Genomic DNA, 57,671 nt, shown 5'->3' with positions numbered 1-57,671 from the left:
CTCCATTAAGCACATATTATATTCGACATCTATTTTAAAAATCCTCTTTTTTTTTCAAGGATTAATTCTCAAATCCCCTACATATTATAACCTAAAATGACAGCCCATGGTTTTGATAAATCATGCCAATCTTTTGTGGGTGCCTAAAAATATAGTAGAATAGAGACGAATCTATGAAACCATTCGAGCTATCACCCGCATTTGTGGGAGTCAACGGTCACATGGGTGCAGGCAAGTCAATAAACCGTTTCTAATGGGGGGAAGAACGCATGAGAGAAGAGGTCATCATTGTGGGAGCAGGCCCCTGCGGTTTGGCTGCTGCCATCGCCTTGCAGGATAAGGGGTTCAAACCGCTTATCATCGAAAAAGGGAATGTGGTGGACGCCATTTATCGTTTTCCGACCCACCAGACCTTTTTTTCCACACCGGAAAAATTAGAGATTGGCGATGTGCCTTTTATTATACATGAAAGAAAACCCAGCCGCAGCCAAGCCTTGGCCTATTACCGGGAAGTGGCCCGTCTCAAACAGCTGCGTATCAACAGCTATGAAAAAGTGGAGCATATCACCCGCCAGACAGATGGGAGCTTCCTGGTCGAAAGCAGACGCAAAAACGGAGAACGCCGAAGCTACTCGGCCCCCTATGTCATTGTGGCCACCGGGTATTATGACCACCCCAACACACTGGATGTCCCCGGAGCTGACTTGGACAAAGTGTTTTATTATTTTAAAGAGGCCCATCCCTTTTATAACCAGGATGTGGTGGTGATCGGCGGCAAAAACAGTGCCGTGGACGCTACCCTGCAGCTGGAGAAAGCAGGCGCCCGGGTCACGGTGTTGTACCGCGGCAAGGAGTTTTCCCAAGACGTCAAACCCTGGGTTCTGCCTGAGTTCCTTTCCCTGATCCGCCACGGCAAAATTACCATGGAATTTGAGGCAGAAGTGAAGGAGATACGCCCTGATGAGGTCGTTTATCAGGTGAAGGGAGAGCAAAAAACAATTAAAAACGACTTTGTTTTCGCCATGATCGGCTACCATCCCGATCACACTTTCTTAACCCGCATCGGTGTCAAGATTGATCAAACAACTGGACGCCCGCAGTATGATGAACAGACAATGGAAACCAATGTGCCCAATCTGTTTGTGGCCGGTGTGATCGCCGCCGGGAACAATGCCAATGAGATTTTTATTGAAAACGGCCGCTTTCACGGCCCCAAAATTGCCGAAACTATTGCCCGCCGCAGCAGGAAAGGAGTCTGAAGTGCCCTTGGCTGCGTGCCGGCGGGCTGACCCGAAGAATGAGCATAAAAAATGAGAATAAAAATAGGAGGGCAAGGGCATATCAGCGTACCTCAATCTGGTAGTCCTGATATGCATCAAGCTCCTCCTCTTCTTTTTGGACATGGACCCGCACAACCCATGTGCCCCGTTCTAACAGAGCCGAACCGATATAGACATGGCTCTCTCTCTCTTCTGCCTTTACACTGGTTAAATAGCCTTGCCTCACCAGTTCATCCCGCCAGGCATCCAGTCCCAGTTCCAAATCAAGGCAAATATAGTCATACAGCTGGCGGACATGACGATCATCTGCTTCATGCCACAAGTCAAAATAGACATCAGCCCCTGTCACCCGCTGGCGGTTTTGCAGCACATAAGCCACCAAGGTGTGCTGCTCTCCCGGCCCGCTCTTTGACCAGGTGAAATGGAACTGCACTTCTCCCTGCACATGGTGGGGAGCCAGCTGTTCAGGAGGTTCCACAGCAGACATGAGTCCTGTCAATATCAACCCCGTGCAGAGCACAGCCGCTTGGATGGCGAACAGACGCCGCAAACCAGTGTAAAACCGTTGCGGCTGGTGAACTGATTGAGCTGAAGGAGCTGCCAGCCAACCCCACCACAGCCAAACCATAAGACCGGCCAACACCAAAAAGAGCAAGAGCTTTAACAGCAGCTTAAACCCAAAGTCTGTGCGCAGCACCTCGTCCCATGCCCCAACAGAAGGAATGCTTAACAGGGCTCCGGAGACCATCATCATAAAAATGATGACCAGACTGAAGTTGAAAAATATGTGTACTTTCTTAAACATAAAGTGATAAGCAGCATTGTTATTCTTCAATGTATAGCTATAGACGACAAAGCCCAGCGCACTTCCCAGCCACAGGATGGGCGCCAGGATGTGAATGAGCTGGGAGACAAACAAGGCTGAATAACCATCCCGGCCGCTAAAAACCACGCTCACCAACACGCCTGACAGACACACGGCCCTGAGCATGCCCACAGGATGACGGGAGAAGGAGAAGAGGAAAACTCCCAGCATGAACAAGGGTTTTAACCAAATGAGCCAGGCCCAGGCCGGAGCCATGCTGAAAGGAGCCAGGAACAGCTCCCGCCACCCGTTTGCACTGCCAGGAGAAATAACCGTGCTGAGCACGACAGTTTGGCCTGCTGCTGCTATGACGAGTAACAAGGTGGACAACCCAAACACTGTTAAGTGTATCAAACGCTGGACCGAAGCGGACCATGTGAAATGGGACCCGCCCGAGCGGAAGAAAAGCTGGGCAAACCACCATCCCCCAGCCAGTCCAAGCCCCAGCAGGTCAACCGTGCGCAGCAAAGGAAACCAAGGATGGGCCCAAACAGCTGGCCACACGCCTTCATCCGCCGGCCAAATAGCGGATACGCTTTCCTCGGCTGCTGTCTGCGTCGCCATCCCTGCTGCCTGTGCGGCCACGGTTAGTATAAGCACCATCAGTGCCAAACCCCAGCTTACTGTTCTCTTGGTCCTCATCATTTTGGCCACGCCCCTGTCCGATCACCGCCACCTTCATTCAGGCAGCCTTACTCGATGATCTCAATTTCATGCCTCACCATGTCGTGGTAACCACGGGCAGTCACATGATACATGACATAATAGGTTCCCGGTTCATCAAAGCTGATCTCCAGCTGATAGAGACCGTCTCCGGCATGTTCTGCTTCAAGCATGTCATGGTCGGTTTCGTAACCGTCCATTGCCGGATGGCCATGTCCGTCGGGAGAGTCTTGCCCGTCTTGATGTTCCTCCTGCTGACTTTGCTGATGGTCTCTATGTTCAGCGTCTCCGTTACTGTGACCCTCCTGGTCACCATGATGTTCACTATCCTCTCTCCAAATTTCAAACAGCACTTCATCGGCATCTTCCACCCCTTCTCCCTCCTGGGTGACCCTAACAAAGAGGGTGAGAGGCTGGCCAGCCGGGTGAGGGGTTTCAGGATCGGTGCCAAACTGGACTTCAATGGGAGCTCCAGGGATATACGGCTCATCCTGGGCACCCTGTTGATCCTGACATCCTGCCAAGATCAACACCACTGACAGTAACAAAAGGACTAAAGACCGTTTATGCATCTCTTTGCCTCCTTTATGACATTGCGCTCATATTCTCCATTTATTTCCTTTCCTTGACTAAAGCTTCAATATCCCGCAGGACACTTTCCTTATCCATCTCATCAGTTGGCGTGGTCATTTTGTGATAAGCTCTGATGCGGTGTTCCGCATCCAGCAAATACATGGTGGTGGCATGCATCGCGGACCCATCTTCCCGCACGGCATAGACATAACGCAACTGGTCAGCAATGGCGGCAATCTCCTCTTCTTCCCCGCGGAGGAAGTGCCATCCCTCCGGATCGGCATTAAAGTACTGGCTGTACTCCTTTAAGGCTTCCAGATCATCCCGGGCAGGATCAAAGGTAATGGCCAAAAGTTCCACTTCTTCACCAAACCAGCCTTTCTGTTTCAATTCATCCTGCAGCAGAGAAAAGTCCCACATGGTCATGGGACAAACTCCATCTGGACAATTAAGCAGAATAAAGGCGATGAGTTTGATTTTGCCGTTATCTGAGTGGTAGGTTTCCCCTGTAGTGCTTTCTAAAGTAAACGGCTCGATGGAATCAAACACATCCAGGGTGTGGGTATTGGCCCGGTTGATATAAATGAGTGTGCAAACAGCGATCAGAGTAACCACGAGGATTGCCAGCAAGAACAGTCCCACTTTTCTACTTTTTAGCATAAGCAGATGGCCTCCTTACATATCCTTACACTACTATCTTAACCCATTATACAGCAGACAGAACGTTCTACACGGGGGGATACCTATGACAGTATTTTGACAAAAATATCACTTCCCTCGGGCTCTGAAAATGGATGTTGTCTCTGTGGGCACAACTGTTATCATTGAATAGCAAAGAGGGGAGCACCAAACGGTCTCCCCTTTCTCAATGCTTGCGTTTAAACCGGATCAGGCGGATCATCAGCGCTCAAGACACCTGCTCAATCCGCACCACGCGGCTGGAGTCAAACTGGGCAGCACGCTGAACCAATGTGAGCAGCTTGGGGGCCACAACAGCCGGATCTTCCCCCACGCCTTGCATCCCCGTTCTCATCACCCCCGGGTCGAAGGCCAGCACTTTAATGTTATGCTTGCTTTCCTCCTCATCCAATGAATAGGTTAACATCTCCACGGCTGCCTTGCTGGCACTGTAGGCGCCAAATCCGGCGGCGCCGGTTTGGGCCAGGCCTGATGTCAAATTAATGATCAGCCCTTTCTTTTGCTTGCGCATCAGAGGCACAACGGCCCTGGACATGAGGAAGGCACTCGTCGCATTATTTTGAAAATGATAAAGCCACGAGTCCAAAGGCAAATCAACAATGTGACAGTATTCAAATACCGCTGCATTATTAATCAAGATGTCTATATGGCCATAATGGTTGAGCACTTGGTCAACAAATGCCGCCACCTGCTCTTCTTGAGAAACATCGGATGTAACAGCCAAAACCTCCCGCTGCGCTTCTTGAAGAGCCTGCCCGACCGCCTTGATACTGGCCTCATCCCGGTCACAGATGGCCACACGGGCCCCTTCAGCAGCAAACAAGAATGCCGTTTCCCGTCCCAGGCCGGATCCAGCACCTGTAATCATGACCACCTGTTGATGAAGACTTCCCATTATTTTAGCCCTCCTTTGCCAAGTTAGATGTGTTTATACTGCGAGCCTCAAGCCCTTGCACCCGGCCGGTTTGACAGATTTGCTCCTCCATCCAGCGGCTGACTAACGGATGGGGAAGGTAGGTTCTCCCGTCATAGACATAATCCAAACCAGCAAGTTGGGCCGGAATATAGGTTTTGGTGTAATACCCTTCACTGATAAACAGGGGGATGACAATCATTCTCTTGCTGGCCTGTGCCAGTTTTTCAGCTTGGGTCCGGATGGTATAGGGGTGGACAGTGGCATACGCGACCTCTTTAAACGGAAAAGCCCCTTGGATGGAACGGGACAGGGAGGCCAATGTACGCTCCCACTCCTCCTGGAAGCCAGGTTTGTCACTGCCATGGGCGACCAAAAGCACCGTCTCTTCAGCCGGAGCAACAGAGAGGGTCCTGATCCGTTCAGTGATGATTTGAACCACAACAGGATGGTCATCCATCGGCGCAACCCAGTTGATTGTGGACCGTCTGGGAACCGGAGCAAGCTCTGTTTCCACGGCAGGCGCTGTTTTCAACCCTAAGGCATACTGAATCTCATCCAGATGGGTGCTGCCTGAACAGACAAACAGGGGCAGTGCCACAATCTCTTGCACCCCTTTCTCCTCCAGCCCTTGTACGCCTCTGGCAATGCTGCGTCCCTCCACCATTTCCAAAAAGCCGACAGTGACAGGGGCGTCAAGGGTCAAAGCTTGCACGGCCCGGTCAATTTCGGCCACCCATCTGTTGTCTTTCGAGCCATGGGCCAGCACCAAAACACCTGTGTCAGACACCTTTCAGCCCTCCTTTTCCCCTGCTGGACAATGCTTCTGTACATATAGTAAGTTCTGCGGTGATGCGAGGCATACACTCTGGCGACTTACACAACGACTGTTTTCAGCGCAGGCAGGCTGCTTCCCCTCTGTTCTGTTCCCTCACCATCTGCCTGCTTGGCTTCAAACCAAGCCAATTTCTCCCTCAACCTGACCACTTCACCGACCACAATAATGGCGGGAGACTTAAACTTGGCCTCTTGCACCTTCTCAACAATATTGTCCAAGGTACCGACCAGCGTCTCCTGTTTAGCCAATGTTCCCCAGCGGACCAAAGCCACTGGGGTGGCGGCTGGGCGGCCGTATTTTAGCAGCTGGTCACGTATATAGGGCAAGTTTCCAACTCCCATATAAATGACCAAAGTTTGTACACTGGTGGCCAGCTGCTCCCAACGAACGGGATCCCCCTGGCCATCCACCCGTTTGTGTCCGGTGACGATAGCCACGCTGGAGCTGAGATCACGGTGAGTGAGGGGAATGCCGGCATAGGCGGGAGCAGCCACCCCGGAGGTGATCCCAGGGACAATCTCAAAGGGAATGCCACGCTCGGCACAATACGCCGCTTCTTCACCCACGCGGCCAAAAATGCTGGGATCCCCGCCTTTTAAACGCACCACTGTTTTTCCTTGCCGGGCATAATAGACCAACACTCTATTAATTTCTTCCTGGGGCAGGGTATGCCGCTCGGGAGATTTTCCGCAAAAAATCAATTCCGTTCCAGGCTGGGCATAGCTTAACAATTCCACATTCACCAGACGGTCGTAAACAATCACATCGGCCGCCTTAAGCAGTTTAGCACCCTTAACCGTAATCAATTCTGGATCTCCCGGTCCTGCGCCTACCAAATACACTTTTCCCGCCGCTTGCATTGTACATTCCTCCTCACCTGGGTGTTTATTGTTAATTGCTACGACTGCCAATTTATTTTTCACTAGTAACAGGCTATACTTGAGCCGCAGTCTGCTGGTCCTGCCAGATTCTCAAACGTTCCGCTCCCCGCTGCTCAGCCAATTGCCTGCGGGCCAGCTCAATACCTTGTTCAATGGAAGGAAGATGGCCAAACAAGTAATAACGCACGCCCGCATTGAATAGGACCTGATCACGGAAATAAGCCAGCTCTTCGCTTTCTTCTCCATGCAAAATACGGCGGATCAGCTCCACTTGCTGATCAAGGTCCAGCTTTTCCTTCTCTTTATCTTTGCGGTGGTGTAAGCCATACCTTTCAGGATCGAGCTCCAGGCGCTCCATACCTTCCTCCCCAACCCTGTACACGAAGCTGGTGCGGTGAACAGGAAGGTCTTCCGAACCTTCCGCCCCTTGCACGATAAAAGCTTGCTTGTAACCCATGGCCCGCAGGACAGCGGCATTGGTTTCCACCACCGTTTTGTGAAAAACACCGACCATCGCAGCCTGGGCCTGGGCTAAGTTCAGCATTTTTTCCACCGTATTGAGCAGCGTGCGCACCCCTATCTCTTCCCTCACCTTTCTCAGGGCCTGAAGAGGCGGGCAGAGGGCCTCCGTCCAAGCAAAACCGATATTGGCCTCCGCCAAGGCGCGGGCCACCTGACTGGCAGGCTGATCCACCCGGATGCCCAGCCGTTCTAAAATCGCCTTGAGCGCTGTCCCCTTTTTGGGAGGCAAAGCATCGCTGCTGTGTAAAAAAACGGGCAGGCCTTGGTCGGCCAAAAGCAGGGCAACAGGGATTGTGGCAGCAAAGGTGTTTCTGCCGTTATAGGGCCCCGCCAAATCGATCAGTTTCTCGCGCAGGGAGGCTGGAAGCGTGATGGCTGCAGCCGCCCGGCGAAAAGCTTGGACAAAAGCCAGCAGCTCTCCAGCCGATTCCCCTTTTAAACGCTCGGCCACAAGAAAAGCAGCAATTTGGGCATCTGTAGCCTGCCCCTCAATGATCGCCTGTGCCGCCTGTAGAGCTTCGTCTGGCGACAAGTCACGGGCTCCTTTTTTGCCGCGGGCCACTTCTTTGATCCACTGCTGCATGATTCCACCCCCACATATGCTCAAGCGGTAACATTTCCGCTGAGCATCGTTCTTTGTTATAAGCGGCCTTTATAGCTGACCGGTCACCACAAATCCGCTGCCACGGCCGATCCTTTTCTTTTCCACAATCGCCATTTCTTCAATCTGCGGAAGCTGCAAACAGTTCTTTTCCACCTCAACTTCGGCAATGGCAAAAGCCTGCTCATGACTCCGGGCAGCCACGACCACTTCAACCGGTTGGCCATTCACTGTCAGTTCCAGGCGATACAAATAGAAGTCTTTGCTCATCTTCAAGCCACTTTCTCCAAAATTTCGTCATAGACTTTCTGCAAGTGATCCAAACCAATGCGCTGCACAAAATCGAAAAACGTCTCATGGGACTCCCGGTGTTCCTTAAAGTACAAAAGCAGCTGTTTTACAACGGGGCCTAAGTCTTCAGCCAACACACGCCCCTTTAACTTTTGGTTAAATTGGGCCTGATCGGCCTCCAAGGTGCCACCAACGTAGATCTCAAAGGCTTCCACCATCCCTTGTTTGGTTTTCATCAATACCCCCTGTAAACCAATGTCCGCAATCTGGCGCTGGCCGCAGGAGTTGGGGCAGCCTGTCATATGCAGGCGGACGGGAACATCCAGCTCCACTTCCCGGTCCAGATACTCGGCGACTTTTCTCATGCGCTCTTTTGTTTCCACAAGGGCCAGATTGCAGTATTCAATTCCTGTGCAGGAGACGGCATAGGCCGTAAATTGCGGCGGGTCAATCGTAATCCGTTTGAATACCGGCTCGCTAAGCAGAGCGTCCACTTGGTCATCAGGAATGTGGGGGATGACAATGTTTTGCGAGTTGCAGGTCCGGATTTCCCCTTGGCCATATGTTTTGGAAATGCGGGCCAGCTCGGACAGCTCATCTGCACTTAAGCGGCCGACCGGCACATTAAAGCCGATGTAATTCAGGCCCTTTTGCTTTTGGGGATGAACCCCGTAGAAGTAACCGGGATTCCACTCCTTCAATTGGGTCGTCCCTTTGGACGGCAGCTCGCCCATCAGTTCCACCAGTTTGTCCTTAAACTTTTCCACACCCCAATCGGCGACCAGGAATTTGAGACGAGCCCTGTGCCGTTTTTGGCGGTAACCGTAATCCCGGTAGATGGTGGTGACGGCAATGGCCGCCTCTTTCACCTGTTCAGGCCGGATAAACACGTCCAGCTCCTGAGCCAGATAAGGTTTAGACGACAGTCCCCCTCCGACCCACAGATGGAAACCGGCAACCTCCTCGCCGTCGATCACCTTTGTGGCCGGTACAAAGGAAACGCAATGAATATGGGCATTGGTCACATTGTGCACATTGGCCGAAATGGACATTTTATACTTGCGGGGCAGATTGGAAAAGTCATAATTGCGCTGGAAAAAGCGATAAACTTCTTGGACAATCTCCCGTGTATCCAGCAGTTCATGGGGATCGATGCCGGCCAGGGGATTGCCCACAATGGTGCGCAAGATATCCCCGCAGGCTCCCACTGATGAAAGACCGACACTTTCCAAACGTTTGAAAATATCAGGGATGTGCTCAATCTCTAGCCAATGGAACTGCACCGCCTGGCGGGTGGTGATGTCCACCAGGTTACGTCCATAATCGCGCCCGATACCAGCCAGCACTTGTGCTTGCTCATAAGTGAGAATGCCCGAGGGAATATTGACCCTCATCATAAAATACCCGTCTTCTTTGGGGCGTTGTAAGTACAGTCCGGCCCACTTGAAGTAATCCCACTGGTCTTTGGGAATGGAGGCAAAGCCTTCCCTGGCATAGCGTTCAATATCATTTAAAATGTCCAGACCGTCTTTTTGCAGTTTCTTTTTCTCCATCTCATTCAGGTTGGGGTCATCTGCCCACAGCTTGGTATACGCCATGATAGATCCTCCTCACCGAGTTAATTTAAGGCTTACCAGGTTATTTGATAAAATGTCAAAATGTCCCAAGTTTAAAAGATAATCTGACAATCATTCAGTTTAAGGGATCATCTGCCGATCTTTGAGATAGCGGATCAATTGTTCCACGGCTTCCTCCACGGAGACCCGGTCAGTCTCAATGATGAGCTCTGGATTTTCGGGTTCCTCATATGGGGCACTGATTCCGGTAAAATGAGGAATCTCTCCTGCCCGGGCCCGCTTGTACAATCCTTTAGGGTCACGCTGTTCACATTCGGACAAGGGGCATTTGACATACACCTCGATAAACTCCCCTTCTTCCACCAGTGCCCGGACCTGCTCCCGGTCAGCCCGGTAAGGGGATATAAAAGCGGTTAGGGTCATGATGCCAGCATCCACAAACAGTTTGGCCACTTCCCCGATACGGCGGATATTTTCCACCCGGTCTTGGGGCGAAAAGCCGAGATCCTTGTTCAGCCCGTGGCGGATATTATCCCCATCCAGGACATAGGTTCTGACTTTCTGTTCATGCAAGGCTCTGGCCAGGGCATTGGCCAACGTGGATTTTCCTGATCCGGACAAGCCGGTAAACCACAGGATACAGCTTTTGTGCCCGTTCAGGGCTTGCCGGTCTTGTTTGCTGACGCTGGCCTTATGCCAAACGATGGTTTTCTGGGACACGTTTTTCACCTCCTTGTTTTCCATCCCGGATCTATAGCGGCACAAACGGCCCTATGTGAGAGACCAGCCACATGTTTAGGAAGAGTAGGTGGGCTGCTTCAGGCCTTGAATCAACACCTCCACCACTTCTTTGCGGCTGAACTCCGGCGGCGGCACCTCTCCCCGGCTCAGCATCTGCCGCACTTTGGTGCCGGAAAGAATCAAGCGGTCTTCTTCACCATGGGGGCAGGTCTTGGTCGACGCCATGCCTCCGCAGCGGTAACAATAGAAACTGTGTTCAAAAAACAAAGGCGTAATCCCCAGTTCAGCGGGCGAAAAATGGTCAAAGATGCGCTGGGCATCATAGGTGCCGTAGTAGTTGCCCACCCCGGCATGATCCCGCCCGACAATAAAGTGCGTGCAACCGTAATTTTTGCGCACCAGGGCGTGGAAAATGGCTTCACGGGGCCCGGCATAGCGCATGGCAGCCGGAAAAACAGCCAAAAAGACCCGCTCCGGTGGATAATAATGTTTAAGAAGCACTTGATAACTTTCCATGCGCACATCGGCCGGAATGTCGTCCGCCTTCGTTTCACCCACCAGGGGATTGAGGAACAACCCGTCCACGATTTCCAGGGCACACTTTTGAATATACTCATGGGCGCGGTGTACCGGGTTGCGGGTTTGAAACCCCACCACTGTTCTCCAGCCCCGTTCTCTAAACTTAGCCCGCGTCTCGCTTGGATCCAGGTAAAACTCGGCAAAACGCTGCTTCGGCAGCCGCTTGACCAGCGTCACCGGCCCGCCCAGATAGACAGAGGGCCGCTCAAACAGCTTTTTCACACCCGGATGGGCTAAATCTGTGGTGCGGTAGACCTGTTGGGCCTCCACTGTTTTATCGGGACGGTACTTTTCCCGCACTTCGATGACGCCATACGCCGTTCCCTCATAGCTCAGTTTGACCATATCCCCTTCCTTAATGGTGCTGGCTGCTTCCTCACTGACCGGAAGGGTAATGGGGATGCTCCATACTTCACCGCTGGCCAGGCGCATATGCTGGACCACTTGCTCATAATCCTCCGCTCCCATAAACCCTTCCAAGGGACTGTAAGCGCCATTGGCAATCAACTCCAAGTCAGACAGCGCGATTTTGTCCACTTCCACCTGTTTGGTGATGGCAGACAGATCAAGATCCGGCTGATAACGGTTAATTAATGTTCCTCCGTGAGGCTGACTGAGACTCAACTTCCTCTCTCCTTTCCTGTTTTGGGTCAAACCGGATTACCCGCGGACAGTTGGCTGTGCTTACGGGCTGTGCAATCCGCATTCGATTTTATTGGCATGGGCCCAGCGGCCTGCTCTGGAATCACCCTCTCCCTTCACAGGCAGGGTGCAAGGTTCACAGCCGATGCTGGGATAATCTTGATCGTGCAGCGGATTATAGGGCAAGTTAAAGCTCCTGATGTACAGCCAAACTTCCTCCCATGTCCAGTGAATCAGCGGACAGACCTTAATAGATTGAAACTTATGATCCAGATTGACAAACTGGACATGGGCCCGGGTCGGCGACTGCTCCCGCCGCAAGCCGGACATCCATGCTGCCGCGCCCGTCAACGCCTTGTGCAAAGGGATGATCTTACGCAGCCGGCAGCATTGGTCAGGATGATGCACCCAGAGTTGATCCCCATACTGTTTGGCTTGCTCCTCCAGGGAAAGATCAGGCTGGATCAGCTCAATACGCAGCTGGGGATAGCGCTGTTTCACCTCTTCAATCAGGTCGTAAGTCTCCTTAAAATGAAGGTGGGTATCCAGGAAAATGACTTTGGCATCCGCCTTCACCTTGCTGATCATATCGATTAACACCATGCCTTCTGCCCCGAAGCTGCAGGCATAGATCAACTCTTTGCCCCATTGGTCGTAAGCCCACTTGATCACTTCCAGGGTATCTTTTTGCTCCAGCTGCCGGTTGATCCCGGCCAGCTCCTCCTCTGTCACGGTGGTATAGGAGAACGAAGCAGCCATGGTTAAACCTCCCCTCCTTGCTCATGGACCGATTTCTTTTCCTGCCGGATGGTTTTTAGCAAACTGAGTGTGCCAAAAGTGCTCACAAACACACTGATGACCACAATAATCACGTATGGATTGGGGTCCAGTATGAGATGAACCAAGGTGTAAGCAACCACCAGGGAGAGAATCGGCGACACCACCCACACCTTGATGATTTGCACAATCACATTTTTCTGCCACAAGCGCAAACCATTCTCTGCGGTACCCACGCCCACAATGGCCGAAGTGGTCGCCTGAGTGAGGGGAACAGGAATACCCAACAGAGAAGCAATGACCACCAATGTGCCGCCTGTCCCTGAGACAATGCTTCCTTGCAGCAAAGAAAGCGAAGTAATCCGTTTGCCGTTGGTCTCCAGCACCCTGCCGCCGAGCAAGACGGCGCCCAGTGCCACAAAGGCACCGCCCAGCCAGATGGCTTCAGTGGTGCCCAAAAGCCCTGCTCCTACCAGAGGGCCGATGGCATTGGCCACATTGTTCATTCCTGCTGAAAAAGCCTCCAGACAGCCGGTCAAAATGAGGAGCACAACCAGCCCTTTCCGCCACTTGCCTCCCTTCTTCAGCTCAGGATACCGCTTTTCAAGCCACAAAACTCCCTTTCCCAACCCATAGGCCACACTGAAGGCTGCCACCGGAATCAAAATCCAAAACGAGACAATGTAGAGCAGATTGGAGACATACAAGGCTTGAAAGGCAATCCCGATGCCAACGATCGATCCCACCGTAACTTCACTGGTAGACAGGGGGATCCCCAGTAAATTGGCGATAAACAGCGTGCTTGTCGCTCCCACCAAAATAATCAGCACAATCGGAACATCGAGGATATCAGTCGGTATAATCCCGCTGCCGATGGTTTTCACCACTTCCCCGCTGCCCAGGACTGCTCCCAAAAACACCGCTAATGCCACAAGCAGCAAAGCCACCAGCTTATTGCGGATGGCTCCGGCACCATAGACCGCACCCATGGTGGCAGCTGCTCCGCTGGCCCCAATGTTCATGGCAAAAAACAAGGCAATGCCAATGGCGAGAAAGGTTAAGAGCATGAATTTCACCTCTACCCTTTTTTCGTTTATCTCCCTTTCGTTAACGCAAGCTCTATTAACATAATTCCTATTAGTCAACTATGAATTATAGAATTTTGTTATTTTAAAATATCATATAGCATCCCCTCACTGTCTGTCAATTCCTAATTTCAAAAATGAAGTCAATAAAAAGTTAGAGCCGCGCTAATCAGGGGCGTCAGCCCAACACACTATCTGATAAATAGGGTATTAACCAAATTCCAATCGTGCTAAATTTTTTTCAAATTTTTCTCTTGCCAAATCATGCTTTTGGTAGTATAGTGTTATATAAATCCTGACAAAAATCGAATATGCCTGAAAGTTCTTTTTCTTATCAAGAGAGGTGGAGGGACTGGCCCTGTGAAGCCTCAGCAACCAGCCAGCACGCGCTGGCCAGGTGCTAATTCCAGCAAGTTGAGTCGGGCAGCCTGCCTGATTCAACTTGGGAGATAAGAAGAAGGACAAAACTGACGGACACCCGTTTAGTCTTGCCTTCTTCTTATCAGAAGAAGGTTTTTTTATTTCATAAAAAGTTGGTAAAGGTGGGGATGGGATAGATGAGCCAATGGAAAATAGAATCTCAACTCGCGCAAATCGGCAACCGCAGTGAGGAAGCCACGGGAACAGTTTCGGCACCTGTCTACTTCTCAACCGCGTACCGCCATGCCGGCATCGGCCAGTCCACCGGCTATGATTACTCCCGCACGGGCAACCCGACCCGGGCCATCCTGGAACAGGCCATTGCCGAACTGGAAGGGGGAGACCGGGGTTTTGCCACCAGTTCAGGCATGGCTGCCATCCAGACCATCTTATCCCTGTTTGAACAAGGGGATGAATTAATTGTTTCCCGCGATTTGTACGGGGGGACTTACCGCCTGTTTGAAGAGGGCTGGAAGCGCTGGGGATTAAACTTTCATTATGTTGACCCGCGATGTATAGAGGAAATCGAACAACGGATCACCCCGCGCACCAAGGCCATTTTTATCGAAACGCCGACCAATCCGCTCATGCAGGAGACAGATATCCGCGCGGTGAGCCAGGTGGCTAAAAAACACGGCCTGTTACTGATTGTGGACAACACGTTTTACACCCCGCTTTTGCAGCAGCCCCTCAAACAGGGGGCTGATATCGTCATCCACAGCGCCACCAAATACCTGGGGGGACACAATGATGTGCTGGCCGGGTTGATCGTGGCCAAGGGGGAAGCACTGTGTGAACGGCTGTTCTATTACCACAATGCGATTGGGGCCACACTCTCCCCCCTGGACTCCTGGTTGTTGATGCGGGGGATGAAAACCTTGGCCTTGCGCATGAAACAGCATGAGGCCAACGCCCGGCAAATTGCCGCCTATTTGGAACAACACGAGTGCGTCACCGATGTGCTCTATCCGGGGCGGGGGGGCATGCTCTCCTTCCGGATCTTACGTGAAGACTGGGTGGATCCCTTCCTCAAACAGCTTAGATTAATTACCTTTGCTGAAAGCCTGGGCGGAGTGGAAAGCTTTATCACCTATCCCGCTACCCAGACTCACGCCGATATACCTGAAGAGGTGCGCACGGCATACGGTGTGTGTAACCGCCTGTTACGTTTCTCCGTCGGCGTGGAACATGCAGACGATTTGATAGCCGACCTGGAGCAAGCCTTTGCCGCTGTCAAGTCCGGGCAGACGGCACATATTAGCTGAGGAGGTTAGCCGAGATGAGGGACGATTTTTGCTTTGAGACCCGCTTGTTGCACAACAAACATAAATGGGAGCCCGAGACCGGGGCCGTCAGCGTACCCATTTATCATGCTTCAACTTATCACCAGCCAGACATAGACCGCTTTGGCCCCTATGATTACAGCCGCTCCGGCAACCCGACCCGCGAAGCGCTGGAAGAGACCATTGCCGAACTGGAAGGGGGCATAAGGGGCTTTGCCTTTGCTTCAGGGATGTCCGCCATCTCCACCGCCTTTCTGCTCCTTTCTAAGGGAGACCATGTGCTCATGTGCGAAGATGTATACGGCGGAACGTACCGCATGGTGACCCAAGTGCTCAGCCGCTTTGGCATTGAATACACCTTTGTGGACATGACTGATTTGGATCAGGTGGCCTCCAACATTAAAAGCAACACTAAAGTGCTGTACGTGGAGACACCATCCAACCCCCTGTTGAAAATTACCAACATTCAGGGTGTTGCCAAACTGGCCAAAGCACACGGCTGCCTCACCTTTGTGGATAACACCCTGATGACCCCGGCCTTGCAACGGCCGCTGGAACTGGGAGCCGATGTGGTCATTCACAGCGCCACCAAATTTATTGCCGGCCACAGTGATGTGGTGGCCGGACTGGTGGTGGTGAAAGACCCTGAACTGGCTGACCAGCTGTCCTTTTTACAAAATGCCTTTGGGGCCGTGCTGGGCGTACAGGATGCCTGGCTGGTGTTAAGGGGCTTAAAAACCTTATCGGTCCGTCTGAAGCAGTCCACAGCTTCCGCTCTGGCCATGGCCAAATACTTGCAAAAGGTCCCCGAGGTGCTGGATGTCTATTATCCCGGACTTCCCCACCATCCCGGCTATGCTGTGCACATGCTGCAGGCTGAAGGAGCCGGAGCCGTGCTTTCCTTCCGCTTAAAGGACGAACAGGCGGTAAAAACCTTTGTCCGGCAGGTGGAGATCCCGGTCTTTGCCGTCAGCCTGGGCGCGGTGGAATCGATCCTGTCCTATCCGGCCAAAATGTCCCATGCCGCCATGCCCAAGGAAGCGCGCGAGCAACGGGGCATTACCGACGGCTTGTTGCGCCTGTCTGTCGGTTTGGAAGATGTGCACGATTTAATGGATGACTTCGAGCGGGCCTTTAAAGCCCTGCGCAAAGAAAGGGGCGTCACCGCCATTGGCACTGCTGGATGATTTGCAAGCGCGCGTGTTGATTGCCGACGGAGCCATGGGCACCTTGCTCTACTCCTACGGTGTCGGCCATTGCTATGAGGAATTGAATATTTCCCAGCCGGATCAGATTCAGGCCATCCATCAGGCTTATCTGGATGCCGGCGCCCAGGTGATTCAAACCAACACCTATGCGGCCAATTATGCGAAGCTGTCCCGTTATGGTCTGGAAGACATGGTCAAAGAGATTAATGTGCACGCCGTCCGGCTGGCCAAAACGGCGGCTGCAGGCCGCGCCTACGTGCTGGGCACCATAGGGGGCATCCGGGGGGCCGGGCGCAAAGCCACTCCATTGGAAGAAATCAAACGCAGTTTCCGGGAGCAGCTTTTTTGGCTGCTGCAGGAAGAGCCAGACGGTTTGATCCTGGAAACCTACTATGATTTGGAAGAGTTAAGCACTGTCATACAGATTGCCAGAAAAGAAACCCCCTTGCCCATCATCGCCCAGGTTTCCCTGCACGAAGCGGGTGTGCTGCAAGGGGGCATCCCCTTGAGTGAAGCCCTCAACCAGCTGGAAGAGCTGGGAGCGGACGTCATCGGGGTCAACTGCCGCCTGGGCCCCCACCATATGTTACGCTCCCTGGAGCAGGTGCCCCTTCCCCGGCGGGCCTATTTATCCGCCTATCCCAATGCCAGTCTGCTCAATTATGTTGACGGCCGCTTGATCTACCAATCAGAGCCGGACTATTTTGCCCAGCAAGCACGGGCCATCGTGGAACAAGGCGTGAGGTTGATCGGCGGCTGCTGCGGCACGACACCAGCGCACATTCAAGCCATGGCCGGAGCGCTGAAGGATATTAAGCCAGTGACTGAAAAGGAGGTTCAACCGCAGCTGGTCCAGATCGAGGAGATCTCACTCCCTCCAGGTTCGCCAGGCCGCAAGGAGCAGCTGCAGGACGTGGTGGCCAAACGCAAATCGGTCATTGTGGAACTGGATCCGCCCAAGCATCTGGATACCGGCCGGTTTATGGAAGGGGCCAGCGCATTAAAACAGGCGGGGATCGATGCGTTAACCATGGCGGATAACTCCCTGGCCACCCCGCGCATCAGCAACATGGCCATGGCCGCTCTCATCCAGCAGCAACTGGGGGTGCGCCCCTTGGTTCACGTCACTTGCCGGGACCGCAACCTGATCGGCTTACAATCCCATTTGCTGGGCCTGTACTGTCTGGGCATCGACCATGTGCTGGCAGTAACCGGTGATCCAACCAAAATAGGCGACTTTCCGGGGGCCACCTCGGTGTACGACCTGTCCTCCATTGAGCTGATCCAGTTGATCAAGCAAATGAACGAGGGGTTGTCCTTTTCCGGCAAACCGCTCAAACGCAAAACCTCATTCTCTGTGGCGGCCGCTTTTAATCCCAACGTCCGGCATCTGGAGCGTGCGGTGGCCCGGCTGGAGAAAAAAATAGAAGCCGGGGCGGATTATTTTATCAGCCAGCCGGTCTATGATCATGGCCACTTGCATGAGATCTATGAAGCGACCAAACATTTGCCTGTGCCCATTTATATTGGGATTATGCCTTTGACCAGCTCACGCAACGCCGAGTTTCTTCACCACGAAGTGCCCGGTATCAAGCTGACCGATGAGATTCGCCAGCGCATGGCTGCGGTGGCCCATGATCCCCGCCTTTCCCAGCAGGAGGGCCTGGCTATCGCCAAAGCTTTAATTGATACGGCCTACAAGCTGTTTAACGGGATATATCTCATCACCCCCTTTATGCGCTATGAGATCTCTGTGGAACTGGTCAATTACATTCATGCCAAACAACAAACCGGAAAGGAAAGGGAGCTCTCTCATGGCAGACACATTGTTTGAACAGCAGTTAAAACAGAAAATCCTGATCATTGACGGGGCCATGGGCACCATGTTGCAGCAGGCCGGTCTTACCGCCGAGGACTTTGGGGGCGAAGAGTTTGAAGGATGCAACGAATATTTAAACTTGACAGCCCCCCATATCGTGGAGCAGATTCACCGCGCTTATCTGGAAGCAGGGGCGGACATTATTGAGACCAACACCTTTGGCGGCACGGCCCTCGTCTTAAATGAATACAACCTGGGTCACCTGGCTTTGGAGATCAACCGCACGGCAGCGGAGATCGCCCGCAAGGTGGCAGACGAGTATTCCACTCCCGGCTGGCCGCGCTTTGTGGCTGGCTCCATGGGCCCGACCACCAAAAGCTTGTCCGTCACCGGCGGCACCACCTTTGAAGAGCTGGTGGCCCATTACAGAGAGCAAGCCACCGGATTGCTGCTGGGCGGTGTGGATCTGCTGCTGTTGGAAACCAGCCAGGATATGCGCAACGTGAAAGCGGGCTACATTGGCATCTGCCAAGCTTTTGAAAAAGCAGGCCGCAAGGTGCCCCTTTTGGTCTCCGGCACCATCGAACCGATGGGCACCACACTGGCCGGCCAAAACATTGAAGCCTTTTACCTGTCCCTGGAGCACATGCAGCCCGCTGCTGTCGGTCTCAACTGTGCCACAGGGCCTGAATTTATGACCGACCACTTGCGCTCTTTATCCCAGCTGGCCACCACCGCTGTGTTCTGCTATCCCAATGCCGGCCTTCCCGACGAAGAAGGAAACTATCATGAGTCGCCGGAATCCTTAGCCCAAAAGCTGGCCGCTTTTGCGGAAAAAGGCTGGCTGAACATGACCGGGGGGTGCTGCGGCACCACGCCGGAGCACATCAAAGCGATCGCCGAGGCTGTTAAACCCTATGCCCCCCGGCAAATCCCGGAGGATCATCCCCATGCGGTTTCAGGCATTGAACCGCTCATCTACGATACGAGCATGCGGCCGCTTTTGGTCGGCGAGCGGACCAACGTGATCGGTTCCCGTAAATTTAAGCGGCTCATTGCCGAAGGAAAATATGAAGAAGCGGCGGAGATTGCCCGGGCCCAGGTCAAGGGCGGCGCCCATGTGATTGACATTTGCCTGGCCGACCCGGACCGGGATGAGCTGGCCGATATGGAACAGTTTCTCAAACACGTGATCAATAAAGTGAAAGTGCCCTTAATGATCGACTCCACCGACGAAAAAGTGATTGAAAAAGCACTCACTTATTGCCAGGGAAAAGCGATCATCAACTCGATCAACCTGGAGGACGGGGAGGAACGGTTTAAAAAGGTGGTGCCCCTGATCAAACGCTTTGGGGCGGCTGTGGTGGTGGGCACCATCGACGAACAGGGCATGGCGGTCAAAGCGGAAGATAAGCTGCGCATTGCCCGGCGCTCCTATGATCTTTTGGTCAACAAATATGGCCTTAACCCTAAAGACATTATTTTTGACCCGCTGGTCTTTCCCGTAGGAACGGGAGACAAACAATATATTGGTTCAGCCAAGGCCACCATTGACGGCTTACGGATGATCAAAGAGGCTTTCCCGGAATGCCCGGCCATTTTGGGGATCAGCAACGTCTCCTTCGGCCTGCCTCCCGTCGGGCGGGAAGTGCTTAACGCCGTTTTCCTGTACCACTGCACCCAGGCAGGGCTGGACTATGCCATTGTGAACACCGAAAAATTAGAGCGTTTCGCCTCCATCCCGGAAGAAGAAGTGAAACTGGCCGAAACCCTCATCTTCGAGATGAGTGATGAAGCTTTGGCCAAATTTACCGCTCACTTCCGGGGCATGAGAGCCAAAGAAAAAAAACAAACATCCCAGATGAGCCTGGAAGAACGGCTGGCCAATTACGTGGTGGAGGGCACCAAAGAGGGGCTGTATGCCGATCTGGATCAGGCCCTGGCCAAATATCCCAATCCGCTGGACATTATTAATGGCCCGCTGATGGAAGGCATGGCCGAAGTGGGCCGCCTGTTCAATGACAATCAGCTCATTGTGGCCGAAGTGCTCCAAAGCGCAGAAGTGATGAAAGCGGCCGTCGCCTATTTGGAACCCCATATGGAAAAAACATCAGACAGCGGCAAAGGCAAGGTGATTTTGGCTACGGTTAAAGGGGATGTCCATGACATTGGCAAAAATCTGGTGGATATTATTTTGAGCAACAACGGTTACAAAGTGATCGACTTAGGGATCAATGTGGCTCCCACCACCTTGATTGAAGTGGTCCGTCAAGAACAACCGGATATTATCGGCTTATCCGGCCTGTTGGTCAAGTCCGCCCAGCAAATGGTGCTTACCGCCCAGGACTTGAAAGCGGCCAACATTGCCGTGCCGATTCTGGTCGGCGGTGCCGCCTTAAGCCGGCAGTTTACCGACCATAAAATCGCGCCTGAATATGAAGGACTGGTCTTGTACGCTAAAGATGCCATGGACGGTTTATCCTTGGCCAACCGCCTGCAAAGTGCAGAGGAACGGGAAAAAATCATCCTTGAAAAACAAGAACAACAAGCCAAACGGGCAGCAAGGCCACCAGCCGCAGCGGGCCCACAAGCCCAAACGGCAACAGCGGTCAAGGTGCGCTCCAATGTGTCCCCCGACGTTCCCGTCTACGTCCCGGCTGACCTGGAGCGCCATGTCCTAAAAGATTATGCTATCGCCCACATTCAACCCTACATTAATATGCAAATGCTCCTGGGCCACCATCTGGGCCTGAAAGGCAAAGTGGCCCGCCTGCTGGAAGAAGGGGATGAGCGGGCCTTGGAGTTAAAAGAGCTGGTTGATTCCTTGCTGGCCGAGGCCAAAGCAAACGGTCTGATCTCTGCCCACGGGGTGTATCAATTTTTCCCGGCCCAAAGCGATGGAGACGATGTGCTCATTTATGATCCCGCTGACCGGCAAACGGTGATCGAGCGGTTTCACTTCCCCCGCCAGACCAAAGCGCCTTACCTGTGTCTGGCCGATTATCTGAGACCAGCGGACAGCGGAGAGATGGATTATGTCGGCTTCTTTGCTGTGACCGCCGGCAAAGGCATCCGTGAGCAGGCCCTTAAGCTGAAGGAGCAGGGGGACTACCTGCGCAGCCACGCCTTGCAGGCCTTGGCGCTGGAACTGGCCGAAGGTTTTGCCGAACGGATTCACCAATTGATGCGGGACAAATGGGGCTTCCCTGATCCTCCAGATTTTACCATGCAGGACCGCTTCGCTGCTAAATACCAGGGACAGCGCTACTCTTTCGGCTACCCGGCCTGTCCCAACCTAGAGGACCAAGCCAAACTGTTCCGCCTGATCCGGCCGGAAGAGATTGGCATCAAGCTTACTGAAGGCTATATGATGGAACCGGAAGCCTCTGTCACGGCCATCGTCTTTGCCCATCCCGAAGCCCGTTACTTTAATGTGTTGTAATCAGCCAAGGAATAGCGGTTAAGCAACAAGTAAGAGAATGGATAAACTAAGAGGATGGATAAACAATAAGCTTAAACAAAGGGGCTGTTCCACGTGCCCATGCACCTGGAACAGCCCCGTCTCTAAAATGTCCTGATTTCAACGACTATGGTCTAATAGCGTTTGAACGGTAACAAATTTATATCCCTTTGCGTGCAATTGATCAATAATTTGAGGTAATACCTCTACTGTACCATCCAATAAGCCAGGTGTGGTCAGCAGGTTATGTTGCAAAATAATGCCGCCTGGAGAAATATCCCTGTGAACGACAGACAAAATCTCTTCAGCTGACATTCCACGCCAATCGAGCGTGTCCACAGACCACATGACCACCCTGAATCCCATATCATGCAGAATCAACCTGTCCGACCTGGTCAAAGCCCCGTAAGGAGGACGGAATAAGTCAGGCTTACGTCCAACTGTTTTTTCCATCACCTGCTGAGTCGCCCTGACTTCTCCAATGACATCAGATGTCATCACACCCCTTAAATCTGGATGCGTCATCGTGTGATTTCCTAAGGCGTGACCTTCATTTACAATGCGCTTCATCACCTCCGGGAAATATTCCACTTGCCGCCCCATGACAAAGAAAGTGGCTGGAACTCCTTTTTCCTTGAGGATATCTAAAATTTGTGGCGTGTAATGGCCATCGGGGCCATCATCGAAGGTGAGGGCAACTAACTTTTCTTTGGTATCGCCGCTGTAAATAAGGGCTGGGGGGCGTGTTGTTCCCGTACGAATATATGTCCGTTTCAATTGAGGATTGTAGGTGACTTCCATTCCTAACTTTTTCACGACATCCAAGAGCGGAACGAATATGCCATCCTTCGTCTCCATTGATGCCGTCGAAAGCGTGTCCCGTTTCCATTTACCCGTTTCAGGGACATAGTCATCCGTATATTTTTTTCCGACAGGCAGAGCAAACAAGGTCTTTCCTGAGCGAAAAACAACCGAACGATACTGGCTGTTCCAATCGACTCTTGTTCCGGTAGCTTTAAGAAACAGGGCAGGCACCATTAAATGTCCGTCTCTCATGATATATTTCGTCTTAATGGGTTGACCATCCACATAAATCGGTGCTTCCGGCAACCTGGATTCCTCTGCCAAAGCAGGCGCTGACAGACTTACCACTAACAGCACTAGTAACAGTAAGACGCTGCTTAATCTCCTCCAATGTTGCACTCTGGAATGTGGTATTAAATATTTGTTTGGCATCACTTTTCTCCTCTTTAAGTGTTTTCGCTCTGTCAGTTTCGTATGCCATCATAACCCGAGATATCTGCAGAGATATTCGCTTGTTTACATTTTTTCCAGGTTCTATCGATCGTTGCAAGGTAATTTCTTACATACGCCTCCATTTCCCCGTACTTACAAAGGGGCTGTTCCGCGTGCCCATGCACCTGGAACGGTCCCTTTTTTCAGCCATCAAATCATGATTTCTCATTTAAAATATATCGTAACCTTCTGGGCGTTAGATCCAGCTTCTTGCTCAATAATTTGCGGTTACCGTTTAACTCTGCGAGTCCCTTTTTAATGATTTGTCTACCCACTTGCACCTCAATTTCCTTCATCTGTTGCATTATATACTCAAAGTTAATTTCTTCAATGGAGCCGACCGAATCAACAATCCGCTTGATAAAAGCCTCTGTTTCCCTGCGGATGAAGTCGTCCGCCTGATTGCCAATAGAACGAGTCGGTGAGGAGTCCAGAATATACCTTGGCAGATGTTCCTCCCGGATCAGCCTGCACTCATGGATGGCGATGATTTGATTTAAAACATTGATCAGCTCCCGGATATTGCCCGGCCAGTGGTAGTTTTGCAGCCTTTCGACGGCTTCGGGGGCGATGTCGTATTCTTCTCCAAACTTTTTCTGCAGGTGATGCCTGGCGATCAAAGGAATGTCTTCCGTCCTTTGCCGCAGGGGTGGCAGCACAAGTTTGACCCCTTCCAAGCGATACAGGAGATCGGCACGGAACCGTTTCTGTTCAATTTCCTGCTTTAAATTCCGGTTAGTGGCTGAAATGATCCGGATATTGGTCCGGTGAATCACCTCACCACCCACCCGCATATATTCCCCTGTTTCCAATACACGCAAAAGTTTCACCTGAATGTCGGCCGAAGCTTCCCCGATTTCATCAAGGAACAGCGTTCCATTGTTCGCCAACTCAAAATAGCCCTTCCTGGTCCGAGCTGCTCCGGTAAAAGCCCCTTTTTCATGCCCAAACAATTCGCTTTCCAGCAAGGCCTGCGGAACCGCACCACAGTTAATGGCCACAAAAGGATGCTGGGCACGCTGGCTTAATTGGTGGATGTAACGGGCCAGCAGTTCCTTGCCTGTTCCCGTCTCACCTTCAATCAGAATATTGATCGCTTTCTTGGCCAGTTTGCCAGCAATGGAAAGCACCTTGGCCATCGCACCGGAAGGAGAGCAAACAATCCCACATTGGTCGGCCGCCAAGGCCAATTCGCTGTCCTGCACGGAGGTTTGCTCCAGAATGGAGTCGATCATCTTTTCCAGATCATCCAGGTCATCGAAAGGTTTCTCCACATAATCCCTGGCCCCTGCCTGAATAGCCTGCACAGCCGACTTAACCGTACTGTATCCGGTCATGATCACAACCTCACAGGATGGACAGCTTTGCTTGATACTCCGCAGCAAGTCCAACCCATTCGCATCCGGAAGTTTCATATCCACAAGGGCGAGATGGATGGGGGTCTTCAGCTCTTGTAACAGCCGCTCAACGTCCCTGCCACTGTTGGCCTCCAAGATATGCACATTTTTCTCTTCTAAAAAATAGCGAAAAAAAGAAGTGACCTCTGTTTCGTCATCAACGACCAAAACCTGCTTTTTACGCATCTTTTCCCTCTCCCTCCTTGGCGGGCAGCAGCAGGGTAAATTTGGCATACTTCCCTTTTTTGCTGTCCACGCGCAATTTTCCCTGATGGGCTTCGGCAATGCCCAGACTGACTGACAAACCTAAACCCGTCCCTTTCTGATGTTCCTTGGTTGTGAAAAAAGGATTAAAGATTTGGGAAAGGTGTTTCTCCTCAATGCCCGTCCCATTGTCCAGCACCGAAACATAGACAAAATCTTTTCCTTCCTCCGTCAACGTGCCCGTCTGGATTACTATTTGCGCATCATCCTGGTCTTGCAGGGCATCCCTCGCGTTTAATAAGAGGTTAATCAGCACCTGTTCAATCTGATAACGGTTGCCGTGAACAAGGGGAAGCGTGTCTGCCAATTTCTGCACCACTCTAATGCCCGACACTTTTAACTGATAACCGATCAAACTGAGCACATCTTCTATCAATGGGTGGAGTGACAAATCTTCAAATTGGAATTCCTCCTGCCGGGAGAAGACCAGCAGGTTCTGAATAATCTTCTTGCTTCTTAAGCCACATTGATAAATATCTTTGAGCATTTTCGCCTGGCGTTCCTCTTTAACTTGCCGCATAAGGAGCTGCACGTTGCCCAGGATAGCTGTGAGCGGACTGTTTAACTCATGGGCGACACCTGCTGCCATCTCCCCGATCGCCGCCAGTTTAGCCGATTGAATCAACTGGGCTTCTATTTTGACCTTTTCACTGACATCTTTAAACAGCAAAATGTTTTCCACCGATACACTGACATGTTCGGCTATATGTCGAAAGAACTGCTCATCATCGGGCCCAAAGGCCTCTTGCTCTTGATGCAAGAGTGTCAGAAAGCCCTGCACTTTTCCAGCCTGAATAGGCAAAAGTACAGTGGTTCCGCAGCACGTATGCTCCTCTGCCAATACCCGGTTGACCGCAGACAGGACATCCTTTTCCGGTTCGTTCAACTTGTAGGTCCGCACCTGTAACGCTTGGGCAGCGGTATCCGTAATATAGCAAGACAAATCCGCCCCTTCCAGCAAACTCAGGGCAAAGTAGTCAAAGGTGATCACTTGGCTTAACCGGGAAGCGATATAGAGACTGATCTCCTCCCAGGACATATGAACGTGAATACGTGTCAGCTGATTGATCACTTTTAGCTGCTTATTCTTGCGCTGCAGTTCGACGACAGCCTTATTGAGCTCGTTGTAATAACTTTTCCTTGATGAACGGATGCCCGTCAACCGGTCGATTAATTCCTGTTTTCCATTCATGGCGTGTCCCTCCTACAGGGCTTGGCGGAAGATTTTTTCTACGTCATCCACGCTCATGTCGCGGGGATTGGTAATCATACAGGCATCTTGCACCGCATTTTGACTCAGCTTTCTGATATGCTCTTCCTTTAATCCTAATTTGGCCAGCGATTCGGGAATATCCAGATCTCTGGCCAGCTCCTTCACTGCCTTGATCGCCCGCTTGGCCGCCTCACATGGACTCAGATCAGCTACACGCTCCCCAAACGCTTCTGCGATATGAGCATATTTTTCTGGTGCCGCAATATAGTTGTATTCCATCACATAGGGAAGCAGAATCGCATTAGCTTCTCCATGCGGCGTATCCAGCAAGCCGCCCAGTTGATGGGACATGGCATGCACCGCACCTAACACCGCGTTGGAAAAGGCAATCCCCGCCTGCAAACTGGCCATGGCCATCGCTTCCTTTGCCTCACGGTTGTGAGAGCTGGCCGTGGACGGCCTTAAATAGGTGGCAACCAGCTGGATGGCATGCAGGGACAACCTTTCGGTCAAGGGGGTGGCTGCTAAAGAAATATAGGATTCAATGGCATGGGTTAACGCGTCCATCCCGGTGTTGGCTGTCAACCGGGCATCTTTAGTCACCAAGGTATCTGGATCAATGATGGCAATATCGGGAATAAGCGATTTGGAGATAATCGTCATCTTCAGACAGCGCTGTGTATCGGTAACAATTGAAAACTGTGAGACCTCGGAGCCTGCTCCTGCGGTCGTCGGCACCATCACCATCGGAGGCAATGGATGGGAAATTTTATCCACTCCCTCATATTGGCGGATATTCCCCGGATTGGTTGCTAACATAGCAATCGCTTTAGCCGCATCAATGGGACTGCCTCCGCCAATGCCAAGCACCGCATTGCATTCACTGTTCACATATTCTTTAACTCCTCTGTCAATCTCATAATCTTTCGGATTGGGCGTCACATCCGTCCACAAATGATATTGCAGATCGCACGCTTCCAAGTACCCTATGACCCGTTCTACCCAACCAGCTTGAACCACACCCGGATCACTGACGACAAATACTTTTTCTGCTCCCAGGCGGCGTAAACTATCTCCAGTTTGATTAATCGAACCTGCACCGAAAATGATTTCCGGTGTCATGAACTTGAACATGCGCACCCTCTCACTCCCCTTCTTAAAAACTATTATACATAAATTCAAATATATCGAAAAAAGGACGAAAATTTGGCCTTTAGCCGAAATTTTGTCCTTTCCTGCCGAAAAAATGTCAACAATCACCTTTTTATAGCCTAAAAAATACGCAATTTACATCCTATTTAAAATTGGCATCTAAATTGCAAAAGATGATAGTGAAAACGATAACCACTGGGGGGATAAAGATGAAAGCAGCCGTTGTGCATCAGTTTCATCAAAAATTAGAAATTAAGGATGTACCAGTTCCTGAAATCGGTTACGGGGAAATTCTGGTCAAAATCAAAGCCTGCGGCGTATGTCATACCGACCTTCACGCTGCTCATGGCGATTGGCCAATCAAGCCCAAACTGCCCTTGATTCCCGGCCATGAAGGTGTGGGTGTTGTTGAAGCCGTGGGAGAAGGGGTCACTTCCATCAAAGCAGGTGACCGTGTTGGCATTCCCTGGCTGTATTCGGCTTGCGGAGAGTGCGATTACTGTTTAACGGGAAGGGAAACCTTGTGCCCCCATCAACTCAACGCCGGTTATTCCGTCGATGGGGGCTACGCAGAGTACTGCAAGGCGCCTGCCGCCTATGTCGCCAAAATTCCAGACGAACTGAGCTTCGAAGAAGCTGCACCGATCTTTTGTGCCGGAGTGACATCCTATAAAGCACTGAAAGTGTCTGAAGCCAAGCCTGGAGATTGGGTGGCCGTCTACGGCATTGGTGGCTTGGGCCACATTGCCCTGCAGTACGCCAAGGCGATGGGATTCAATGTAGTCGCGGTCGATATCCAGGACGAGAAGCTGGAGCTGGCCAAAAAGCTGGGAGCCGATCTGGCCATTAACGGCAAACAGGCTGATCCGGCACAGGAAATCCACAACAAGGTCGGAGGAGTTCAGGCAGCGGTCAGTGTGGCGGTGACCGGAAAAGCCTTTGAACAAGCCTACCGCTCCGTCAAACGGGGTGGCACGCTCGTCGTGGTCGGCCTGCCTAACGCTGAATTGCCCATCCCCATTTTTGATACCGTTTTAAATGGTGTTACCGTCAGAGGATCGATTGTCGGTACCCGTAAAGACTTGAAGGAGGCCCTTGAGTTTGCGGCTCAAGGAAAAGTGAAAGCAATCATCGAAACCCAGCCTTTAGAAAAAATCAATGAAGTGTTTGACCGGATGCAGAATGGTCAAATCAACGGCCGCGTGGTATTAACACTGGATTCCTAGGAACATGGCACAGAAGCCCAACAGGCCGTTCCACGTGCCCATGCACCTGGAACGGCCTCATTTTGTCTTTATTTCCTTAGGCCTTTTCCATCATTTGTTCTAACCATTTTTTCATTAAGGGATAATGACGTCTAATACGAAGATAAATCTCCTGTGCCAACCGGTCATTATAGGTGTGTGAAGTTAAATTACGGTCATCGGCCATCTCTAAAGCTTGAATTGTCTCCGCTTCATCTAATAACCCCACTTCCCGGCATTTGCGAATGACCCCTTTTGGAGAAGCCGCATCTATACCCTCTTTATCCCTCAAAAATTCTTTGGCTGCTTTCCAGACTACTTCAAACGTGTACTCAAAACGTTGGATGGTAGCATCCCGTTCTATGGATGAAGGATTTTGGATCCCAATCACTTCTTCTAATGTCTGTAAAGCTTTAAAAGCTGTATCCAAACGCTGCCTCAAACGCTCCATTTTATCCCTTCTTTCATTACTTTTTCCCTAAATTCAGATTCTGTCTGAGTTAAGTCAACTAAATCTACTGTATAAGGAATACTCGACTCTTCAAAAGCCAGCCTGAGTTGTGCCAAAGTACCCGCTGGCAACGGATCACGATAACTCACTGCAATGTCAATATCTGAACTTGCCCGTTCTTCACCTCTGGCCCAAGAACCAAATAAATAAAGCGAAACATTCAGACCGTTCAAATGCTGCTTGGCTATCAGATAAACTTGCTCAAGAATGTCATCCCTGGAAGCTACATTCCCTCCATTCATTACTCTTTTGCCCTCCCGCTCCAACGTTTTTTATATCTACATCATAGCATATCCGATCATTATAAGGTCATCGTTGGCACAGGCCGAGCCAATTATAATTGCCACAAGGGTTGCATTTCTCCTGCTGATCCGTTATGATATTGATTACACAATTATAATGAAATTCTGATAGTTCAACCTATGGTCTTAAAGATCATTATGGGAACATAAACTGTATTAAAATGGAAAAACTAAATCCAGCTTATGCCTTCGCACATTGATCATCCCGGGCACATATCGTTTACAAAGGAGGTGTAACCCTTGACCTACTCTGACAATGGCTCAGCAAGGAGGATTTCCCTTCCCGAAGGACTTGTAGCGGAAGTTTATCCCTTTTCTGATTACATTTCCTGTATTAATGTCTACAGACAGGGCATCTGTGTCAAGTCGTTTTGCTCTGACCGTTCCTCCATTGAAGAATGGCTGGAAGAACCGGGCATGATCTTTCGATGTTGAAATGACCCCCTCCTCAAAATGTAACCCCCTCTGTCGTCTTCATCACGGCAGAGGGGCATTTTGTGCTTTTAGGAATCTGAATCGGTATTTCTGATGCTTACGATCTGGCCTTCGATTCCTGTGCTCTGGCATCTACCAGCTGCTTTTCTTCCCTGGAGATAGAGCCTTTCTCCACAACGGCAAGCTGGGGTTTAACCCGGATCATCTCCTGAATGGCTTTAGCCCATTCTTCCAGCTGTTGAGGGGACCCATCAGCCCCTGCGGCTAATTCCACTTTGATCGTCAGCTGATCCTGGCCATGCTCATGGGTAATCACCGCCTGATAATACTCTACCGGCAGCTGCTCCACCGCCTCTTTCAACTGATGGGCATAGACAAACATGCCTTTCACCTTGTAACTGTCACCAACCCGGCTCAAAACGCCGGCAATGCTTCTGCCCTCTTCCACCCAGCGCGAGACGTCCCCCGTCCCGAACCGAACCAAGGGATACACATCTGAAGCACGGCTGATGACGAGCTCACCAGCCATGTCTCCTCTAACCTCCTCCCCGCTGTCAGGATCACAGATCTGGGCGTACACATCATCCAAGAGGGTAAAGCCCTCCTCCCCTGGGAGACGGTAAGCCACACACCCCAGATCAGCGGTGCCATAAGCATCAATATATTTAATCCCTCGTTCTTGGAAAAAGCGATCCATCTCTTCTGTCACTTTTTCTGCCGTAAAAATCGCTTTGCTCAAGGCCAGCTCCCGGCCGGGCCAGAGCCCTTTTTCTTCTGCCGCCTTCAACAGGCGCAGCAGAAAGCCGGGGGTGCCAGCGTAGGCCGTCACTTGCAAGTCGCGCATAATCTCCACTTGCAGCGCGGTATTTCCCGTTCCGGCCGGCACCACTTTGGCTCCCACAGCCCGGGCGGCCGAATCAAACATAAAGCCGGCAGGCGAGAGATGGTAGCTGAACGTATTTTGCACAATATCCCCCTCACCTACACCGATCTTTGTGAACAGGGGAGCAAATTGCCAGTAATCTCCGGCCAGCCCCTGCGGATCATAAATTGGCCCGGGGGAGACAAAGATGCGGGCGACGCGCCTCTCTTCAGCCAGCCCGGCAAAAGGAGGCTGTTCTTTTTGCAGGCGGGGCAAATCACTTTTCTTCAGAACGGGCAGGCGTTTGAATGCCTTTTCCGTTTCAATCCCGGCCAAATCAATCCCCTGGCTGCGGTAGTAGTTTTGCCAGCCCTGATGATGTCTGACCTGCCCCAAAATCTCACGCCACATCAGGACAGCCACCAATGGCTTGCGGAACTTCATAGGCATAGTCGATATCATACAGCTTCACTTCTTTGCCATCCAGACCTCCCTGTTCGTTCACATACTCAAAGTAGGCTTTGGCGCCTTGGGCATAAGGTTCACCCACATCGCCTGTGGCCCCTGTAATGTCAAAGATGCCCCCGATGCGCACCACTTCTCCGCTGCCGCCGTCAGAACCACCGCTATCGCTGCCTGTGGTCTCCTGTCCACCGCAGGCTGCCAAGAGCAGCACCGCAGCCAAGACGATCATGCCCAAGGTCATCCACTGCTTAAATTGCTTAAATACCGATCTCTTCATTTTTTTGGTCATACACTTTTCCCCCTTATATATGGTTAAAGTTAAATATGACTACTTAATTGTCAGCATTTAAGCCCATTGGATCTTGACCCGTTCCGGACAAGACCCCCTACTTTCTGGAATAAGAGAAGGGCCACAGCTTAAAGTAATCCTTGATGTTACGCCAAATCTTGTTCAAACCCTCAGGTTCATAGATCAAAAACAGGATAATAATCAGCCCGAAGACCAGCTCGCGGATGCCGGCAAAATGGTCAGCCAGGCCCGGCACCCAAGGGGATATCAAGACAATCCCCTCCCGGAGCACCACCGGCAGCAACGTGATAAACACCGCGCCGAAAATAGATCCGATCAGGACGCAAGACTAAGCGTTCAATTATCAAGCCCAGCACCGCACTAAAGATTAAGGTCAAAATCAAGGCCGGAACCAGGGGAATTTGGTAGGTGGCAATCAAGGTCAGGCTGACATAAGCCCCCACCAGCAAAAACTCCCCTTGGGCAAAATTGATGGCGTCCGACGATTTATAAATCAGCACAAAGCCAAGGGCTACCAGTGCGTAAATGCCGCCCACCACAAAACCGCTGACCAGTATTTGCAGGAAAAAGTCCATCAAGCCACCTCCTCGTCTCTCTGGGTTGTTGCCACAACCGTCAACTGGGTCTGAATCGTTGCCTCTTTGCCATCCCGGTAACGGATGGTGCCCTTGACATCGATCGTCCCTTGGCCGGAATAAAGTCCTTCGATCACATCCGCATACTTCTGCGCCACAAATTGGCGCCTGATCTTGCGGGTCCGGGTCAGTTCCTCATCATCAGCATCCAGCTCCTTATACAAGAGCACAAAGCGTTCCACACGGGCCGTTTCAGGCAAATCCTTGTTAATCCGCTCCACTTCCTTGCGGATTAATTCCAGCACCTCCGGCTTTTGGGACAGGTCGGTGTAGGTGGTGTAGGCGATCTGCTGGTTTTCCGCCCACTGCCCCACATTTTCCATATCAATGTTGAGGATGGCAGCAACAAACGGCCGGCCGGTACCCACCGCCATTGCTTCCTTAATATATGGGCTGAATTTCAGCTTGTTCTCTATAAATTGCGGGCTGTACATGTCGCCGTTATCCAGACGGATCACATCTTTCAGGCGGTCGATGACGATCAAGTGGCCGTCTTCATCCAGCTCTCCCGCATCTCCGGTGTGCAGCCAGCCATCGGTGATGGTTTCCCGGGTCGCCTGTTCGTTTTTGTAGTACCCCTTGAACACACTGGGACTCTTAATTAAAATTTCGCCTTTTTCAGAAATCTTAACCTCTGTGCCAGGAATGGGCACTCCGACAGTTTCATATTTAATATCCCCGTCCTGATGGACAATGGCGATGCCGGCCACCTCTGTCTGGCCGTAGATCTGTTTCAGATTCACGCCAATAGCGTGGAAAAACCGGGTCACATCAGGCCCCAATGCCGCTCCTCCCGTGTAGGCCCTTTGTGACATACTCCCACCACCTACGCTAACGCTTAGAGGTGGGGGCTTCTCGGGTAATCCCATCTCATGATGGGAAGTTGACCGAGCGATCCCCGTGTGCCCCACGGTTCGAGATCCAGTTAGGCAGTCCCTAACTGTTTCAGGCCTTCTTTTTTGATATTGATGGCGGCGCTGGTGTCTCTATCTGCCACAAAACCGCATGCACAACGAAATAGACGTTCGGAAAGCGATAGAGACACCTTCACTCGACCACAACATGAACACGTTTTGGATGAGGGGAACCATTTGTCGATTTTGATCAGCTTCTTTCCCTGTTCTGCTAACTTGTATTGAAGGAAAGTAGTGAACAGGCCCCAGCCGTTGTCGTGGACGCTTTGACCGAAATGGAGGGCTTGAGACATCCCCTTCATGTTGAGGTCTTCAATCACCACGGCATCATACCGGTTGGCCAATTGTCGTGAAGCCTGATGCAGAAAATCCTGACGTTGGTTGGCAATCTTTTCGTGCAATTGGGCTACTTTCCGCCGCTGTTTGTGCCAACGGTTGGAACCTTTCCTGCGGCGTGACAGCACCCGTTGGGCTAGGGCCAGTTTTTCCAAGGCTTGCCGGTAAAATCGAGGATAATTGGCTCTCTTACCCTCGCTATCGACATACAGCATATTCATGGAAAAATCGAGCCCGCAAGCTTCATGTTGCCATTAACCACATTTGTGGTGTACGACTGTTTCGCCTTGCGGCTTTTGAACTTGGGAAATCCCGCTCGGCCAGAGAAGAAGTTGGTGAATGCTTTTTGTAGGTTTAATTGAGCGTTGGCTAAGGCAAGACTATCGACTTCTTTGAGCCATGGAAAATCCCGTTTGTACTTGGCCGGAGTGGGGAACTTGTGCTTTTTCAAGGCTTCTTTGTCGTCCTTGAACGTGTCATAAATGTGTAGACGATCTTCAAGCATTTTGTTGTAGACGAAGCGGACGCAACCGAACGTTTTGGCGAGCAGTTGTTCTTGTTCTTGTGTTGGATACAAACGGAATTTGTAGGCTTTGTTGGGCATATTCACATCACCTGCCCACAATACGAACGTTTGTTTGATTTTATTTTACCACACTCATCATATTGAGGCTACATCAAACCGACATTCATCTCCCACTTTCGCTTCGCTTAGAAGTGGGAGACTTCTGTCGGAGGTAAGTTAAACGCAACAGGCCTAAATGGTCGCGGATGGCGCTGAAAATCAGCCAGTCCCAAAACAGATAGCTCAGTTTCAGGTCCCAACCAATGGGTTTCTTGTTGATCAACGCATCGGCCCGCCTGTAGCCCGTTTTCATGGCCAGCTGATACAATTTCCGTTTCAGCCACCCTGCATCCTGAATCCGCACCTGCACTTTGGACACCATGTCCTCCCAGATGCGCGGCGGGGAAAACATGGTATGGGGGCCGATTTCCCGCAGATTTTCCTGTACGGTATTGGTCTCCTCGGGAAAATTGACGGTAAAACCAATATGCAGTGCTGAGGAAAGACTCATCATCTGCTCCCCGATCCAGGCCAAAGGCAAGAAAGAGAGGAATTCGTCCCCCGGCTCCATGGGGTCCATCTTCATCAAGCTTACACCCATGTTGATCAGATTATGATGGGACAGCATCGCTGCTTTGGGGTGGCCGGTGGTCCCGGAGGTGTAGCAGAAGATGGCAATATCATCGCCTCGGCCTTTCTCCACTTCGGCTTCAAAAACCAGGGCATCCGGCCGCTGCCTGTATTTTTCCCCCAGGTCCTGCACGTCCTTAAAACTGAGTAAGCGCTCATTCTGATACATGCGTAAACCTTTGGGATCGTAATAAATGATATATTCCACCTGAGGGATCTCCTCTTTGGTTTCCAGCAATTTATCCACTTGTTCCTGGTCTTCGGCGATCACAATCTTCACTTCACTGTGATTCAGAAAATAGACCAGCTCCTTGGGCAGCGAATCCTGATAAATCCCGACCGAGATCCCGCCCAAGCTCTGGGCCGCCAAAGCCCCAAACAGCCATTCGGGACGGTTATCCCCAATAATTGCCAGGCGGTCTCCCCGCTGAAACCCCAATTCTAACAAACCGTAAGAGAACGCTTTCACATTGTCGTAATATTCCCTCCAGGTGAACTCCTGCCAAATCCCAAATTCTTTTTCCCTTAGCGCTACGGCCTCACCCATCGTTTCTGCTTTCTGCTTAAGCAGCTTAGGCAAGGTCACTTCTGTCATGCCCTCAAAGCCTCCTTTGTTCATGATCAAGTTCACGACCATGTTTGTGACCATCCATCAGACATGGGTCCTGGTCCCTCATAACAGCCCTAAATGGCTTCCTGGCCAAGGTAGGCTTCAATCACCCGGGGATCATTCTGCACCTCCTCCGGCTTGCCGTAACCGATCCGCTTGCCAAAATCCAGGACGGCAATGCGGTGGGAAAGTTCCATGACCACGCCCATGTCATGCTCAATCAGAACGATGGTGATGCCCCGCTCTTCGTTAATGTCCAAAATGAAGCGGGCCATATCTTCTTTCTCTTCATTGTTCATGCCGGCCATCGGTTCATCCAGAAGCAACAGCTTCGGCTCCGCGGCCAGCGCCCGGCCCAGCTCCACCCGTTTCTGCAAACCGTAAGACAACATGCCCACAGGCTGGTTGCGGATGTGCTCAATTTCCAAAAAGTCTCTTGGTCCGGTTCTTTTGACCACATCGGGCTAACAGGACACGCTTTCCTTCTGCCGGCAGCCGCCCGTTCACTAAAAAGGCCTTGCAAAAGGCGTGAAACTTCTGCAAGGCCTTAATGTTAATGGGCACAGGCGGCTCACCAGGGGCCAAGCCGCACTGTGCAGCTTCACTTCACCACCCTGTTCGCCGCTCAGCTCGCCTGTGTGTAAAATTATTCAACCTTAAATCCTTCTCCCAATACTTCATTGGCGTCAGTGACCACCACAAAGGCAGACGGATCGATGCGCCGCACCAGTTCTTTCAATTTGGTCACTTCCATTTGGTTCACCACACACATCAGCATCTCCCGTGGCCTGTCAGTGTAACCGCCGGTGGCCGTCAAACGGGTCACGCCCCGGTCCAAATCGTGCAAAATCGCGCGGCGCAGTTCCTCCTGCTGGTTGGAGATAATAAAGGCCACTTTGGCATAACCCATGCCCATCTGGACCACATCAATGGTCTTGCTGGTAATGAACAAGGCAATCAGGGCATACAGGGCCAGTTCAATGTTAAACACAACAGCCGATGAAATCACAATCAGGCCATCAATGATCAAAATGCCCAGCCCTAAGCGGAGTCCGGTAAACTTGTGCACAATTTGAGCGGCCAAATCCACCCCTCCGGTGGAGGCCCTGCCTCTGAACACCAGCCCCAGACCGGCGCCCACCCCGACGCCTCCAAATAACGCGGCTAAAAAGGGGTTGTCAGTGACGGGGCTGAGCTGAGAGGTCAAGACAACAGCCAGGGGCAAGCAGACGGTGCCCACTAACGTTTTTAAGCCGAACTGTTTGCCCAGGATGGCCACACCAGCCACAAAGAGGGGGATGTTAATTCCCCACTGGATGTAGCCTGGTTCAATGTCCGTGAGATAACCCAGTATAGTGCTGATCCCAACCACGCCGCCAGAGGCAATCCGGTTGGGATACAAAAACAGATTAAAGGCTAACGCCACCAATGTAGCCCCGGCAAAGAGATACATATAGTCTTTGATGACCAGCAGCCAGTGGGGCAGGGGCTTCTCCCTTTTGCGCCTCGCCAAGAGCTCCACCTCCATTTTGCCGAGAAAAAACCTATTGGTGTGACCCAATAGGTTTCTCCCCGAGAGACCGTTATGGTGCTTGTACTGCCATGCTGCTTTTACTGTGCCTTATCAGAGAGTTTGGATCTGAGGTAAGCATCGATAAACAGATCAATTTCGCCATCCATCACCGCTTGCACATTGCCCGTCTCCACATTGGTGCGATGATCCTTGACCATGCTGTAGGGATGGAAGACATAGGATCGAATCTGGTTGCCCCAGCCGATCTCCTTCTGTTCCCCTTTCAATTCAGCGAGCTTTTTTTGCTGTTCTTCAATGTGTTTTTCGTACAGACGGGCCTTCAAGATTTTCATGGCTTTTTCCCGGTTTTTAATTTGGGAACGTTCCGACTGGCAGGTCACCACGATGCCCGTGGGCAAATGGGTGATGCGCACGGCAGAATCGGTGGTGTTGACGTGCTGTCCTCCTGCCCCGCTGGAGCGGTAGGTATCAATTTTCAAGTCTTCCTGGCGGATCTCGATTTCCACGTTGTCATCCATTTCCGGCATCACATTACAGGACACAAAGGAAGTATGGCGGCGGCCCGAGGCATCAAAGGGACTGATGCGCACCAGCCTGTGGATGCCTTTTTCCGCCTTTAAATAGCCGTAAGCATTATGCCCCTTGATCAGCAGGGTGACACTTTTCACCCCTGCTTCATCCCCGGGCAGATAATCCAGCGTTTCGACCTTAAACCCTTTGGATTCTGCCCAACGGGTGTACATTCTGAGCAACATGGATGCCCAATCCTGGGACTCTGTTCCGCCGGCGCCGGGATGAAGCTCCAGGATGGCGTTGTTTTTATCATAAGGTTCGTTCAGCAAGAGTTCCAATTCAAATTGGCTGGCTTCGTCCTTGAGTTTGCGCACAGCCTGCCCTGCTTCCTGGACGAGGGACTCGTCATCTTCTTCTTCAGCCAACTCCAGCATCACTTCAATCTCCTCAAACTGGCTGTGGAGCTTGTTCATCTGCTCCACTTGCTGTTTAAGGGCGTTGGCTTCGCTGATGATGGCTTGGGCCTTGTTTTGGTCATTCCAGAAATCAGGCGCACTCATCACCTGTTCAAGTTCCTGAATGCGGGCCTCTTTTTTAGGTAAGTCAAAGAGACCCCCTTATGTTACTCAGGCGCTGCGCTAACGCCGTTAATTCTTGCCGCAGTTCATTCACAGACATGACCCATCACTCCTCTGTCAGCATCGGTTTCCCGGTTTCGGCTCCAAGTGTATATTGATGTTTTCCGCACAATCACTATTATAGCCGATCACGAGGTTTGTCCACAACAGCGTTTATATTTTTTGCCGCTGCCGCACGGACACAGTTCATTGCGGCCAATTTTCTTGCCCACGCGGACCGGTTGCGGCTTAGGTTTCTCCCCGCCGGGAGCCTGGGCTGCCGGGCGGGCTCCAGGCTGGACAGGAGTGGGCCGGACCGATTCACCCTGGGCCACAGCCTGACGCTCCACATTGGGCGTGATGTGGGCTTTAAGAATATAGGTGGCCACTTCTTCCTCAATGGCTTCAATCATGTTTTGGAACATTTCAAAGCCTTCCATCTGATAGGCCCTGAGCGGGTCAGTCTGGCCATAGGCGCGCAAATGGATGCCCTGCCGCAGCTGGTCCATGGCATCGATGTGGTCCATCCACTTGGTATCCACTGCCCGCAAGACCACCACTTTTTCAAATTCCCGCATCAGTTCCGGGCCCACTTCCTGCTCCCGCTGGTCATAAATGGCCTTGATCTTGTGCATGAACAGGTCAATGATCTCCTCCCGGGGCTTCATTTTAATCTCACCGACGGTGACGGTGCCCTCATGGAAGAAGGTGGCGTTGGCATAGTCAATAATGGCCTGGTAATCCCAGTCTTCAGGCACTTCGCTGTCCGGGGTGTGCAGGTTGACAATGCGTTCCACCACACTTTTGAGCATGCCTTCCACCACATCGCGCAGGCTGTCCCGTTCCAGCACTTCCCGGCGCTGTTTGTAAATAATTTCCCGCTGCTGGTTAATCACATCATCGTACTGCAGCAGCCACTTGCGGATGTCAAAGTTATGCCCTTCCACCCGCTCCTGGGCTTTTTCAATGGCCCGGGTGATCATCCGGCTCTCAATGGGCTGGTCCTCATCCATGCCGAGGCGCTCCATCATGCCCATGATATTCTCCCCGCCAAAGCGGCGCATCAGCTCGTCCTCCAGCGAGATAAAAAACTGGCTGGAACCGGGATCTCCCTGGCGCCCGGCCCGTCCGCGGAGCTGGTTGTCAATGCGGCGGGACTCATGCCGCTCCGTGCCGATAATATGCAGCCCGCCCAGTTCGGCCACGCCTTCCCCTAACACAATATCAGTTCCCCGTCCGGCCATGTTGGTGGCGATGGTGACCGCGCCCCGCTGGCCGGCTTGGGCAATAATCTCCGCTTCCCGCTCATGGTGTTTGGCATTGAGCACCTGGTGGGGAATGCCTTCTTTTTTGAGCATGGCCGACAGCAGCTCCGATTTTTCAATGGAGACCGTGCCGACCAGGACCGGCTGCCCTTTTTTGTGCCGTTCGACGATCTCTTTGACCACGGCCCGGAACTTGGCCGCTTCCGTTTTATAAACCATGTCGGGCAAGTCTTTACGGATCATGGGTTTGTTGGTGGGAATGACATACACGTCCAGGCCATAGATTTTGCGAAACTCTTCTTCCTCTGTTTTGGCCGTCCCCGTCATGCCGGCCAGTTTTTTATACATGCGGAAGTAGTTCTGGAAGGTGATCGTGGCCAAGGTCATGCTTTCCTGATGGATCTGCAGCCCTTCCTTGGCCTCAATGGCCTGGTGCAGCCCGTCACTGTAGCGGCGGCCGTGCATCAGGCGGCCGGTAAACTCATCGACAATCACCACTTCGCCGTTTTGGACCACATAATCCACATCCCGGCGCATGATCACCCGGGCTTTGAGGGCCTGGGTGATGTGATGGTTAATGAGCACATTGGCATGATCATAGAGGTTGTCAATGCCAAAAAAGCGCTCCGCTTTGGCCACCCCTTCTTCGGTCAGCATCACGTTGCGGGCCTTCTCGTCCACCGTGTAGTCCCTGTCTTTGACCAGGCTGGCCACAAAGCGGTCCGCCGCCTGGTAATACTGGGTGGAACGCTGGGCCTGTCCGGAGATGATCAGCGGGGTGCGGGCCTCGTCAATGAGGATGCTGTCCACCTCGTCCACAATGGCAAAATTGAGGGGCCGCTGCACCATCTGCTCCTTATACAGCACCATGTTGTCCCGCAAGTAGTCAAAACCAAACTCATTGTTGGTGCCATAGGTCACATCAGCGGCATAGGCTTCCTTTTTCTCTTGCTGGGACATCCCGCTGATATTCAGCCCCACCGTAAGCCCTAAAAAGTTATACAGCTTGCCCATCTGCTCACTGTCCCGTTTGGCCAGGTATTCGTTGACGGTGACCAGATGGACCCCCTTGCCGGTCAAAGCATTTAAATAAATGGGGAGGGTTGCCACCAAGGTTTTCCCTTCCCCAGTCTTCATCTCCGCGATTTCCCCTTTATGCAGCACAATGCCGCCCAACAGCTGCACATCAAAATGGCGCATATTGAGCACCCGTTTGGATGCTTCCCGGCAAACGGCATAGGCCTCGGGCAACAGGTCATCCAGCGTTTCACCCCTGGCCAGCCGCTCTTTAAAGTGCTGTGTTTTTTGCTGCAGCTCATTATCAGATAGGCGTTCCATCTCCGGTTCAAGACTGTTAATATGTTCCACAATTTTGTACATTTGTTTTAGCTCTTTTTCGGTGGGATCTCCAAACCACTTCTTCAACCATCCGAGCATCATTGATCGCTCCTTTTCAGCGCCTGTCCCTTGTCCTCAACCATAGTTTTCGCCAGCTCTGTTCTGTAGGTGATCAGGCGAGTGACATCATGCCTATTTTACCAGATGAAAGCGGAGGGACACAAGGAATGTGGGGAAGGGGGCAAAGTAGCATGGAGGGGCAGTTTTTATCGAATTGTGTCAAAATCATTCGAAATATGGCGATAATACTATTGATCAACAGTCTGAAATTATTTATCATTATTATAGTATGACTATGACCATGATTAATGGCCATCATGTCTCACATGTGTACCATCGTATTGAGTTGGTTCTTTTAGTTTGATATTTGTCATTCTATATTTGCACGACAAAAGTTTATTTTTACCAGCCAGGATGATTGTCTGACGAATGATAACAACAAATTTAAATATAAAAACGATAAAGGCAAAACTGTGGAAACACAGTGACGCAAAGCTACAGGGGCTAAGGTCCGCCAGGGCTATGCCAGCCAGCTGCCGTTTATGGGGATCAAAACCACATCCCTCATAGACGGGTGTGGTTTTTTTATATCCTGCAAGCTGAGAGGTAGGTACCTGTATGGCAAAAAAGAGCAATCAGTCTGCTCCAAGTCTCCAACTCGTCAATAAAGAAATGGAAGAGACACTCATTAAATCAGGACAACAGGTCCTAACCGTCTTAGAAAACATCCAAGGCGGGTATATTATCCTTAATCGCCACTGGGAATTTCTCTATCTTAATCCAGCCATAGAACAGCTGTTTAACATTGACCGTTTCAACCTGATTGGCAAAAATTTCTGGGATGCATTTCCTGAACTGAAAGATACCAAGTTTTACCAGGCCTATACCCGCCCAGGGGACAAGCAGGCCAGGCAATTCAGAGAATGGTATGCGCCCCTGAACCGGTGGTTTGAAGTGACCGTTTCCTCTTCCCAAGATATTGTCGCCATCTACTTCAGAGACCTATCGGAACAGCAAGGCACCCAGGTTATGATCCATCATGCTGTTCATGACGGAGCAGGAGACAAACAATACCGGCTTTTTAAGGGAGATATGAATGTTGACCAGTTAAAGCACATTGTGTTGGAACATGACCTGCCTCATGCGCTGGAAAACAATCAGCTCCGTGTTTACTACCAGCCCCAAATCGATAACACAACAGGAACCATTTGCGGGATGGAAGCCCTTATCCGCTGGGAGCATCCCACGCTGGGATTGGTGTCACCCAGTGAATTCTTGCCTGTGGCTGAAGCCAATGGCTTAATCACAGCCATTGGGCAGTGGGTGTTACAGACTGCCTGCCAGCAAGTAAAAACATGGCAGCAGCAGGAGGGGCGCCCAATTCATGTCTCTGTCAATTTTTCAGCCTTACAATTTCAGCAAGATAATCTAGCCGGTATCGTGCAGCAAGTCCTGGACACAACCGGATTGGAACCCGCTAGTCTCAGAGTGGAGATCACCGAATCAGCGATGATGACCAACCTGGAACAAACTGCCGCTACCTTAAAGCAATTAAAATCCCGGGGCATCCAGCTCGCCGTCGACGATTTTGGCATGTATTACTCTTCTTTGCAATATTTAAAGCACTTCCCACTGGACTTGATCAAAATCGACCGCTCTTTTATTATGGATATGCACAACCAACACAAAGATCAGGAAATTGTGAAAACCATTATAGAATTGGGGCACCGGTTGGGCCTGAAAGTGTGTGCTGAAGGCGTGGAATACGAGGAGCAATTCACTTTGCTTAAAGATTTTGGCTGTGATGAGGCACAAGGATTCTTATTCAGCAGACCCATGCCCTCTGAAGAGATAGAGCGGCTGCTGCACACCACACCCCGGATGTAAGGCTAGATCAAGCTGTGTTCACAAGGGCTGAATCAAGCAGTGTTCATGCTTAAGCTGCGTTCAACTCATCTCCCTGTAAAATGAAGGGCTGTCACCAAAGGAATGCTTTGGGGACAGCCCTTTTTTAGGTTTATTTTCGTTTTATTCCGGCTGAATCAGGCCGTAACGGCCATCCTTGCGCTTGTAAACCACGCTCACCTTTTGGGTTTCTGCATCGGAAAAGACAAAGAAATTGTGACCCAACAGATCCATTTGCAACACGGCTTCCTCGGCATCCATCGGCTTTAAGTTAAACCGTTTGGTACGCACGATCTCAATTTTGTCATCTGTTTCTTCTTCATGCGTCTCTTCGGCTTGGCCATTCACCTCTTGGAAAAGCTGCTTCACACTTCCGTCTTGCCGGAATTTGCGGTTGATCTTGGTTTTATATTTACGGATTTGGCGCTCCAGTTTTTCCACAACCAGATCAATTGAGGCATACATGTCCAGGCTCTTTTCCTCGGCACGGAGGAGCAACTTCGGCATGGGGATGGTTACTTCCACGCTGTGTTCATCCCGGGTCACTTTCAAGGTGACATATACATCGGAGGTAATGTCTTCATTAAAGTACCGCTCCAGGCGTCCGACCTTCTTTTCCACATAATCGCGCAAAGCCGGAGTGACCTCAATATTTTCCCCACGAATATTAAATTTCATGGTCTCATCCTCCTCTCACTTTGTGTTATACTTATTCGACATTTTTCCTAAAATTCCTACCTAAACTTAGACTTTTTTCACATTTTTGTCGAAAAAGATAGACATTTTCTTGACAGTGAACCAGTTGGCTAATGTTGTCCCTGTCCACAACATTCCTGTTTATGCACACAATAAAAAACCGGCCGCTTCAGGGCCGGGGTAGCGTCTATTTGGCAAGCCCATCTTCTGCTGCTTGGCTTACTTTTTCATCAGCACCTTCCCCATCGGCCTCAGCCGGTTCAGCTTCTTCCCCATCCTGCTGTTCGAGCTGGGCCACGTGCTGAATCTCCTGCAAAATGCCAGAGGGGTCCAGCTCATTTAACAGCTTAGACATGTTCATCAGAATAATCAGCCGCTCGTCCACTTTGGCAATCCCGAGCACGCTTTCAGAAGCAGCGCCATGCAAGTCCACTTGCTGGACCTGGTCCGGGTCAATGTCCACAACATCCTTGGCTTCATCCACCACCAAACCCATTGAGCGGCCGTCCACATCAATGACAATGATGCGCGCATCGTCTTCGTCCGTGCACTCTGCTTCCAACAGATAGGTGCGTAAATCCGCGATGGGAATCACTTGCTGGCGGATATTCAACACGCCGCGTATATGTTGGGGCACTTTGGGAATTTTGGTTGGTTTTTGCATCCGTTCAATGGAAACCACCTGCCCGATGGGAACGCCATACTCTTCCGTTCCCAGACGGAAAGCGACAATTTTACGGCTCTCAAGCTTAGAATTTGCCATCATGCGGGACTCCTCCACCATACTGTTTTTGCCGGTTCAAACGCAAAACCTCTTTCCAGGTGTCGCGGAACTGGCTGACGTATGTTTCCACCTCATCCAAAATGGCCGCGTCATTGTTGATATTGGCTTCAATCAGGCGGCGGAGTATATAGTCATACATCCGCAGCATATCCTTGGCCACAGCGTAATCCGTGTTCAGGGTGACCATCAGCTCCCGGATGATATCCTGCGCCTTTTGCATATACTTGTTCCGCTCTTGGATGTTATTTTCCTCTATCGCCTGCCGGGCTTGCTTAATAAAATTAAGGCACCCGTTATATAACATGAGCGTTAATTCGCCGGGAGAGGCGGTTTGCACCGCATTGTGCTTGTACGTTTGATAGGGATTGCGGACAGACAATGAGACGCCTCCTTTCAGGACAATCCTTACTTGCGCTTGTCAATATAGGTTCCGTCTGTGTATATGGCCGCATAAGGCTGCTGGTATTTGTGCGCGGCCTGCTTGCCTTGGTTCAGCTTCTGCAGTTGCCGGGCAAAAGCAGTGTACAAGCTGCGCAGCCGTTCGTTCAGTTCCGGTTCCCAATCTTTAAGCCGGGCTAAGAGTTCCTTTTCCTCCCCTGTCCAAGCCAAGCTGCCCTCCTGCTGCAGATGTTGCAGCTTGGCTATTGTGTGGCCCCGTGCCTCAACCGCCGCCTGCAACTGTTCCACGACAGCCGGGTCATTCTTGTTCATATCCTCATGGACACGGGCCAGTTGCTCCCGGATACGGCAGGTTTCAGCATACAGCCGTTGAAGCAGTTCTCTGTGTGTCTCCATGGACAGAGCTCCTTTGACAGCTTAAATCGTTCCTTTAATCAAATATGGAAATGCGCTCCCCGGTTAAAATGAGCTTTTCACGTTGAAGAAGTGTCAGCCTTACATGTTAAAGAAGTGGGTCAGCAGGAACATGGTTTGCTGGTTCATGTCATTAATGGCCTTCTCCATCGCGGTAAACTGGCGCCAGTAACGTTCCTCAATGCGGGCCAAACGGTCTTCCCAACGGGCAATCTGATCATCTATGTCACGCAATTGCCGCCCCAAGACACTTTGATCCCCTGTCGTGATGCCCGGGGAACCGGCCCGGTCACGGAGGCGGCTGATGCTGTCACCCACCACCTGATAGATGCGCCGCCCGATGCCCATTTGATCCCGGTTGCCTTCTTCCGCCGGAGCTTGCGTAAACAAGGCCATGACTTCATCAGGACGCTCAGCAATCGCTTCCCGCAACTTGGCTTCGTTAATGACCAGCCTGCCCCCGTCCCGCCAGTTGCTTGAGGTGGTAATGCCGATTTCCGCCAAGTGGCGCAACTGGCCGGCAGGAATGCCTTCTATCGGGTTGGTCCAAGCCTGGCGCAGGTCAACCAGCACCTGGCGCAGGAGGGGATCATTGCGCAACAGGCCGCTCCGGGCCCGTTCGTCCCAGCGCTTGGCCTCCGTTTCGGACAAGGCTTCCCGCTGCTCGTCGGTCAGCGGAGGATAGTCCCTGTAACGGGGTTCATTCAGTTTTTCATTAATTTTGTCGATCAGTTCATTATACGCTTCGACAAAGGCTTTAATCTGCTCAAAGACCTGATCAGGATTGGATTGGACCGTAACCGTATATTCCCCCGTCTGGTACAAGGTCAGGTTCATCCCCCGCACCGAGATGTTATTGGTAGTATGTTCGATTGTATCAATGCCGTCAAAATCAACGATAGCATTTTGTCCTTGAGCGGTATACGTGCCCTCATACGTGGCAGGATCAGTGCGGCCTAAAATATATTTGTCGATAAACTCGACTGTTTGGCTGGCACCGTCCACTCCATCCCCGATGGTCAGCTGCATATGTTCCCCTGTTTCTCGGGTACTGATAAAAAAGCGGCCCAGGGTGTCATCAAAAGAGGCTTGAAGACCTAAGGAAACCTCCTTGCCATCTTCAGTCACTGAAGCCCGGGACAGTTTGCGGGCCAGTGTGGAAAAGGTATCTTCGGCAGTGATGGTGATCTCGGCTGTCCGTTGGTTCGTTCCATCGTTCACGCTGACCTTGATGGTGAAGCTGCCTTCTGTTGCATCACGTCCCATGGCTGCAAAGATATTGGTTGAGGCTTTGACATCGTTCCCGTCTTTGTCTTTGATCCGTTGCTCGGAACGGATCTCCGCCCCTTTCGCTAACTGGATGACTTCCACGGTATAGGTTCCCGCCTGAGCTGAGGCTGTGGCCGTTGCCTTTAAGCCACTTGCATTAGAGCTCATCGCTTGCAGGGCAATGAATGTGGACTGCAAACGCATATGGGCGTGCGTATCCCGGAAGGTTCTCAAGGCGAGGTTCATCTCCCGGTAGGCATCCCGCTGCCAGCTCAACCATTCCCTCCGCTGGAACAGCTTGTCCATCGGGATCCGTTCAGCCCGCATCAAGTCTTGGACAATCTGGTTAATATCCATACCTGAGGCCAAACCGGCAATGCGCATCTGTGACCCTCCCGTTTGTCGATTGTGTTTTCTTTACCTGCCCTTGAATGGCAGCTGACCGCCTCCAGCCATCAAGTTACACTTTTTCATCGACAATCAGCCCGACAAACTGAAGCATGGAGACGTACATATCAAGAAGTTTCTCAGGGGGAATCTCCCGGATCACTTCCTGGCTCTCCTGATCCACCAGGCGTACAATATAGCGGTCCAGCTCTTCGTAAAGTTCAAAACGCAAAGTTTTATATGCCGGTTTCAAAAATTCATTCAATCCTTTAAGGGTCTTTTCCAAATCTTCTTTGGTCAGTTCCAGCTGGGGTGAACTTAAGCGCTGTTCGGCCGGTTGCTGGGATTGTTCCCGATGCTGGGTGCGAATCTCGCTTTCCCCTTTGCGCTGCAGGTTAACATGCAGTGAAGACGATGTGACCGGTTCGATTCCCATAAAAAAAGCCTCCTTCACCGATAGTTACCTTTACTTTATATATCGGCAGGAGGCAGGCGAGTGTTTAACACGATTTTGAACCGGAGACATTAAGTTACTAATCTTATAAAAAATTAACCCAATATTCGAAATAACTGAACAAGACCTGTTTCATTATCCTTTTGCAAGACTTTAAAATTATTTTTTTCGTAAAAGGATATGAGTTTCTGGCAATCTTCGCATTCAACAAAAACAAATCTTCCCCCAACAAGGTTAAAAGCTTCGATAATAAGACTTATAGCATATCCTAATATTTCATTTCCGGATATTCGATCTTTGTATACGTCATTTTTACCTAACTGTCCAATTAAATACCCTGCAACATTTTCAGTATTTTTAAACAGTCCATCAAGCCTTTTGCGTACACTATTCGATACATTTTCTCCAATATATAAAGGCTTAACAGTTAATGCAAAATATGCGATGATTTCAATTTCATTATTATTCTCTAAAGCATACTTATCCACAAGGAGATACGTTCTGCTTTTTGAAACCTTTTCATATATGACTGCTTTACTTCTTAAAAAATTTTCAACATCATGGTTCCGATTACAGGAAAATTTAGAAAGGTATCTGGTGACCTCTTGTTCACCAGCATATTCAAGAAATTCCCTTAACGAGAGTATTTCTTTTTCAATAGCAAACTACCCCTTTGTAATTCTTTTCTTATATTGATAGGCTGGATTAACTTACCATGCTTTGGAGTCTCTAGTTCGTGTATTAAAATATTTGCAGCTGTATCATCTTTAATTATCATTTTTTTATCAAAAGATACCGTAGCCATATCTATACCCTCCCCCTTCTTATTACACATATGCTATCACTCCTTTATTTGGTGACAGCCATAGCATATGTGTTATCCCTAACAAATATTCTTAAACCAATTATACCCGAAATAAAATCATTTATAAAGTCAAACACAGAGTTAAATCAAAATTGACTTGTGTTGTAATGATCAACACTTTTTAACAGAATGTATCTGTGGAATCCACAATCCGGCCGGACCAGGCGGGAAAAAAGGGCCGAACATGAACGCTGGTCCCATGGGCACAAAAGGGTTACACAAGCCGGACAGCAGCCAAACAGGGAAAAAGGGGGAGTTTACAGGATATGCGCGCTTGGGACAGAATGGGTTGAGTTTTCGGTGACTGGGATACTTGGTTCCAATGGCGGGTGCAAAGTGCCGTTTAGAAGGGCGTTTGGCCGGGGAACGCTTCTTGCCAGGCATCATCGTTTCCTCCCTTGTCAGGGTTATGTGTTTAGTGTATGCACAAGGGAGGGCAGGAGAATGGGTGGATGGGGCTCAGATTTTACCTAGTTCTTCCTTCAACTTGTCAATTAGGCTTACTTCCAGTCTTCTCCCCTTCATACAATTGCAGCTGCTTCTTCTTCAACGAGCGTGAGCTTTAACCCTAAGGCTTCAGCTACTTTCGTCAGTGTATCTACTCGCGGAACCACACCTTGACTTTCCATACGGGAAATTGCGAACTGTTTCAATCCAGCTCTGTCTGCCAGCTCTTTCTGAGGTGACATACTCCCACCACCTACGCTAACGCTTAGAGGTGGGGGCTTCTCGGGTAATTCCTTCTAACGAAGGAAAATTGACCGAGCGATCCCCGTGTGCCCCACGGTTCGAGATCCAGTCAGGCAGTCCCTAACTGTTTCAGACCTTCCTTTTTGATATTGATGGCGGCGTTGATATCTCTGTCTGCCACAAAACCGCATGCACAACGAAATAGACGTTCGGAAAGCGATAGAGACACCTTCACTCGACCACAACATGAACACGTTTTGGATGAGGGGAACCATTTGTCGATTTTGATCAGCTTCTTTCCCTGTTCTGCTAACTTGTATCGAAGAAAAGTAGTGAACAGGCCCCAACCGTTGTCGTGGACGCTTTGACCGAAATGGAGGGCTTGAGCCATCCCTTTCATGTTGAGGTCTTCAATCACCACGGCATCATACCGGTTGGCCAATTGTCGTGAAGCCTGATGCAGAAAATCCTGACGTTGGTTGGCAATCTTTTCGTGCAACTGGGCGACTTTCAGCCGCTGTTTGTGCCAACGCTTGGAACCTTTCCTGCGGCGTGACAGCACCCGTTGGGCTCGGGCCAGTTTTTCCAAGGCTTGCCGATAGAATCGAGGATAATTGGCTCTCTTACCCTCGCTATCGACATACAGCGTATTCATGGAAAAATCGAGCCCAACAACGTTTTCTATTTCTTTTGGCACCGGTTGGTGTTCATAAGAGAAGAAGTTGGTGAATGCTTTTTGCAAGTTTAATTGAGCGTTGGCTAAGGCAAGGCTATCGACTTCTTTAAGCCACGGAAAATCTTTTTTGTACTTGGCCGGAGTGGGAAATTTGTGCTGTTTCAAAGCTTCTTTGTCGTCTTTGAACGTGTCATAGATGTGTTGACGTTCCTCAAGCATTTTGTTGTAGACGAAACGGACACAACCGAACGTTTTGGCGAGCAGTTGTTCCTGTTCTTGTGTTGGATACAGACGGAATTTGTAGGCTTTGTTGGGCATATCCGCATCACCTGCCCACAATACGAACGTTTGTTTGATTTTATTTTACCACACTCATCATATTGAGGCTACATCAAACCGACATTCATCTCCCACTTTCGCTTCGCTTAGAAGTGGGAGACTTCTGTCGGAGGTAAGTTAAAAAATCTGGCAAAACCTATACTTATGCCGATTACCTGAACTGGCCGGATGATGAGCGCCTCGAACTGATCAACGGCGTGCCTTACCTGCTGGCCCCTTCACCCTCCCGCCAGCACCAAGAGGTTGTCATGGCGTTATCTGCCACACTGTATCAGGCCCTGCGAAACCATCCCTGCCGGGTTTATGTCGCGCCCCTTGACGTTCGTCTGGTGAACAATCAAGATGAGCAGGAGGCGCACATGATCAATGTGGTTCAACCCGATATCGTGGTCGTTTGCGACCCGGCCAAATTGGACGACAGGGGAGTGAAAGGGGCTCCTGACTTGATCATTGAAGTCACTTCACCCAGTACAGCCACCAACGATTACATCCGCAAGCGGAAACTTTACGAACAGCATGGGGTGAAAGAGTACTGGATCGTCCATCCTATTGACCACATTGTGATGGTCTATCTGCTTAATGATCAAGGTCAATATGAAGGACCCGTTTTTTACAGTAAGGAAGATGAAGTACCTGTTCGAATCATTCCTGGCGTCAGCATTAAGTTAGAAGAGATATTTTCCCAGAAAACGGATCAGTAAAGGAAACTTTTCTTTCTTTATAAGTTGTCAGAAAACCAGAATGGGCAACCCTCACTCAATGTTACTTTTTAACTTCTTCAACCACTCCGGATCAAAAGCCGTCATCCGGGCGGCCCGGTTTTCCTCCTGAATGGCCTGGTATACTTCCTGGCGGTGGATGGACACCGATTTTGGCGCTTCAATGCCCAGCTTGACCACATCCCCTTCCACAGCGACCACTTTGACTTCAATTTGATCATCAATAATAATGGATTCTCCTTTTTTACGCGCCAAGACAAGCACCCGTTATCACCCCTTCTGCCCCGCATTGGCCTGCTTATTCTCGGGAACAAACAGGGGCTGCTTGAGCAGATAATCCTTGTTCTCCACAACCACTTGCTTGCCCAGTCGCTTGGGTACATTAATGACCAGCGGCGCCTTCAGATTGGTAGTCGCATCGTGCAGTGAGCCTCTCACAGTCACCGTAGTAAACAGAGAAACATCCTCAGGCTTTTCTATTTGGAGCTTATCGACCACCGCGTCACTCAATTCGACCTCATAGTCCGGGAAAAAACGGAGCGGATTAAGCACCAAAAAGCTCAAATCCCCTTCCTCAATAGACTGTAGAAAATAAAACGGCTGCTCATCCTGTTCATCCAGTGGCAGAAGCACATAGCGGGTACATGTTTCAAATCCTGGTAGCCCTTGAGGAAACGTGATCACTTGTTCCTCTGCATAGTGCACCTGTCCAAAACGGGGGGAGTGTATTACCTTCATCAGTTTCACCCTTTCCATAAAAATACGCTTGGTTAAACCAGGGGTAGTCAAGCCATCCAAACAAAAAAGCGGTTACATGACAATGTGTAACCACTAGTCATTGGCCGCCTTTTTCAAACGGTGCATATCCCGCTCCAGGTCAGCCGTACGGCGATGCTGATACTCCAGGTCAATTTCAATATAGTGCACCTTTTGCTCCAGACGGTCGAAACGCTCATTCACTTCTTCCCGGAATTGTTGCTGCTCTTTCCTCAATTCCTCTACGCGCTGGTTGGTTGAGGCCACAATAGAGAGCAATTGCTCGATCATCTGCTCATGTTTGTCCAGACGTTGCTCAATTTGCTCAAAGCGTCTGTCATGTTCATCCAAGCGCTGCTCCACTTTGTCCAAGCGTTGCTCCACTTTGTCCAAACGCTGCTCTACTTTTTCCAGACGGTGTTCGACTTTATCTATTCGTTTGTCCAAGCGGTGAACAGCGTGACCCAATTGGTCAATCTTGTCTCCCAGGCCCATGATATGTTTGCCCAGATCGCTGATCATACTTTCCAATCTCTCGCTCATTCCTGGCCTCCTTTCCCCTGCTCAGGGGGCGCGCTAATTAAATAACGTCCCCCGCAACCCACTCTGCTAGGCCTATTATACCGCACCTACCCCCGCACATCCACTTCACGGCTTATCCACTAACGCAGGAAGTCGATCAGACTGGGCTGGATGATGCGCGCTCCGGCAGCCAGGCTGGAACGGTAGATGTTTTCTTCCGTCCGCAGATTGATAATCACCTCAGCCAGGTCAGCATCTTCTGTTTTGGACAACAGATTGGTAAAGTTCAGTGTGTTGTCCTTCAAACGGTTGTCCATCAACTCCAAACGGTTATAGCGGGCGCCAATATCCGCCCATTTTTCCAGTACTTTGTCCATGCGGCTGTCCAATTGGCCCAATAACGCTTCTGCTGCTTCCGGGTCATTGTCTCGCAGCGCGTCTCTGATTTGGCCCAGAACAATAAACAGATTATCCGTTTCTGTCCCTTCACCAAAGATCTCTCCGGCATGCTGGTTAACCGCAATGGTGACGCCCCGTCCAACCTCAAATTCTATTTTTCCCGTATCGAACTGGGCCGCAGCAAAATCGTCGTCCGGATAAGGGGGCTGGTCCGTCCGCTGACCGTTAAAAATGTATTTCCCGTTAAAACGGGAGTTGGCAATTTCCCGCAGCTGTTCGATCAACTGATCAATTTCAGCCGCAATCGCTTGCAAGGATTGGGCTGAGTTGCTGCCCGTTGAACCTTGCACGGTCAACTCCCGGGCCCGTTGGATCACGTTCACCACCTGTCCGACCATGGTATCGGCGTTTTCCAGCCAGGACAGAGCCGAATCCAGATTGCGCTGGTATTGCTGGTTGGCCGCCAGCTCACTGCGGTAGCGGAGAGCATAGTTTAAACCTACCGGATCATCGGACGGTTTGCTGATTTTGCGCCCGGTAGACAGTTGCCACTGCACTTTTTCCAACCGGCTTAAATTGCGGTTCAAATTGTTCAGCATCTGGTCGCTGATCATTTTTGGCGTGACTCTCATCTCTGTACACCTTCCTCTCCAGATCCCTTCTCAAGCCACTTATGGGCGCTCAACTGTTAAACTGTTTCAATCTGGCAAACTAGACAAACCCCGGGAACCACTCTAACGCCCGACAATACCCATGCGGTTAATAATCGTGTCCAGCATCTGATCCACTGCGGTGACCATCCGTGCCGAAGCATTATAGGCATGCTGAAGCTGAACCAGGTTAACCATCTCTTCATCGAGGGAAACCCCGCTCACCGATTGCCGGCGGTTGTCCACAGCTTCCATGATGATTTTCTGGTTGCTGGCTTGGCGGGAGGCTTTCTGGGTTTGCACCCCGAGCTTACCTAACAAGGAACGGTAATAGTCATCTACCGTTCCCGGTTCACCCCCGATGTTGAACGCCTGGTCGCGCAATTGACTCATCATCAGAGCCAAGTTTCCGTTTCCTTTCAACACCTTCAATTGTCCATCCACGATTTCAACACGTGCCGAAGCGGCAATCAACCCCGCATTATGAGCGATATCAGGATTGAGGCGCACATTAGCAATGCGGAAATCTTCAAACGATATATTTTCAAAATCAGTTCCATCTGCCAAAACAAATAATGGCGGACCGCCAATGGCATTTCCATTTTCCTCACGCAACGTCCAACCCAGCTGGTGAAGGCCATTAATTCCATTAACCGTTATCTTATCTCCTGCTTTATATTCCACCAAAGTATGATTCTCCGGATCGTACAGTGCACTGTCAGCCGGCACAGTGATTTCAACTTCACCGTAAACCAATGTAAAGAACATTGCCCGCAGTTCATTCAAGTATCCCTGAACAATTTCGTTCTCAGCCTTCCACAAACTGTGCAACTCGCCGCTAAGGCCATTTTCTTGAACAGCCGAAAGCTCCACAATTCCTGCTGCGTTGCCGGAATCATCTTCACCTATCGTGTAATACGCGATGCCTTCGACTAACTTTATATCCTCACTGCCGCTACGCTGCAGCGTAATGGTGTACATCCCCTGACTGTCTTCTTCCACTTTAATGGCCACCAGCCGGGCCAATTCATCAACCAGCACATCCCGCTGGTCACGCAAATCGTTGGCGTTCATGCCCATTCCTTCAATGCGGCGGATTTCCTTGTTCAGTTGGGCGATGTGCTGAATATAGGTATTGGCTTCGATCCGCTTGACTTCAAAGCTGACTTCCAAGTCTTTTTGCAACTCTTTCAGTTTGGTTTCTGCATATTGAAAAGCATCCAGCATGGCCTGGGCCCGCTCGCGCACCACGGCCCGGGCCGTCAGGTTCTCCGGTTCCCGGCTCAAATCACTCCAGGCATTCCAAAACTGGTCGATGGTGGAGCGCAGGCCGTTTTCACTGGGCTCGTTAAAAATCAGTTCGATTTTCTCCAGCGCATCTTTTTGCACATGCCAGTAACCGTAGGAACTGGCCTCGTTGCGGTATTGATCATCTAAAAACTTTTCCCGCAAACGCACAATGGAAGAAAAATTAACGCCGGTTCCCAACTGGCCCGGAGCCACCGACCGGTTCAGGGCCGGGACTTCAATGGGGGCAGAGGCGGTAAAATTGACCCGCTGCCGGGTATAGCCTTTGGTGTTAGCGTTGGCAATATTGTGCGCTGTGGTATTGATGCCGGTTTGCTGGGCGTACAAGCCCCGCTTGGCCGTTTCCAAGCCATGAAACGTAGATCTCATCCTCTCACTCCCTATGCTTTAGTATCGAAAAAGCTTCGCCTGGATGGTTCTGAAGAATGGTTTTTCCCGTTCTGCTCCGGCTTCTGGTAAGTCAGCTCCGGTTCACTTTGGGTGAGCACCTCCAGCGAGTGGTTGACCACCTTAAGCGCATCCTGGGTCAGGCGCATGTTCAGCTCATTTTGCCGTTGCAAGCGGCCAATGATTTCAACCAACTGGGTGGCCAGCGCCTCAACCTGATTTCTTTCTTCCTTGTCAGGAATCAGGGGCAACAGGCGGGACAAGGTGATGTCCTCCTCGGCTTTAAGCCCAAGCCGTCTCAAATAATCTTCCACTTGAAACTGCCGTTCATGTTCCAGCTTGCTCATCTGCTTCAACCATTTCCCTTCTTCCTGCAACAAGGCCAACAGCTGCTGAACGTCCCCCTTCACCAAGACCTCCTGCTTCTTTTGGGCAATGTCCAGCATCATCTCATGGACCTGGATCATCTCTTCCAGAGTGGCGATCAACATGCGCATAGCAGAATCCGCTCCTTTAGCCTCGTCTAAACCAGAAATCAAAAAGGCGCTCAGCCACTTTCCTGCTGTCCACTTGATAAGTGCCGCTTTCCAGCTCGCTTTTAATCCTCTCCAATTTAGCCTGCCGCTTTTGGTTGAGAGCGGTTTGGGTATCTAACATGGCTTTGGCTTCTGCAGAAATTTGGACCTGATCCCGGCCCGGCTTTTCTCTTTTCTGGACGGGTTTGGCTGCCTGCTGCTGATAGGGATTGGGCCGCCAAACGCCATGGGTGTGATCGATTTTCATGCCCGTTCACCTTCCTCGAAGCTCATCTTCATCTCTCAATTATTAATTATATCGGTTGGGCAAGCCGGATTGTTAAGGAGCATCGTTAAGATTTTTCCCATAATCAATTTTTCCCTGATAAAAAAATGGAGAGGATTTATCCTTCCTCTCCCCAAATTATTTGTTCAAAAGTTCCTTTGCTGCAAGGGCTGTAGGCTGAAAACGTTCCTGTCCAATGACAGTAGACAGTCCCAGGACCTCAAAAATTTCTTGAATATTGGCAGAGATGTTAACCAAGTAGTACGGAATTTGCCGGCTGTCCAATTGCTGGCAGTATTTCAACAATTGGCCGATGCCGGTTGAATCAACAAATGTTAATTCCTTCAAATCAAAGATCACAGCTTTTAATGATTCATCGTGTAGGATGGACTCCATGACCTGGTCAAATGATACGACCGTTCCCATATCCAATTCACCTTGACAGTGTAAATGATGGATGCCGTCATCAACTTGAACCACCAAATTCATTTCTCTCTCCCCTTCTCAGAAAATGAAATGACCTTAATTGCCTGCGATGAAGGATCATAGCACAGACGGGCACAACGAAGATAGCGCTGGTTTTGGTAACTAATCCCATTAATGCTGATAATCACACCCACATTTAAGTGGTCTGCACAGACCTCCCCATCTTGTTCTCTGATGACCATGTGGGATTTGACACCGCTCCACACGCCCAACTCATGCACTCTGATCTTTTTGCCGGATTCAAGATATCCTCCCCTGACAATGCCGGGATCACCATCAACACAAATTTCATCTGCGGCATACAGCTTAGAATTGTACACACCCATTCCTTTAACATAAATACTGCCGCTTGCCTGAACCGTTGAATTTTGAATATAACTGGCCGCCACGTGACAGGGATTGAGCGTATGTTGTTCCAATTCCTGTTTCAATTCGTGCCCATAATGGACGAGCTCTTCTATTTCTGTAATGGACTTGATTGACAAAGGTCCCAAGCCTGTCAACTTCTCAACAAGTAATGTGAGCCATGCAGCAACTTGTTTGTGGTCTATGTTCGCTTGTTTGAAGTGATATTCAAACTGTTCTATATCTGTCTCGAGTTGGTTCAGCTTCGATTCAAGCAGCAATTTAATTAACCGTCCTATCCCATTCTTTAATAAGTCCTCCATTTTAAAGACAGGGATGGCTTTAAGCTGGTGATAAGCTTTGGATAGCATGTCCAATTGTTGCAAAATCCTCTCTATTCTGCTCAACAACAGCTGATAGGCCGAGACTTCCCCGCCTGCTGTCACTTGACTGCCAATCACATTTTTGACAACCTTTACATGCTGCCCAGCCACAATTTTTCCGCCAATGACAGAGCCTTTTATCTCCACGTTCCCCGATGCTTCAACGGACAGCCCTTCCAGCACATCCCCAGTCACCAAGACATCTCCATGGAATTTAATGCCGCCAGTTTCAAGAGACACATCTCCCTCCACGACATAAAGCGGATTGACACTCACTTTCCCCTTTGTGATCTCCGGCCTGCCGTCAATCGTGGCATACACATAGCGTCCGTCTGGACTGGAAACAACCCCTTTCCCCAGCCGGAGAGGGATCTCCTTTCCATCTGCAGCCGGGATGGGTTGGCCATATACATTGATCCCGTTAACCCCTTTTGAGGCCGGAATAACCTCCATGATCTTCTCTCCTGCTTTGACGCTTGGCACATGATGAACACCAAACCAGTCAATGGCTTCTTGTTCATCTCCTGCCTCTGACCTGGGTGTTTGGCTGGTATACAGCTTTTTAAACTGTGTGGGCCGGCCATCCTGTTTATCTTTTCCATTAGCAATCACATAGGGTTTTTGCTCTTTAAATCCTTCCCTCAACCACTGGTCAATACGTTCATAATTGATACCGTAGACAATACCTTTTTGATTAAGCAATTTAATCACATCACCAGCCGTAATTGGAAGCTGACGGCGTTTTTGTTCTATAAAGCGGATTTCTATTTTGTCGGGATGGGGCGTAAGCTGTGGAATAAGCTCAAAAGTTGCCTCTTCCTTAAGCCTTATCGTTGCTTCAATGTCCCTGTTGCGAGTCTCAATATGAATCCAGTTTTTTAATTCACCAAGATCAGGATGTAGTGTCACCTGGTCCGCGGCAGATAAAACAACCATATGTTTAAGGGGATTTCCATTAAGCAATAACTTGGCTCTTTGGGGAGGGAAGAGAATAACATTGTTCTCAAACAGCTCCCGGTTCATACACAAGCGGTTTTCCTCCCACCACACCATATCTTCTGTGGCTTCAGTCAGTGCAGATGCAGGGGAGGAAAGCTCCCCCTGCACAGAATGGGTACTTGGTACTTTGTCTGTACTGGGGGAGGAGTGATCAAGCAAACTTAACCATTGGACTAAATTCTCTTCGTTCAATTCATTTGTCATGCCTGCAGAATGATCTGCTTGTTGAGTTTGGCCGGGTTGTTTTTTTCTGATCCGAACCACAGCCTGACGTTTGGTAAAAATCCCTCTTTTTCCAGGGTCTAGGACTTCTATTTCTACATCTTCCCTTTGCCATCCTTTTTCTTCTAAAGCTTTATGCACAGCTTCCTCAACGGTATCACCCAAGGCCACATGATCCATCACTGACCCCTCCTTCCCTATGACGTCAATCCCAGTGTCTTATAGAAATATAGTCCCACAACGGTTCCCGCCCGGTCACTTTTTAGAAATAATTTATCGGTGTATTGACTCATCACATGGAAGCCCATGCCTAACGATGAACGAGTGGAAAAACCACGGACTAATGCCACTTGGGGAAGATGTTTAAGCTGAATGCCTTTCCCTTGGTCAATCACAAGGAAAAGGATCGCCCCTGTTGCAGACTCCTGCCACATTTCCACTTGACAGGAACCTGCATGCTTAAGGGCATTGGTTACAGCCTCCGTCACGGAAAGTAAAATGCCTACCTGAATCCGTGAGGATTCATCTATTAATCCCTCACCTGCTTTGGTACAATGGGAATAAGTATAATCAGACTCTCCCACCTGGCAGGTGAAAAGGATGCGGTTTATTATTAAAGCCTCTCATGAAC

57 protein-coding genes, 2 pseudogenes and 2 riboswitches are annotated in these 57,671 nt (G+C 50.6%); of the genes and pseudogenes, 9 read left to right on the top strand and 50 right to left on the bottom strand.

Annotated features, from left to right (window positions below; genetic code table 11):
• Window positions 1-269: 269 nt before the first annotated feature.
• Entirely contained in the window at window positions 270-1,259 is a 990-nt protein-coding gene (locus IEW48_RS08265; RefSeq protein WP_188623392.1) for a YpdA family putative bacillithiol disulfide reductase, read from the top strand.
• Window positions 1,260-1,341: 82 nt separating this feature from the next.
• Here the strand turns inward: IEW48_RS08265 and IEW48_RS08260 are convergent, their stop codons facing one another.
• The 13 genes from IEW48_RS08260 to cysP form a co-directional block, all read right to left on the bottom strand.
• Window positions 1,342-2,790: a hypothetical protein gene (locus tag IEW48_RS08260; RefSeq protein WP_188623391.1), complete on the bottom strand. Its 1,449-nt coding sequence runs from the start codon at window positions 2,788-2,790 to the stop codon at window positions 1,342-1,344.
• A gap of 47 nt (window positions 2,791-2,837) precedes the next feature.
• Entirely contained in the window at window positions 2,838-3,380 is a 543-nt protein-coding gene (locus IEW48_RS08255) for a FixH family protein (protein ID WP_188623390.1), read from the bottom strand.
• A 40-nt stretch (window positions 3,381-3,420) separates the two neighbouring features.
• On the bottom strand, window positions 3,421-4,041 hold the full coding sequence (locus IEW48_RS08250; RefSeq protein ID WP_188623389.1) for an SCO family protein: 621 nt from the start codon (window positions 4,039-4,041) through the stop codon (window positions 3,421-3,423).
• Window positions 4,042-4,288: 247 nt separating this feature from the next.
• The gene (locus tag IEW48_RS08245) at window positions 4,289-4,975 is read right to left on the bottom strand and encodes an SDR family NAD(P)-dependent oxidoreductase (RefSeq protein ID WP_188623388.1); all 687 of its coding nucleotides are present in this window, start codon (window positions 4,973-4,975) and stop codon (window positions 4,289-4,291) included.
• Window positions 4,976-4,979: 4 nt separating this feature from the next.
• Window positions 4,980-5,783 (bottom strand): sirohydrochlorin chelatase, encoded by an 804-nt coding sequence (locus IEW48_RS08240; protein WP_188623387.1) that lies wholly within the window; start codon window positions 5,781-5,783, stop codon window positions 4,980-4,982.
• Between the two features lie 86 nt (window positions 5,784-5,869).
• Window positions 5,870-6,691 carry a uroporphyrinogen-III C-methyltransferase gene (gene cobA, locus IEW48_RS08235; protein ID WP_188623386.1) on the bottom strand — a complete coding sequence of 274 codons (822 nt, stop codon included), beginning with the start codon at window positions 6,689-6,691 and terminating at the stop codon, window positions 5,870-5,872.
• 73 nt (window positions 6,692-6,764) lie between these two features.
• The gene (locus IEW48_RS08230) at window positions 6,765-7,817 is read right to left on the bottom strand and encodes an anthranilate phosphoribosyltransferase (RefSeq protein WP_188623385.1); all 1,053 of its coding nucleotides are present in this window, start codon (window positions 7,815-7,817) and stop codon (window positions 6,765-6,767) included.
• Between the two features lie 69 nt (window positions 7,818-7,886).
• On the bottom strand, window positions 7,887-8,105 hold the full coding sequence (locus tag IEW48_RS08225; RefSeq protein WP_188623384.1) for a DUF3906 family protein: 219 nt from the start codon (window positions 8,103-8,105) through the stop codon (window positions 7,887-7,889).
• Between the two features lie 2 nt (window positions 8,106-8,107).
• On the bottom strand, window positions 8,108-9,724 hold the full coding sequence (locus IEW48_RS08220; RefSeq protein ID WP_188623383.1) for a nitrite/sulfite reductase: 1,617 nt from the start codon (window positions 9,722-9,724) through the stop codon (window positions 8,108-8,110).
• 99 nt (window positions 9,725-9,823) lie between these two features.
• A complete protein-coding gene (cysC, locus tag IEW48_RS08215; protein WP_188623382.1) occupies window positions 9,824-10,447 on the bottom strand; it encodes an adenylyl-sulfate kinase in 624 nt (207 codons plus the stop codon).
• Window positions 10,448-10,498: 51 nt separating this feature from the next.
• Window positions 10,499-11,647 (bottom strand): sulfate adenylyltransferase, encoded by a 1,149-nt coding sequence (sat, locus tag IEW48_RS08210; RefSeq protein WP_188623381.1) that lies wholly within the window; start codon window positions 11,645-11,647, stop codon window positions 10,499-10,501.
• Window positions 11,648-11,707: 60 nt separating this feature from the next.
• Complete coding sequence (locus IEW48_RS08205) at window positions 11,708-12,424, bottom strand: phosphoadenylyl-sulfate reductase (RefSeq protein WP_229703993.1); 717 nt, start codon at window positions 12,422-12,424, stop codon at window positions 11,708-11,710.
• Between the two features lie 2 nt (window positions 12,425-12,426).
• The gene (gene cysP, locus IEW48_RS08200; protein ID WP_188623380.1) at window positions 12,427-13,509 is read right to left on the bottom strand and encodes a sulfate permease; all 1,083 of its coding nucleotides are present in this window, start codon (window positions 13,507-13,509) and stop codon (window positions 12,427-12,429) included.
• A gap of 346 nt (window positions 13,510-13,855) precedes the next feature.
• Window positions 13,856-13,983, top strand: a riboswitch (SAM riboswitch).
• A gap of 101 nt (window positions 13,984-14,084) precedes the next feature.
• Here cysP and IEW48_RS08195 point away from each other — a divergent pair.
• Genes IEW48_RS08195 through metH form a run of 4 tightly spaced genes read left to right on the top strand, consistent with a single transcriptional unit; the run spans window position 14,085 to window position 21,699 of the window.
• Window positions 14,085-15,212, top strand: a complete 1,128-nt coding sequence (locus IEW48_RS08195) for a methionine biosynthesis PLP-dependent protein (RefSeq protein WP_188623379.1) — start codon at window positions 14,085-14,087, stop codon at window positions 15,210-15,212.
• Between the two features lie 14 nt (window positions 15,213-15,226).
• The gene (metC, locus tag IEW48_RS08190) at window positions 15,227-16,417 is read left to right on the top strand and encodes a cystathionine beta-lyase (RefSeq protein ID WP_188623378.1); all 1,191 of its coding nucleotides are present in this window, start codon (window positions 15,227-15,229) and stop codon (window positions 16,415-16,417) included.
• A complete protein-coding gene (locus tag IEW48_RS08185) occupies window positions 16,401-18,272 on the top strand; it encodes a bifunctional homocysteine S-methyltransferase/methylenetetrahydrofolate reductase (RefSeq protein ID WP_188623377.1) in 1,872 nt (623 codons plus the stop codon). The genes metC and IEW48_RS08185 overlap by 17 nt, the downstream gene beginning before the upstream one ends.
• Window positions 18,253-21,699 (top strand): methionine synthase, encoded by a 3,447-nt coding sequence (gene metH / locus IEW48_RS08180; protein ID WP_188623376.1) that lies wholly within the window; start codon window positions 18,253-18,255, stop codon window positions 21,697-21,699. Before IEW48_RS08185 ends, metH begins: the two co-directional genes overlap by 20 nt.
• A 138-nt stretch (window positions 21,700-21,837) precedes the next feature.
• Here metH and IEW48_RS08175 read toward each other — a convergent pair whose 3' ends face one another.
• The 4 genes from IEW48_RS08175 to IEW48_RS08160 all read right to left on the bottom strand — a co-directional run bounded on the left by IEW48_RS08175 (window position 21,838) and on the right by IEW48_RS08160 (window position 27,027).
• On the bottom strand, window positions 21,838-22,953 hold the full coding sequence (locus tag IEW48_RS08175; protein ID WP_188623375.1) for a polysaccharide deacetylase family protein: 1,116 nt from the start codon (window positions 22,951-22,953) through the stop codon (window positions 21,838-21,840).
• A gap of 215 nt (window positions 22,954-23,168) precedes the next feature.
• Entirely contained in the window at window positions 23,169-24,596 is a 1,428-nt protein-coding gene (locus IEW48_RS08170) for a sigma-54-dependent transcriptional regulator (RefSeq protein WP_188623374.1), read from the bottom strand.
• Complete coding sequence (locus tag IEW48_RS08165; protein ID WP_188623373.1) at window positions 24,589-25,866, bottom strand: sensor histidine kinase; 1,278 nt, start codon at window positions 25,864-25,866, stop codon at window positions 24,589-24,591. The genes IEW48_RS08170 and IEW48_RS08165 overlap by 8 nt, the downstream gene beginning before the upstream one ends.
• Before the next feature lie 12 nt (window positions 25,867-25,878).
• Complete coding sequence (locus tag IEW48_RS08160; RefSeq protein WP_188623372.1) at window positions 25,879-27,027, bottom strand: iron-containing alcohol dehydrogenase; 1,149 nt, start codon at window positions 27,025-27,027, stop codon at window positions 25,879-25,881.
• A gap of 221 nt (window positions 27,028-27,248) precedes the next feature.
• Here IEW48_RS08160 and adhP point away from each other — a divergent pair, with 221 nt between their 5' ends.
• Window positions 27,249-28,265, top strand: coding sequence for an alcohol dehydrogenase AdhP (adhP, locus tag IEW48_RS08155; protein ID WP_188623371.1), 1,017 nt, complete (start codon window positions 27,249-27,251; stop codon window positions 28,263-28,265).
• Between the two features lie 76 nt (window positions 28,266-28,341).
• Here adhP and IEW48_RS08150 read toward each other — a convergent pair whose 3' ends face one another.
• Together IEW48_RS08150 and IEW48_RS08145 are read right to left on the bottom strand one after the other, a co-directional pair.
• The gene (locus IEW48_RS08150; RefSeq protein WP_188623370.1) at window positions 28,342-28,734 is read right to left on the bottom strand and encodes an HI0074 family nucleotidyltransferase substrate-binding subunit; all 393 of its coding nucleotides are present in this window, start codon (window positions 28,732-28,734) and stop codon (window positions 28,342-28,344) included.
• A complete protein-coding gene (locus IEW48_RS08145; RefSeq protein WP_188623369.1) occupies window positions 28,722-29,036 on the bottom strand; it encodes a nucleotidyltransferase family protein in 315 nt (104 codons plus the stop codon). The genes IEW48_RS08150 and IEW48_RS08145 overlap by 13 nt, the downstream gene beginning before the upstream one ends.
• A gap of 300 nt (window positions 29,037-29,336) precedes the next feature.
• Here IEW48_RS08145 and IEW48_RS08140 point away from each other — a divergent pair, with 300 nt between their 5' ends.
• Window positions 29,337-29,531 carry a hypothetical protein gene (locus IEW48_RS08140; protein ID WP_188623368.1) on the top strand — a complete coding sequence of 65 codons (195 nt, stop codon included), beginning with the start codon at window positions 29,337-29,339 and terminating at the stop codon, window positions 29,529-29,531.
• 97 nt (window positions 29,532-29,628) lie between these two features.
• On the opposite strand, the gene IEW48_RS08135 is transcribed toward IEW48_RS08140, so the two are convergent.
• From IEW48_RS08135 to secA, 11 genes and pseudogenes are all read right to left on the bottom strand, one after another.
• Window positions 29,629-30,804: a phenylacetate--CoA ligase family protein gene (locus IEW48_RS08135; RefSeq protein WP_188623367.1), complete on the bottom strand. Its 1,176-nt coding sequence runs from the start codon at window positions 30,802-30,804 to the stop codon at window positions 29,629-29,631.
• A complete protein-coding gene (locus IEW48_RS08130) occupies window positions 30,794-31,147 on the bottom strand; it encodes an ABC transporter substrate-binding protein (protein WP_188623366.1) in 354 nt (117 codons plus the stop codon). Before IEW48_RS08130 ends, IEW48_RS08135 begins: the two co-directional genes overlap by 11 nt.
• A 97-nt stretch (window positions 31,148-31,244) precedes the next feature.
• Complete coding sequence (locus tag IEW48_RS08125) at window positions 31,245-31,418, bottom strand: hypothetical protein (RefSeq protein WP_188623365.1); 174 nt, start codon at window positions 31,416-31,418, stop codon at window positions 31,245-31,247.
• Window positions 31,387-31,743: an ABC transporter permease subunit gene (locus IEW48_RS08120; protein ID WP_188623364.1), complete on the bottom strand. Its 357-nt coding sequence runs from the start codon at window positions 31,741-31,743 to the stop codon at window positions 31,387-31,389. Before IEW48_RS08120 ends, IEW48_RS08125 begins: the two co-directional genes overlap by 32 nt.
• Window positions 31,743-32,618: an AMP-binding protein gene (locus IEW48_RS08115; RefSeq protein ID WP_229703992.1), complete on the bottom strand. Its 876-nt coding sequence runs from the start codon at window positions 32,616-32,618 to the stop codon at window positions 31,743-31,745. Before IEW48_RS08115 ends, IEW48_RS08120 begins: the two co-directional genes overlap by 1 nt.
• Window positions 32,619-32,728: 110 nt before the next feature.
• Window positions 32,729-33,657, bottom strand: a pseudogene (locus tag IEW48_RS08110) (RNA-guided endonuclease InsQ/TnpB family protein).
• 85 nt (window positions 33,658-33,742) lie between these two features.
• Window positions 33,743-34,843: an AMP-binding protein gene (locus tag IEW48_RS08105; protein WP_188623363.1), complete on the bottom strand. Its 1,101-nt coding sequence runs from the start codon at window positions 34,841-34,843 to the stop codon at window positions 33,743-33,745.
• An 89-nt stretch (window positions 34,844-34,932) separates the two neighbouring features.
• A pseudogene (locus tag IEW48_RS08100) lies at window positions 34,933-35,292 on the bottom strand (ABC transporter ATP-binding protein); the annotation flags it as partial.
• 212 nt (window positions 35,293-35,504) lie between these two features.
• Window positions 35,505-36,311, bottom strand: a complete 807-nt coding sequence (locus IEW48_RS08095; protein WP_229703997.1) for a YitT family protein — start codon at window positions 36,309-36,311, stop codon at window positions 35,505-35,507.
• A gap of 158 nt (window positions 36,312-36,469) precedes the next feature.
• Window positions 36,470-37,583 (bottom strand): peptide chain release factor 2 gene (gene prfB / locus IEW48_RS08090; RefSeq protein ID WP_188623362.1). Its coding sequence is split into 2 segments (ribosomal slippage): window positions 36,470-37,510 and window positions 37,512-37,583, totalling 1,113 coding nucleotides; the frame shifts between segments, so codons are not numbered across the junction.
• Between the two features lie 88 nt (window positions 37,584-37,671).
• Window positions 37,672-40,224, bottom strand: coding sequence for a preprotein translocase subunit SecA (gene secA / locus IEW48_RS08085; RefSeq protein ID WP_188623361.1), 2,553 nt, complete (start codon window positions 40,222-40,224; stop codon window positions 37,672-37,674).
• 415 nt (window positions 40,225-40,639) lie between these two features.
• Window positions 40,640-40,726, top strand: a riboswitch (cyclic di-GMP riboswitch).
• Between the two features lie 77 nt (window positions 40,727-40,803).
• On the opposite strand from secA, the gene IEW48_RS08080 reads away from it, so the two are divergent.
• Entirely contained in the window at window positions 40,804-42,072 is a 1,269-nt protein-coding gene (locus tag IEW48_RS08080) for a sensor domain-containing protein (protein WP_188623360.1), read from the top strand.
• Window positions 42,073-42,213: 141 nt separating this feature from the next.
• Here the strand turns inward: IEW48_RS08080 and hpf are convergent, their stop codons facing one another.
• From hpf to IEW48_RS08030, 10 genes are all read right to left on the bottom strand, one after another.
• Window positions 42,214-42,768: a ribosome hibernation-promoting factor, HPF/YfiA family gene (hpf, locus tag IEW48_RS08075; RefSeq protein ID WP_188623359.1), complete on the bottom strand. Its 555-nt coding sequence runs from the start codon at window positions 42,766-42,768 to the stop codon at window positions 42,214-42,216.
• Between the two features lie 205 nt (window positions 42,769-42,973).
• Window positions 42,974-43,549, bottom strand: a complete 576-nt coding sequence (locus IEW48_RS08070; protein ID WP_188623358.1) for a chemotaxis protein CheW — start codon at window positions 43,547-43,549, stop codon at window positions 42,974-42,976.
• Window positions 43,536-43,949 carry a flagellar export chaperone FliS gene (gene fliS, locus IEW48_RS08065; protein ID WP_188623357.1) on the bottom strand — a complete coding sequence of 138 codons (414 nt, stop codon included), beginning with the start codon at window positions 43,947-43,949 and terminating at the stop codon, window positions 43,536-43,538. The genes IEW48_RS08070 and fliS overlap by 14 nt, the downstream gene beginning before the upstream one ends.
• Window positions 43,950-43,975: 26 nt before the next feature.
• Window positions 43,976-44,365, bottom strand: a complete 390-nt coding sequence (locus IEW48_RS08060) for a hypothetical protein (RefSeq protein ID WP_188623356.1) — start codon at window positions 44,363-44,365, stop codon at window positions 43,976-43,978.
• 99 nt (window positions 44,366-44,464) lie between these two features.
• A complete protein-coding gene (locus tag IEW48_RS08055) occupies window positions 44,465-46,036 on the bottom strand; it encodes a flagellar hook-associated protein 2 (RefSeq protein WP_188623355.1) in 1,572 nt (523 codons plus the stop codon).
• A 76-nt stretch (window positions 46,037-46,112) separates the two neighbouring features.
• Entirely contained in the window at window positions 46,113-46,475 is a 363-nt protein-coding gene (gene flaG / locus IEW48_RS08050) for a flagellar protein FlaG (protein ID WP_188623354.1), read from the bottom strand.
• 113 nt (window positions 46,476-46,588) lie between these two features.
• Window positions 46,589-46,981, bottom strand: coding sequence for an acetyltransferase (locus IEW48_RS08045; protein ID WP_188623353.1), 393 nt, complete (start codon window positions 46,979-46,981; stop codon window positions 46,589-46,591).
• Between the two features lie 146 nt (window positions 46,982-47,127).
• Window positions 47,128-47,298 (bottom strand): hypothetical protein, encoded by a 171-nt coding sequence (locus IEW48_RS08040; RefSeq protein ID WP_158306366.1) that lies wholly within the window; start codon window positions 47,296-47,298, stop codon window positions 47,128-47,130.
• A 581-nt stretch (window positions 47,299-47,879) separates the two neighbouring features.
• Window positions 47,880-48,047: a helix-turn-helix domain-containing protein gene (locus IEW48_RS08035; protein WP_229703991.1), complete on the bottom strand. Its 168-nt coding sequence runs from the start codon at window positions 48,045-48,047 to the stop codon at window positions 47,880-47,882.
• Window positions 48,048-48,157: 110 nt separating this feature from the next.
• Window positions 48,158-49,042: an RNA-guided endonuclease InsQ/TnpB family protein gene (locus tag IEW48_RS08030; RefSeq protein ID WP_188623352.1), complete on the bottom strand. Its 885-nt coding sequence runs from the start codon at window positions 49,040-49,042 to the stop codon at window positions 48,158-48,160.
• Window positions 49,043-49,218: 176 nt separating this feature from the next.
• Between IEW48_RS08030 and IEW48_RS08025 the strand changes: the two genes are divergently transcribed.
• Window positions 49,219-49,764, top strand: a complete 546-nt coding sequence (locus IEW48_RS08025; protein WP_188623402.1) for a Uma2 family endonuclease — start codon at window positions 49,219-49,221, stop codon at window positions 49,762-49,764.
• A gap of 51 nt (window positions 49,765-49,815) precedes the next feature.
• Here the strand turns inward: IEW48_RS08025 and csrA are convergent, their stop codons facing one another.
• The 10 genes from csrA to IEW48_RS07975 all read right to left on the bottom strand — a co-directional run bounded on the left by csrA (window position 49,816) and on the right by IEW48_RS07975 (window position 57,528).
• Window positions 49,816-50,046: a carbon storage regulator CsrA gene (gene csrA, locus IEW48_RS08020; protein WP_188623351.1), complete on the bottom strand. Its 231-nt coding sequence runs from the start codon at window positions 50,044-50,046 to the stop codon at window positions 49,816-49,818.
• Between the two features lie 6 nt (window positions 50,047-50,052).
• Window positions 50,053-50,520, bottom strand: coding sequence for a flagellar assembly protein FliW (gene fliW, locus IEW48_RS08015; RefSeq protein WP_188623350.1), 468 nt, complete (start codon window positions 50,518-50,520; stop codon window positions 50,053-50,055).
• Window positions 50,521-50,613: 93 nt separating this feature from the next.
• Complete coding sequence (locus tag IEW48_RS08010; protein WP_188623349.1) at window positions 50,614-51,081, bottom strand: hypothetical protein; 468 nt, start codon at window positions 51,079-51,081, stop codon at window positions 50,614-50,616.
• Window positions 51,082-51,200: 119 nt separating this feature from the next.
• Window positions 51,201-52,091 (bottom strand): flagellar hook-associated protein FlgL, encoded by an 891-nt coding sequence (gene flgL, locus IEW48_RS08005; RefSeq protein WP_188623348.1) that lies wholly within the window; start codon window positions 52,089-52,091, stop codon window positions 51,201-51,203.
• A gap of 102 nt (window positions 52,092-52,193) precedes the next feature.
• Window positions 52,194-53,786: a flagellar hook-associated protein FlgK gene (gene flgK, locus IEW48_RS08000; RefSeq protein ID WP_188623347.1), complete on the bottom strand. Its 1,593-nt coding sequence runs from the start codon at window positions 53,784-53,786 to the stop codon at window positions 52,194-52,196.
• Window positions 53,787-53,797: 11 nt separating this feature from the next.
• On the bottom strand, window positions 53,798-54,301 hold the full coding sequence (locus IEW48_RS07995; RefSeq protein ID WP_188623346.1) for a flagellar protein FlgN: 504 nt from the start codon (window positions 54,299-54,301) through the stop codon (window positions 53,798-53,800).
• A gap of 16 nt (window positions 54,302-54,317) precedes the next feature.
• A complete protein-coding gene (gene flgM / locus IEW48_RS07990; RefSeq protein ID WP_188623345.1) occupies window positions 54,318-54,587 on the bottom strand; it encodes a flagellar biosynthesis anti-sigma factor FlgM in 270 nt (89 codons plus the stop codon).
• A 156-nt stretch (window positions 54,588-54,743) separates the two neighbouring features.
• On the bottom strand, window positions 54,744-55,094 hold the full coding sequence (locus IEW48_RS07985) for an STAS domain-containing protein (RefSeq protein WP_188623344.1): 351 nt from the start codon (window positions 55,092-55,094) through the stop codon (window positions 54,744-54,746).
• Complete coding sequence (locus IEW48_RS07980) at window positions 55,091-57,220, bottom strand: flagellar assembly protein A (protein ID WP_188623343.1); 2,130 nt, start codon at window positions 57,218-57,220, stop codon at window positions 55,091-55,093. Before IEW48_RS07980 ends, IEW48_RS07985 begins: the two co-directional genes overlap by 4 nt.
• A gap of 17 nt (window positions 57,221-57,237) precedes the next feature.
• The gene (locus tag IEW48_RS07975; RefSeq protein WP_188623342.1) at window positions 57,238-57,528 is read right to left on the bottom strand and encodes an ATP-binding protein; all 291 of its coding nucleotides are present in this window, start codon (window positions 57,526-57,528) and stop codon (window positions 57,238-57,240) included.
• Between the last annotated feature and the right edge of the window lie 143 nt (window positions 57,529-57,671).

This window comes from Caldalkalibacillus thermarum, assembly GCF_014644735.1.
Classification (GTDB): Bacteria; Bacillota; Bacilli; order Caldalkalibacillales; family Caldalkalibacillaceae; genus Caldalkalibacillus; species Caldalkalibacillus thermarum.
Note: the sequence above shows the minus strand (reverse complement) of the source record. Positions and strands in the feature narration are given on the sequence as shown.

Bases quoted from the DNA above. Each gene is read 5' to 3' on its own strand.
- IEW48_RS08175 (WP_188623375.1), bottom strand. From the start codon at position 22,953: ATGCCAAACAAATATTTAATACCACATTCCAGAGTGCAACATTGGAGG.
- IEW48_RS08205 (WP_229703993.1), bottom strand. From the start codon at position 12,424: ATGGCTGCTTCGTTCTCCTATACCACCGTGACAGAGGAGGAGCTGGCC.
- IEW48_RS08150 (WP_188623370.1), bottom strand. From the start codon at position 28,734: ATGGAGCGTTTGAGGCAGCGTTTGGATACAGCTTTTAAAGCTTTACAG.
- IEW48_RS08145 (WP_188623369.1), bottom strand. From the start codon at position 29,036: ATGAATGGAGGGAATGTAGCTTCCAGGGATGACATTCTTGAGCAAGTT.
- IEW48_RS08030 (WP_188623352.1), bottom strand. From the start codon at position 49,042: ATGCCCAACAAAGCCTACAAATTCCGTCTGTATCCAACACAAGAACAG.
- flaG (WP_188623354.1), bottom strand. From the start codon at position 46,475: ATGGGAATCGAACCGGTCACATCGTCTTCACTGCATGTTAACCTGCAG.
- flgL (WP_188623348.1), bottom strand. From the start codon at position 52,091: ATGAGAGTCACGCCAAAAATGATCAGCGACCAGATGCTGAACAATTTG.
- IEW48_RS07985 (WP_188623344.1), bottom strand. From the start codon at position 55,094: ATGAATTTGGTGGTTCAAGTTGATGACGGCATCCATCATTTACACTGT.
- cysC (WP_188623382.1), bottom strand. From the start codon at position 10,447: ATGGAAAACAAGGAGGTGAAAAACGTGTCCCAGAAAACCATCGTTTGG.
- fliW (WP_188623350.1), bottom strand. From the start codon at position 50,520: ATGAAGGTAATACACTCCCCCCGTTTTGGACAGGTGCACTATGCAGAG.
- flgK (WP_188623347.1), bottom strand. From the start codon at position 53,786: ATGAGATCTACGTTTCATGGCTTGGAAACGGCCAAGCGGGGCTTGTAC.
- IEW48_RS08035 (WP_229703991.1), bottom strand. From the start codon at position 48,047: ATGTCACCTCAGAAAGAGCTGGCAGACAGAGCTGGATTGAAACAGTTC.
- IEW48_RS08040 (WP_158306366.1), bottom strand. From the start codon at position 47,298: ATGGCTACGGTATCTTTTGATAAAAAAATGATAATTAAAGATGATACA.
- IEW48_RS08130 (WP_188623366.1), bottom strand. From the start codon at position 31,147: ATGACCAAAAAAATGAAGAGATCGGTATTTAAGCAATTTAAGCAGTGG.
- IEW48_RS08070 (WP_188623358.1), bottom strand. From the start codon at position 43,549: ATGGCAAATTCTAAGCTTGAGAGCCGTAAAATTGTCGCTTTCCGTCTG.
- IEW48_RS08220 (WP_188623383.1), bottom strand. From the start codon at position 9,724: ATGGCGTATACCAAGCTGTGGGCAGATGACCCCAACCTGAATGAGATG.
- IEW48_RS08230 (WP_188623385.1), bottom strand. From the start codon at position 7,817: ATGCAGCAGTGGATCAAAGAAGTGGCCCGCGGCAAAAAAGGAGCCCGT.
- cysP (WP_188623380.1), bottom strand. From the start codon at position 13,509: ATGCTCTTAACCTTTCTCGCCATTGGCATTGCCTTGTTTTTTGCCATG.
- IEW48_RS08010 (WP_188623349.1), bottom strand. From the start codon at position 51,081: ATGAGCGAGAGATTGGAAAGTATGATCAGCGATCTGGGCAAACATATC.
- IEW48_RS08135 (WP_188623367.1), bottom strand. From the start codon at position 30,804: ATGTGGCGTGAGATTTTGGGGCAGGTCAGACATCATCAGGGCTGGCAA.
- IEW48_RS08260 (WP_188623391.1), bottom strand. From the start codon at position 2,790: ATGATGAGGACCAAGAGAACAGTAAGCTGGGGTTTGGCACTGATGGTG.
- IEW48_RS07980 (WP_188623343.1), bottom strand. From the start codon at position 57,220: ATGGATCATGTGGCCTTGGGTGATACCGTTGAGGAAGCTGTGCATAAA.
- adhP (WP_188623371.1), top strand. From the start codon at position 27,249: ATGAAAGCAGCCGTTGTGCATCAGTTTCATCAAAAATTAGAAATTAAG.
- flgM (WP_188623345.1), bottom strand. From the start codon at position 54,587: ATGAAAATCGATCACACCCATGGCGTTTGGCGGCCCAATCCCTATCAG.
- secA (WP_188623361.1), bottom strand. From the start codon at position 40,224: ATGCTCGGATGGTTGAAGAAGTGGTTTGGAGATCCCACCGAAAAAGAG.
- IEW48_RS08195 (WP_188623379.1), top strand. From the start codon at position 14,085: ATGAGCCAATGGAAAATAGAATCTCAACTCGCGCAAATCGGCAACCGC.
- IEW48_RS07995 (WP_188623346.1), bottom strand. From the start codon at position 54,301: ATGCGCATGTTGATCGCCACTCTGGAAGAGATGATCCAGGTCCATGAG.
- IEW48_RS08245 (WP_188623388.1), bottom strand. From the start codon at position 4,975: ATGGGAAGTCTTCATCAACAGGTGGTCATGATTACAGGTGCTGGATCC.
- IEW48_RS08080 (WP_188623360.1), top strand. From the start codon at position 40,804: ATGGCAAAAAAGAGCAATCAGTCTGCTCCAAGTCTCCAACTCGTCAAT.
- IEW48_RS08170 (WP_188623374.1), bottom strand. From the start codon at position 24,596: ATGCGTAAAAAGCAGGTTTTGGTCGTTGATGACGAAACAGAGGTCACT.
- IEW48_RS08165 (WP_188623373.1), bottom strand. From the start codon at position 25,866: ATGAATGGAAAACAGGAATTAATCGACCGGTTGACGGGCATCCGTTCA.
- IEW48_RS08250 (WP_188623389.1), bottom strand. From the start codon at position 4,041: ATGCTAAAAAGTAGAAAAGTGGGACTGTTCTTGCTGGCAATCCTCGTG.
- IEW48_RS08095 (WP_229703997.1), bottom strand. From the start codon at position 36,311: ATGTATCTCTTTGCCGGGGCTACATTGGTGGCGTTAGCCTTTAATCTG.
- IEW48_RS08055 (WP_188623355.1), bottom strand. From the start codon at position 46,036: ATGCGCATTGCCGGTTTGGCCTCAGGTATGGATATTAACCAGATTGTC.
- IEW48_RS08120 (WP_188623364.1), bottom strand. From the start codon at position 31,743: ATGGACTTTTTCCTGCAAATACTGGTCAGCGGTTTTGTGGTGGGCGGC.
- IEW48_RS08115 (WP_229703992.1), bottom strand. From the start codon at position 32,618: ATGTCACAAAGGGCCTACACGGGAGGAGCGGCATTGGGGCCTGATGTG.
- IEW48_RS08105 (WP_188623363.1), bottom strand. From the start codon at position 34,843: ATGACAGAAGTGACCTTGCCTAAGCTGCTTAAGCAGAAAGCAGAAACG.
- IEW48_RS08255 (WP_188623390.1), bottom strand. From the start codon at position 3,380: ATGCATAAACGGTCTTTAGTCCTTTTGTTACTGTCAGTGGTGTTGATC.
- hpf (WP_188623359.1), bottom strand. From the start codon at position 42,768: ATGAAATTTAATATTCGTGGGGAAAATATTGAGGTCACTCCGGCTTTG.
- metC (WP_188623378.1), top strand. From the start codon at position 15,227: ATGAGGGACGATTTTTGCTTTGAGACCCGCTTGTTGCACAACAAACAT.
- metH (WP_188623376.1), top strand. From the start codon at position 18,253: ATGGCAGACACATTGTTTGAACAGCAGTTAAAACAGAAAATCCTGATC.
- IEW48_RS08265 (WP_188623392.1), top strand. From the start codon at position 270: ATGAGAGAAGAGGTCATCATTGTGGGAGCAGGCCCCTGCGGTTTGGCT.
- IEW48_RS08225 (WP_188623384.1), bottom strand. From the start codon at position 8,105: ATGAGCAAAGACTTCTATTTGTATCGCCTGGAACTGACAGTGAATGGC.
- IEW48_RS08060 (WP_188623356.1), bottom strand. From the start codon at position 44,365: ATGGAGACACACAGAGAACTGCTTCAACGGCTGTATGCTGAAACCTGC.
- cobA (WP_188623386.1), bottom strand. From the start codon at position 6,691: ATGCAAGCGGCGGGAAAAGTGTATTTGGTAGGCGCAGGACCGGGAGAT.